Source organism: Brachyspira pulli (genome assembly GCF_036997785.1).
GTDB lineage: Bacteria > Spirochaetota > Brachyspiria > Brachyspirales > Brachyspiraceae > Brachyspira > Brachyspira pulli.
Window position 1 is genome coordinate 115,344 of the sequence record NZ_JAWLQI010000002.1, and the last position, 43,874, is coordinate 159,217.

A 43,874-nucleotide genomic window follows, 5' to 3' on the forward strand; every position below is an offset into this window, starting at 1 on the left:
TATATAAAAAAGCAACTTTTTGAGCTGAAGGTATAAGTTTTCTTAATAACTCCATTTGTTCTTCAACTGGTGTTAAATCTGATGTTCCTGTTACATTACCTCCAGGAAAATTATTATCTGCTACCAATTTAGAATCTGCAGGGTCAGTAACTGCTGTAATTAATACTGGTATATCTTTTGCCAAATTCGCAACTGCTTGTGCTGCTGGTGTTGCTATAGCAAGTATTAAATCTACTCTATCATTAACAAATTTTTGAGCTATTGTAACACAATTAGCTTGATCTCCCTGAGCGTTTTGATAATCAATCTCTATATTTTCACCATTTATATAGCCTGCTTCAGCTAAACCATCTACGAAACCTTTATTAGCTTGATCTAATGCAGAATGTTCCACTAATTGTAATATACCTATTTTTAATACTTTATTTGCATCTGTTGTTGTTGATGTATCTGTTTTGTTATTTTCTGTATTTTTATTAGAGCATGATACAATAAGCAACATTACAACAAAAAAAGAAATTAATAATTTTTTCATTATTATATATTCTCCTTAAAACTAAAAAAAATTACTACTTCCAGTAGTATATAATATAGCCATAATAAAGTCAAACAAAATTATATATTAAATAACTATTTATTCTTTTCTCTATTTTCAAAAAAATCTATTATAGAATTATTAGTATACTCAGATAACCCTTTTTCAAATCTGTTAATATATCTATCAATAGTACCAAACATGGCTACTGCGTTTAATGATAAAAATATTATAAAAACTACAAATATTTTTTTATTATTAAAAATAAACTTTTCCTTTTGAACTAGCAATAATATTATAGGAATATATGATAAAGAAAAAAAGCTATATAAATAATGGAAATAACCCGGTTTTGATTTTGATATAAAAAAACATATTATTGTTATGAATATTGAAATAATAAAAAACCTTGATAATTTTAAAGATACATTTTCATTATCACTCTTAGTTTTATATTTAAAATTGAAAACAAAATAAAACATATTTATTAAACAATAAACTGAAAATATAAGATTTAAAACTAAAAATACCAAACCATATATATATGATGGCTCTGAAATCCAAAACTCAATTATATTATCAAAATTTTTCAAATAAAAAGCAGACATTTCATTAGTAGGAAATAAAAATAAAGCCTGGATCTTTGGAAATGGAAACCAAATTAAAGTTTCTCTTAAAGATAATACACCTTGTAAATTCATAAATCCACTTTTTATTTCAGAAATCAAATAAGGTAAATATTCTAAAAACGATAAAAACACTCCCAAAATCCAATATTTTAAATATTTTAATGTATTCTTATAAGTTAATATCAAATAAAATATCATAGTTGGAATAATAGAGAAAAAAGTAACAAAATGTCCTTGTGCCATAATAGCTAATATTGGAAAAATAAAAGTAGAAGATAAAGCAGCATTCCTATAAATGTTTTTGTCTATAGCATAAATATATTCAAATAACAATATAAAAAATATAAAACTAAATATTAATGATAAATGAGGATTCCAAAAATTAGTCATAGCCTTAACGAAATATCCATTAAGCAAAATAAGAGGAGAAATCAAAGAACATACAAAAAGTCCAAGTCTTTTATAAACCCAAAATATAAACAGAGATATTAATAGAAGACTAAATAAATAATTTACAATTTTAGCTTTATATATATTTTCATTTCCTAATTTATAGCATAGAATATAATATATATAATATGCTCCACCTGGAACTCTTGGAGTTGTAAATTCATCTTTATAGGTATCAGATAGTTCAAATCTAGTACTAGTTACAGGAAATTCTTTTTTTTCGTACCATCTATACATATCATAAAAATGCTGAAAATCATCAACTGTTCCTCTTATTGGAATAATACGAAAAGATAATGTTATATTAAGTATAAATGAAAAAATTATTAAAGATATAAGTATTATATTTATATAATTTTTTCTAATAAAGTCATTCATATTTTATTCTCCTTATGATTGAAGGCATATTATACTAAAATACTATAAAAACACAATCAAAATTATGTAATTAACATTTATATAAATATTGAAAATAATACATTTTATGGTATCATCATTAATCATATTTTATCATTACGGGGCATTAAATTGATTAGACATTCAAGACCAACTATAAGAAAAAAAGATTTAGAATCAGCTTTAAGAGTTATGATTAGCGATAATTTAGCTACTGGAGATGTTATACAGGAATTTGAAAGAACTTTTGCTAATTATTTTGGAAAAGGTTTTACAGCTATATTCGTTAATAGCGGAACTGCTGCATTGGAGCTTATATTAAGACATTTAAAAGTTGGCGAAGGTGATGAAGTAATAATGTCATCATTTTTAAATGCATCTCCGCTTCAAGTTGTTACAAGTTTAAAAGCTACCCCTGTTTTGATAGATATAGATGAAGACAGTTTCCAAATTTCTATGGACAATGTTATAGAAGCTATTAATGAAAAAACTAAAGCTATTATAGTTTCACATATGTTTGGAAATTGTGCTTTAATTGATGAACTTGTAGATATTAAAGTACCTGTTATAGAGGACGCATCTCATAGTTTGGGCGGAAAATACAGAGATACTTTACTCGGAAGTTTTGGAGATTTTGCTTATTTTTCTCTATCTGCAACTAGAATGATTACTTCCGGCGGTGCAGGCGGAATGATACTTACAAAGAAAAAAGGTATGGATTCTATAAGAGATATAATTCATTATGATAAAAAAGAAAATTTTATAAAAAGATTCAATTACTGTGCTACAGATTTACAAGCTTCAATAGGTATAGAAGAATTAAAACATCTTGAAAGAATGGTTGAAGTAAGAGCTGATATTGCCTCATTTTATGATAATGCAATATTAGAAAGTAATTTGATGAAGCTATCAACTCATGACAGTGAAAGCCCTTCATATTATAGATATGTATGCATGCTTAATGGCAATATGAATGTATATGATGTAATAAAAATGTTTGAGCGTCATAATGTAGAGGTAGCAAGACCTATATTTAAACCATTACATCAGTATTTAAATTTACCAAATGAAAATTACCCTAATACAGAAAATGCATATTTAAAAAGTATATCATTGCCAATATATCCTACATTACAAAAAAATGAAGCAGAACTTATTTGCAAATTGATAAAACAAATTAGATAATTAAAAAATTCTATAGGTAATCATAGCATTCATATCAAAATACAATCTTGCAGAAAATTCTGGGTGCGATATATACTGCCCTATTCTTAAATTCACTTCTGTATATATTCTATTTAAAAACTCATATTGAAAATGTGCATAAGCTCCTATAGAATGCCATAATTGTTTTGTATTATTCATATAAGCTAACATATAATTAATTCCAACCGTTAAAGGAAGCAAATCAAAAAGAATCATTGAATCAAGTTTATATGATATATCATTTTGATCTCTAATCAAAAGCAAATCATAATCTAAATGGTATTTACCGTACATATTATAAACATATTTAAATGCAACTCCAGCCTGCAATGTTATACCTCTGCCTTCAAACAATGATTTTAAAAAACTTACTTTGAATGTTGGAGTTACCTCTGCCTCAAAAGATAAATTTGATGTTTTTGGAGCATTGGCTATACCATTAGTACCAAATTCATCTTGAGGACTATTAAAATTTACAAATCCCCTTTTAGCATAGGAAGTATAATAATTAAGCATAGAAATTTTAGCATCTATATTAAAATACTCAGAAATAGAACTATTAACAAATATTGTAAGCCTATTCATTTCAGCACTGATATGATCACTTATTCCAACATCAGTTTTTATACCTTCCCAAATATATCCAGGAAATACATCGGATATAAATCTGTAAAAAAGTAATATTCTTCCGCCGCCGTCCATATAAGGGCTAAAACGTCCATTCAAATCCGCACCTATATAAAGACCTGCCTGCATATTAGTTTGAGCGGCAAGAGGTTTGAATATTACAAAAATATATATTAAAAAAACAATCAAAAATTTTATTAATTTCATTTAAAAACATTCAATATTATAATTTTTATATAAGGATATATTATATCATTTTATAAAAATATGTACATTCTTTATTAATAGAATTTATTCTTAATAAATAAAAAGACCTTTCAAAAGAAAGGCCTTTTTAATAATCTATAAAAAATTTATTAATTTTTAACTGGAGTTACAATAGTATCCTCAAAATCATTATCGCTGTAAGTTTCATCGTCATCATCATTATCATCTGAATAAGATTCTTCATCACCCATTAAAAGAATAGCTTCTTCTTCTACCTTTTTAGATTTTTTCTTTGATACTGGAGCTTCTGCATTTTCATCATCATTATTTATTTCTTTTGCAGCATCTTTAGCACCGCCGTTTTTCTGCTCCTCTAAATATTCAGCTAATTTTTCTTTAACTTTATCAACACCGCCCATATTCAATGTTTCTCTAATTTGTATTTCAAGTTCCATACGCATTTTAGGGTCTGATGCTAAAAGTTCTCTTACTTTTTCTTTACCCTGTGCAATCTGCTCACCATTATAATAGAACCAAGCACCGCTTCTTGTAATGATTTTTGCTTCCATAGCTAAATCTATTAGAAGTCCTTCTGATGATATACCTTTACCGAATATTATTTCCAAATTAACTACTTTAAATGGAGATGATAATTTATTTTTAACAACTTTTATTTTCACTTTATGTCCTATAGTATCATCACCTTTTTTTATCCATTCAGTTCTTCTTATATCAAGTCTTACAGAAGAATAGAATTTCAAAGCCTTACCGCCTGTAGTAGTTTCTGTAGGGCCGGCACCGTAACCAGTAGTAGCAATATTTTGTCTTAATTGGTTAATAAATATTACTGCCGTATTAGTATTGCTTATTATAGCTGTAAGTTTTCTCAAAGCATGGCTCATAAGTCTAGCCTGTAAAGCTATATGAGCATCGCCTATATCACCAGCAAGTTCAGCCTTAGAAACAAGTGCTGCAACAGAGTCCACAACTACAATATCAAAAGCTGTAGAAGATACAACTTTCTCTAATATTTCCAAAGCTTCCTCACCACTGTTTGGCTGAGAAATATATAAATTATCAATATCTACACCTAAAGCACTAGCATATACTGGATCAAGAGCGTGTTCAGCATCTATAAAAGCAGCATATCCACCAGCCTTTTGTGCTTCTGCTATAACATGAAGTGTAAGAGTAGTTTTACCAGAAGCCTCATGTCCGTAAATCTCTATAATTCTTCCTCTAGGTATTCCTCCAACACCTAATGCATGGTCAAGAGTTAATGCCCCTGTAGAAATAACATCAACATTAACTGTTTTATTGCTTCCAAGTCTCATAAAAGAGCCTTGTCCATATTTTTTATTTATCTGATCTGTAATAGCTTCAATAGCTTCAGCCTTACCGTCTTTTTTTACTTCAGTAGTTTCTTTCTTTTTAGTAGCCATATTTTAAAATTCTCCTAAAAAACAATATAATAATACATTGTATAAAAATACATTGTTTTTGTCAAGATATTAACAAGTAAAAATATAAAAAAATAATTAAAAAGGGATTTATAAAAGGAATTAATAAAAAAAGCCCCTTATAACAGGAGAACTAGCACCCAGTTGGGTTGACTTACCGTTGCTTCCTTCCGAACCTGGCGGATTCATCATCAACTGCCGTAGAACCCCGTTATAAGAGATGTATAAAATAAATAACATATATACGGAGAGAGTGGGATTCGAACCCACGGTACTGTTACGTACACACGACTTCCAATCGTGCTCCTTCAACCAGCTCGGACATCTCTCCTGGTATTAAATTAAGCGTGCCTGAGAAGATTTGAACTTCCAACCTTCAGAACCGCAATCTGATGCTCTATCCAATTGAGCTACAGGCACTTAAACATTTTAGTTTATAAATTATAACATAATTAATATTTTTTTGCAAATATTAATTATGTATAAATATCATTTTATTTAATCAAATATACCTTGTCCAATTTTTAAACCTAATTGTACGCCTAAATCAAATGATGATAAGTTTCTGCTGTCTACCCTAACTTTTTCAGCACCTCTTAAATCTATACCAAAATCTGTTCCAAGATAAGCTCCAACTAAAAGTGCTACATCTTCATGAACATAGAAAGAATAATCAAATGTTAATTTCACATAAGTAATAACACTATTTTTCATAATACTGTCTATTTTTGAAACACCATAATATCCATAAGTCTTTGTGCTTGTATTATCTTTAACAACTTCTGTTGAATGTGTTAAATATAAAGGTATTTTTACTCCTAAACCTAAACCAAAAGCAAAATTTTTATAATGGAATTTAGGAAGTATACCTAAAGAAAAATTCTCAAAAGTATAATATTCTTTTGATTTAATTTTCACACCATTTTCCTCATAAGTACTGCCTAATCCAAAAGAATCATGAGCATAACCTAAATCTGCCAATAAACTTATTCCTATATCACCATCTGACACCAAATATCCTGCCTGTATATTTACTCCAGCATCAAAACCAACTGTACCGCTGCTTTTTCTATAATTATTTATATAATTTGCATTTGCTTGTTCTGAAAAATTAACATTATAAAAGCCAAAACTAGCTCCTATTGGTATCATTATACCAAACTGCCAACCGCTTTCAGCAAAAGAAAGTTTAGCAAATACTAACATAACAGATAAAATAATTATTGTAATTTTCTTCATAATACACTCCTTATTTAATTCATATCTATTTTTTTAGCTTCATGCCATAATTTATCCAAATCATAATATTCCCTGCCTTCTTCAGTAAATATATGAACCACTAAAAATCCATAATCTGTTAAATACCAAAGCGATTCTGGATCATTATCATTTTCGGCATAAGGAACTACACCATCTTCTTTTAATTCTTTATAAACTGCATTTGAGCCTGCTTTCATTTGAGGCGAAGAAGAAGCTGTTGCTAATATAAAATAATCAGATAAAGTTGTTACTCCGTCTAAATCCAATATAACAATATTTTCAAGTTTCTTATCATCTAAGGCTTTAGCTGCTTTTAAAGTTAATTCTTTAGCTTTTTCTCTATCTATAAATTTTCTCTTTTTAGTATTTGATTGATTTTCATTAATATTTTCTTCATTATTCTGTAATTTCATAATAGTCATTCCCCAAAATTAATACTGCATTATTTAATACTCTTCTGTCAGTTTTGGCATATACACGGCTTACTCGTCCTTCATTTGCCACCATAAATGCCTTTTCTATTTGACCGTCTCTAATGAGTACAACACTTTCATTCAAATTTGTAGTAAAGTTACCATATTCACCAGCAGCAAAACCTCTATAACGCATTCTAATATTTATTCTGTCAGCAAGCCCTGCAACAGTAGTAGCATTCAATACACTCAAACTAACATCTTCATTATTTAATTCACTTTTCTGTGTTTTAAGTTCCACATAAAGAGTTAAATCATTCATCTGTTTTTTGAATGCACTTCCTTCAAATATAGGTGTTAAAATTCCATTATCATCAACTCTTGCATCTATATTTTCTATGACTAATGTTCTTTCATTACTGTTTGCTAGTATATCTAAAAATGCTTTTACATCTGGAGGTCTTAAATTACTTTTAATTTTAGAAGCTATAATTTTTCTCATATCTTTAGAATGAATAATATTTCTAAGCTGAGGACTTTGTATTAAACCTATTGCAGAATTAATAATTATATCTTCTAGCCTGTACAAAGTTTCTATATCTTTATATCCATTCATTGTCAAATAATGCAGATATGATATTACTTTATTACTTGTAAATAGCCACTCTCCTATTCCAAATGAAAGTTCGTATCCTTTCTCCTCATCTTTAAATTCAATAGGCTCCTCTACATACATCTTGATTCCGCCTATCAAATCTATAATATCAGAAATTTGATTATTATCAATAGCAATTCTATAAGTTATTTTTTTATCAACAGAATTTTCTATAGCTCTAAAAACAGCATTCTCTCCTCCGTTTTTATACAGCATATCCAAAGGTACCGGCGGAGAATCCACATTTTCCCATAAAGCTATATTTCTAGGAAGACCTATTAAGCCTATTCTATTATGCAAGCTAGATATTATGCCAACATAAGAACCGTAAATCTCTCTATCATCATCTATAAATAAAACTGCAAAATATAAAGGTTCATCATTTTTTTTAGCTATATTTAATTTACTAACAAAGAAATAGTAAAATATAAAACCTATAATAAATGCAATAAGAATACCAGAAAAAAGAACCAAAATAGTGGCTTTTTTATTAGCCTGACTTATGGTTCTAAGAGCTTTCTCATCATTTATATTTTTTTTATTATAATTTCTCATCTATATATAATATATTATGTTAATTAAGTTGTCAAACATATTTGAACATCAAAAAATATAAAAAAATAATGATATAATATTTTTTATGTTAACTATTGAAATTGTTAGACTATTATAATATACTATACTCTAGAGGTAATTTATTAATTATGAATTTTTTTAGAAAAATATTTTTTATTTTTGGAATACTTTTATCATTAATATCTATAAATGCTTTAATGTCATATCGTACTCCAAAAAAAGATAAAGAGATAAATAAAGATTATTGATATATGTTTTCTTTTAAAAGTAAAATTATATTATTTATTATACTTTTCTATAGTATAAATCTTTTTTCTATTACAATAACTATATTGCCTTTTTCCACAACTAATGAAGCTTGGATAAGTGAATATAATGTTGATGATGGAATACCAAGAGTTTTACAAGACTCATTGATTAATACAAAAATGTTCAATGCTACGGATTATGATTTACTAATATCATATTTTAGCTCTTATGATATTGTACTTTCATATAAAACAATGCAGACAAATCTGCAATTAGCTTCAGAGTTTATAAAAGAAACTTTTAATTCAGATTATATGGTAACAGGAGAAATTTTAGATTTTACTCTAAAAAAAGGCGGAAAAGATACTGCAAATGTAAAGTTTAAAGTAGATTTAATTGATATAAACACTTTAAGAGTATTAAAATCATTTACAGATAATGGAACTTATACACTTCCTAATAATAGTCCTGTATACTCTGCTGAAGACGCTTTATTTACAGAAACTGCTTTAGGAAGGGCTTCAGCTGTTGCATTCAATAAAATTGCTAATGATATATCTAAATTTTTAGGAAATCCGCCTCTAATAGGATTAGTTACAAGAGTAGAAGAAAATAAAATATATATAAATCTTGGTAAAAAAAATAATATAGTTAAAGGTGCAGAATTTAATATATACAAAGTAGATAAAGTTTTAGATATACCGGAAAATCAAACATCTGTATCTTCTAATTTCAGTAATATACCAAAAATTTCATCTTCAATAACTACTAATAATAGAGGTTATATGGCTGTTAGAAGTAATGAAAAAGGTGATGTATGGTATACGAGTGAAATGCTGTATAAATACAGATATTATAAAAATGTTGAAAGATTGGTTGGTAGTGCTAAAGTTATAGAAATATATGATAACTTTGCTGTATTAGAAAATAAAAGCGGAATAAAAATAGAACCAATGATGTTAGTGAAAATAAAAAATTAGGAGTCAATAAATGATATCTAAACAAAATGTAATATATAATGAAATTGATAAAGAAGATTATTATATTTATATTGATCAAAAAACAAGTAAAGGAATATTTACACCTTATTATAAAGGAAGCTGCAATAGTTTTTTGTATGATTTTAAATTAGATATATGCAGAACATTTCATAAAAACGCTAGATCATATTCTATTATAGATTTGTCATTAGACGGCACAAAGATAATGACAATATCTGTTACAAGTAATGATAGTCAAAATAATGTATTTAAAATAATAGAAATTGGTACAAACAAAATATTACTTGAAATAGATAATCTATATGTATATGAAGCTAATTTTACTGCTAATCCAAGATATATAATTATGAGGGCTAGAGATGTAAATATAATGAAAGTATTTATCTATGATATAGAAGCAAAAAAAGTAGTACATACTTTAAAAGAAAATATTTTTATAAGAAGCGGATGTTTTGATGAAAAAAGAATAGTATTTACATATCCTTCAATTACAGAAAATAAAGTAATTAATCATATTAATTTTAATACTTTAACAGAAACTAAAGAATTTATAGGATATTCTGATATTAAAATTTCAAAAATTTTTCATGCTAATGCTGATGAATTATTATTATTAGATAATGAAACATCTATATCACTATACAGCAATGGAACAAAAATAATATGGAAAATACAATTTTTATCATTTTTGAATCATTATAGCGGAGGATTTTTTTATCTTAAAGAAGATAATAAAATATATTTAGATACTCCTGCTATAATTCAGGAGAAATTATCAAACACTCAAATTGATGCTATGGTTTTATATAGAATAGATTCATATAGCGGAAATATAGAATCTATTCAATTACCAGCAAAAATTAAATACAAAAAATTTACACATATGTTTGATTATAGGTTAATAGATACAACAGGAAATATTTTTGACATAAAGGATAGAACTGCTTATTCTTTCCCTTTGCAAATGCATAGATAAAGAATAAATAAAAAATATATTATAAATAATAACAACATGAAAAAGAATATTTTAATAATTATAATAACAATAATGAGTCTTATATCTTGTGATAAAGAAGATGACGAAAAGATATATTCTGTTTGTGAAGGCGATACTAATACAAAGAAAGAATTATCTGCAAAAGAATATCATGTGTTAATAAATAAAGGTACAGAATCACCTTTTTCAGGAGCACTATTAGATATAAAAGAAGATGGTGTATATGTATGTAAAATATGTTCTGCACCATTATTTCATTCGGAAGCTAAATTTGATTCTGGAACTGGGTGGCCTAGTTTTGATGATGCTATAAAAGAAAATATTAAATTAGTAAAAGACGGACATAGAATAGAAGTAATATGTGCTAATTGCGGCGGACATATGGGACATGTATTTTATAATGAAGGATTTACAGAAAAAGAAACCAGATATTGTATTAATTCAGTTTCTTTAAATTTTGTAAAAAAATTCACTAATGAAAATGATACAAATAAATAATTCAATTTTAGGTAATAAAGAATAATTTCAAAATACGGAGCTCAAATATATGATAAAAAAAATTACAATAACAGTACTGTCTTTATTATCAATAATATCTTGTTCTGAAAAACTTAATAGTCAAAATATTAATAATAAGGACGATAAAATGGAACAAAATGCAGCTATGCCAGAAAATATAAAATATGCCTATTTTTCATCAGGCTGTTTTTGGGGAACAGAGTATTGGTTTGAAAAATCTAAAGGTGTTATTTCAGTTGTAAGCGGATATGCTGGAGGACATAAAGTAAACCCTACATATTATGAAGTATGTACTGGACTTACTGGTCATTTAGAAACTGTGAGAGTAGCTTATGACCCTGAAAAAACTACTTATGAAGAATTAGTAAAACTATTCTTTGAAACTCATGATTTCACTCAAAAAAATGGTCAAGGCCCTGATATAGGTTCTCAATATTTATCTGCTATTTTCTATCAAACTCAAGAAGAAAAAGAAATAGCAGAAAAATATGTAAGCATGTTGAGAGATAGAAATTATGATGTGGCAACAACAATAAGAGAATATAAGAATTTTTATGAGGCAGAAGATTATCATCAAGATTATTATGCTAAAAAAGGTTCTATGCCTTATTGTCATTTCTATACGAAACTATTTTAACTAGAATTTTATATTCATAACAAAATAAAAGAGGCTTAAAAATATAATAATTATAAAGCCTCTTTTTTATTTGATTATTTAAGATTTACTTTTAAATGTTATAATTACAACTTCCGGATAGGCAAATAATCTTAAAGGAAATAAAACAGCTCCTATTCCGGAAGTAACATACACTTTCATATTGCCATAATTCATAAGTCCGTAAATTGCAGCAAATAAAGGATATTCTCTATTTTTATTTAAACCTTCCCATACCCACATAGGAAGAAAACTTATTTGAAGTCCATGAGTATGTCCTGAGAAAAAGAAATCTATAGCCTTAGAATATCCGCCGTCTTTAGCTCTCTTTAAAGGTATATTAGGTTCATGAGATAAAAGTATATGGAAACCTTCCGCTTTAACGTTGCTGACTGCAATATCAAACCTAACATCATCAGTTAAAAAATCACCTACCCCGCCTATAGATATATATTCATTGCTTTCATTAGTTATATATAAAAGTTTATTATCCATAACCTTAAAACCATTAAAATATAAAGCATTAGAAACATCTTTTGTACTTTCCCAATTATCATGATTGCCTAAAACTGCATATTTACCATACTTAGCTTCTAATCCTTTTATTCCATTATTAAATTTATCAGTATTTCCTTTATCATAATGGCTGAATTTATGAGGTGCACTATATATATAATCTCCTCCAAATAATATCATATCTGGTTTTTCATTCATTATCATAGCTGACATCTTTTTAACCTGACTTTCAGGTATATAAAGTCCTGCATGCATATCAGCTGCCAAAGCAACTTTCATATTATCAAAACTTTTAGGTAAATCCTCAAATTCTAAAGTTATATATCTTACTCTTACAGAATGTGCAGTTATATACATATATAGATTAAAAAATACAAAAAATATAACAACCGCCAAAAATATTATTTTATTTCTTTTAGATATCTTTTGTAAAAATTTCATCTTAAAATCCTTAAAATTATTCAGCATTACAATTAGTTATCAAAACAGACAATACAGAAGACAATGCTACTATTATCATCACAAACAATAAGAAACTAAAAATGAAAGGCCAAAATATTATTATTAATATTGCAGAAATTATAATTGATGCTAACAAACATATTATAAATGATGAGTTAACAAGTTTTCTGTCAGATACATGTGAGAACTTTAATAATCTTCTATAAAAAATTGATAATAAAGATGATATTAATAGTGCCAATGATAATGCTAAAATTACTATAAATACAAAAATAATATTTTTCAATGAGTAATTATAATTTGTATAATATTCTTCATTAAAATTAATAATATTCAAATTATAATTTTCTACAAAAGAACTATTATTTAAATATGAATAAATATCCTTATTATCAGAAAACACTAATATACTTTCATTATATGGAGATTTATCACCTTCTTTTAAATAGATGAAATTAGACATTGAAGTAATATCTCCTATAATGTCATAATTTTTATCTTTGAAATCATATATTCCGCTTACATAAAAATAAGATGTTTCAAGCCAACCTCTTGAAGCCTTAGCAATTAATGATAATGCATCTCCTACTTTAATATTTAAATAAGCAGCCAAATCTTTACCTATAAGAATTTCCTTTTTTGGAGTTTCAAACATTTCACCTTCAACTATAACATTAGAAACAACCATACCATTTTCTAATATATTTTTTTCATAAGTATAAACTCTTGATCCTATGCTTCCAGTTCTTATTACAACACCTACAGGAAAAGTTAATACTCTTTCAACATCGGCATATTGATCATAAGATTCAATATCCTTATACAAAATATTAATTAAATTATCATTGCTTGATGATAAAGAACCATTAAATAAAAATGTATTTTCTGATGTATTATTCTTTACTATCCTAACAATATTTTCTACATTGTCATTATTAGCTTCTTTGTTTATGAAACCAAAAAAAGATGAATATAATACTAAAGTAATCACTACATAAGTGAATATAATACCGCACATCATAAGTATATTTTTATTTCTAATAGGCTTTAATTCTTCTTCTTCACCCTCTATGAACATCCATTCTAAAATAGAATATTTAATATTAGCTAATATAACAGTCAATAAATTTATAATCAAAATTATAATATAAAGAAAATTAAATGTAACTTCTAATTTTAATAAAAACTTTGTAATTAAAATATCTATAACGAATGATATTAAAAACCCAATGAAAGAAAATAATAATTTACCTTTAATAAGTTGTTTATAATTAGAAATACTATAAGAGTTTATAAACATATATATGGAGAATAATACAAATAAGTATGTCAAAATTATATATATCTGAATCTTTTTATTATTTTTATTTGCATTGTAATTCTCGCCTATAATATCTTCCTTTGAATATATCCTAAAATCATCTCCAAATATATTTTTTATATCATTATCATAAAATAATAAATCTTCTTCGCTTATATTTTGTTTAATATACATTTCTGTAGCACAATCTTCCAAGCCTACAAAAGAATTCAAATTATCAATATCTATTAAAGCATAATTATAATCTAATTTTTCAGACACTTCTATAATAGTATATTCTTCTGCATTATAATGTCCTGTTTTTGTAATAGCCTTTAATATTATTGTATCATTAGTATTAACATCTAAAACAGAAGCTATTGATTTGCTTATTACTATAGAATTATTTGCATCAAAATTATCTAATGTAGAGTCTTTTAAAACATTAAAAACTTCTTCATCATTTTTTATATCAATACCATTTATAACTATTTCTTCCTCACCTAAATGTGATATCAAACTAGCTCTGTATTTTAATCTTGATGTAATATATTTAGATTTCAATAATTCCTTTACCTTTTGTTCTTTTTCTTTATATCCCTCTATATAATATCCATCTAATGCATAATCTCTTAAATCTTTATAATTAATGTTCATTATATTAATAGTACTTAATGAAGTATTAGGATCACTATTATTGAAATAATTCATGATTAATAATGCAATTAAAGTTACAACAAACGATATAATACAAGCTAATATATTACTTTTTTTCATAAAACCACTATATCCTGAAATTATATATTTTGTTATGATTATATGTCAATAAGTATTTTTGTAAATACTAAATATTATTTTTTGATATATACTGAAAATTTTTAAGTTTGTCAATTTTTTCTTGTTCTTTTTCCCGCCGCATACGCTCTGCGGACTTCGTCAAAGAACCAAAAAGTGCAAGTATAAAATTAGTACTAAATCATACTAAAATTGTTTTACATGTAAGATAGGTTATTAATTTAAGCTAAAATATAGTCCTTCGCGAAGCGTATCCGAGTTTATCGAGGATATAGCTTCTTTGGGCCACCACCGAGTAGGTGCCTAATCGGCAAAAGAAGTGGGGTGCGGGGCAAAGCCCTGCAGATATTTAAAATTTAAAAAATTATTTCTGACAAAATATAGTTGTTTAGGTATATATGATTTTTATTGATAGAAATATTATAAAATATTAATGCAAATAAAAAATGCCGGATATAAAATTAATTATTTCCAGCATTTTTCAATTATATGTTTATAAATTAGAACAATGAAGTAGTTCTATTAGTATCAAAGCCTATAATTTTTGTTACTATTAAATATGTAGCTGTAGTTCCTTCTTCCATACCAGGTCTTTCTTCCAAATAACCTTCAACTTTCAAGTTAACTTTAGTAGGCTCAGCAAAATTAAAGCTAGTAAATTCTCTTTCAAGATTTAAATACTCACCTTCTGTAGCAACTTGGAAATTACTTGAAGTAGCATAATCTGTGAATACTGCAGAATCAGCAAAATATACAAAATCTCCTTCAAAAGTTTTTGAAGTCTGCTTTCCATCAGTTGCTGCTGCATTTTTAGCATCATCAGTTTTCTGACCTCCGCAAGAAATCAACAATACAAATGCAATTAGTAGTAAATAGACCTTTTTCATTTTTTATCCTTTTATATATTATTATTGTACAAATTGTAGTACGAAATATAAAACAATAATAAAAAAAATAGTAATAATTTTTTGTAAAAAAAATTGATAAATTAACAAAAAAGGAATACTTATAAACTAAGTATTCCTTAAAAAATCATATTTTTATAAAATATTGAACTATTCTATTTTTCTCATTTGAGGGAAAAGAATTGTATCTCTAATGCTAGGAACATTCAAGAATAACATAGCCATTCTGTCAATACCTATTCCAAGACCGCCTGTAGGAGGAAGTCCGTATTCCAAAGCATTAATATAATCTAAATCCATATCCATAGTTTCATCTTCACCGCGTGCTTTAGCTTTTAATTGTTCCTCAAATCTTTCTTTTTGGTCTATTGGGTCATTAAGCTCACTGAATCCGTTAGACATTTCCATTCCGCCTATAAATAATTCATATCTTTCTGTAATGTCTGGATTATCAGGATAAGATTTTGAAAGAGGTGAAACTGATTTAGGATAATTAATAACAAATGTAGGCTGTATTAATTTTTCTTCAACCTTTTCTTCAAATACTGCAACCATTACTTCCCATTTAGTAGGTTTAGTCTTAGAAGTATCTATTTCTACACCTATTGATTTAGCTTTTTCTAATGCTTCATCATCTGACTGTATAGCATTAAAATCAAGTCCTGAATGCTCTTTTACTAAATCTACCATAGGAACTCTAGCAAAAGGAGGCTCAAAATTAATTTCATAATCTTTATATTGAGAAGTATATTTTCCATTTAATTTAAAACATACTTTTGAGAATACTTCTTCAACTAATTCCATAACCTTGTGGAAATTAGCATAAGCCATATACGCTTCCATCATAGTAAACTCTGGATTATGTCTTGTAGATATACCTTCATTACGGAAATTTCTATTAAGTTCAAATACTTTATCGAAACCGCCTACTACAAGTCTTTTCAAATAAAGCTCTGGTGCTATTCTTAAATATAAAGTCATATCCAAAGTATTATGATGAGTAACAAAAGGTTTAGCTTTAGCTCCTCCAATTAAAGGGTGCATCATAGGTGTTTCTACTTCTAAAAAGTTATTATCAATCATTACTTGTCTTATAGCAGAAACCATTTTAGAACGTTTAATAAATGCTTCTTTTACATCATCATTCATTATTAAATCAACATATCTTTGTCTATAACGCATTTCTGTATCAGTTAAGCCATGAAATTTTTCAGGCAATGGATTAAGTGATTTTGTTAATAATTTTAATTCATTTGCATATATAGTTATTTCACCAGTTTTAGTTTTGAATACAGTACCTTTAACCCCAACTATATCTCCTATATCTATTAACTTTTTAAATACTGTATTATAAAATTCATCGCCTACTTTATCTTTTTGTATGTAAGCCTGAATTGTACCTGCTGAATCTTTTATAGTTAAAAATGAAGATTTACCCATTACCCTATAAAGCATAATTCTTCCAGCAACGGCAACTTCTGTTTCATTCTTCTCTAATTCTTCAAATTTCTCTGCTATATCTTTTGATTTATAAGTTACATCATAACTGTTTGGAAATGGGTTGATTCCCATACTTCTTAATGTGTTTAACTTTTCTTTTCTGTTTTCTTTTTCTGCATTTTTTTCTACACTAATATTTTTTTCATTTTGTGTATTTTCAGAATTATTTTGATTTTCTGACATTAAATTATCCCTCTTAATTTATTTGCTATTTATATTTTTAAATAACATAAAATGATTTAATAAATATATATTAAAAACAAAAAAAATTCTATAAAAAAATATAAAATATATTAATTAGACTTTAGTTTAAAATAATCTATGGCTGTTTTTAATCCTTTAGCTTCATTTAATAGAGTTTCTGAAGTTGCTGTTGTCTGTTCAACTAAAACAGCATTATGCTGTAAAGAAGCCTCCATATTATTTATAGCCATATTTATTTGTTCAACTCCTGACTGCTGTTCCTGAGCTGATGTATTTATTTGCTCCATAAGCTGAGATACAGTGTCCATTTTATTTGATAATTCAACAAATATTTCCTGTGATTCTTTTACACTCTCAGCAGCCAAATGTATTTTTTCATTACTATCTGTTATTAATTCTGTAATATTTTTTACTGAATCTTGAGTATTCTGTGCCAAATTTCTTACTTCACTAGCTACAACAGCAAATCCGCGTCCTTGTTCACCAGCACGTGCCGCCTCTACTGAAGCATTCAAAGCTAATATATTAGTTTGAAAAGCTATACCCTCTATTATCTTTGTAATATCCATTATCTTAGAACTAGCTTCATAAACATCATCCATTTTTTCTACACTATTTGAAACTATCATACCAGCTTTTGTTAAATACCCTTTAGCCTCAATAAGCATATTATTGCTTTCATAAACATTTGATGTTGATTCTTTAATAGTACTTGCTATCTCATTCATAGATGAAGCAGTTTCTTCCAAACTTGATGCCTGTTTCTCAGTTCTCAAGGATAAATCAAAAGTACCTTGTTTTACCTCATTTGCCGCACTTGTAACATACTCTGCAGAACTCATAACTTTGTACAATACTTCATTAACATTTTTCATACTCACTTCCCAGCCTCTAGCTATATCACCCCATTCATCTTTTCTTGAAGTAAATCCAGGAGGCGGAGCAATAGTTAAATCTCCTTCAGACAAGCTTATCATATTATTAGCCAATGCTTTAATTATAACTGAAACTTTTAATTTTATTATTATAGGTGTTATTATAAATATAATTAACAATATCAATACAGATATAGCTACCATTATATTTCTTATATTATTAGCATTTTTTAATATTACAGAACTAGGAGTAACAATTTCTATACCCCAATTATAATTATCCAACATAGTTATAGGAGTTGTAACATAAATAGATTTTTCTTTAAATAAAGCACTGTATGTTGAAAATTCTGTATATACACCTTGTTTTGTATTTTCTAACACCCTGCTGTCTCTTTGAGATGGGAACAAATCATACAAAGTTGTTTCAATATCTATGTTAGTTTCTCTGCTGTATACTAAACGTCCTGCTGTGTCAAATAATATAACCTCACTTTGAGGATAAGGTTTTATACTTTCCATTAGTGCAATAATATCTGAAGTTGATACATCTGCAGTTACAACACCAAGATAATTATTATTTTTATCTATAATAGGTATTGCCCAAGTATACATTTTCACATCCTGTCCATTGACTTTATAATTATAAATAGATGTAATATAATCTTTTCTAGTTTGTTTTGGAACCGTATTATAATCAGCTTTTAAATCTGCATCACTAATACTTTGAGTTGCTACATTTCCGCTGCCGTTTTTACTTTTATAAAATCCAAATTGTCCTTTTACACTTGAATACAATGCATCATTGATATAATCAGCGTCATTATCCAATATATTATTTTCAAATATTAAAGCAACTCCAGTCATGCTTTCAGGCATATTTAAAATATAATAATCTATAAGTTCAGAATAAGAATCTCTGCTTCTTATTCCAACATTATATAAATCACTTACAGAAGAAGCCAATGTTTTTAAATAATTATATTCTGTTTTTAATACGTTTTCTGCATTAGCAGCCTGAGCTTCTACACTTTGTTTTAAATAGATTAAAGCCTGTGTTTCAAGCTCATCATTTACTATCATTATGTTGATTAAACTTGATATTATCATCATAATAAGCAGAGGCAGCAATATTACAGCACTAATTTTAAATTGTAATCCTAAATTTTTAAACATTATGGTTCCTTAAATTAATATATTATTAAAATATTTATAATGGTTTTTTATTTGAATAAAATATATATTTTTTATTTATAGTAGTTTAATAAAATTCAATATTTTTATAATAAAGATTATTAAACTACTGTAAAATAAAAAATAATAACTGGATTTGACACTAAATAATACAAAATAATATTTATATATTATTCCATATAAGCATAGCTGAATCTATGTTTACCTAAACTGTCAAATACAACATTTTTCAATTTAGTATTTATCAATATAGGAGTAGTATAATAATATAATGGTATAATAACATCATTATCCATTAATATTTTTTCAGCCTTATGCATAGCGTCCATTCTGATATTTTGATCTATAGTACCCATAGCAGTTTGAAGAAGTCCGTCATATTCTTTATTAGTAAATAAAGCATGGTTTTGAGGACTGTAGCTTAAGAACATACCTAAGAAAGTCATAGGATCATTATAATCGCCTGTCCAGCCGCTTCTTCCTACAACATAATTCTTATCAGTATATAAAGTTTGTAAAAATACGGCCCATTCCTGCTGACTTACTGTACTATCAACATTTAAATGCTCTTTCCACATTTGCTGTACTGCCTCAAAAGTAGGAATTTGAACATTAGAATCAACTATAAATTGAAGTACTGGGAAACCATCGCCATTAGGATATCCTGCTTCAGCCATTAATTTTTTAGCTTCTTCAACATTCTTTTGATAATCTTCAGGCTTAACACTTATATAATCTCCGCCTACTTCTCTAAAATCACCATTAACATCAGATGCACCATAAGGAACAAAAGCACCAGATGGAACTCCTGTTTTCACAACATTATCTACTATATAATTTCTATCTATAACAAGAGATAATGCCTTTCTTACTTTTGGATCTTTCAATACTTCATTGGTATGATTAAGTGCATAATAATAAGTACCGAATAAATTAACAAATTGAAGCAATCCTTCAGATTTCAAAGCATCAATATCTTGGAAAGGTACTCTGTCTGAAAGATGTAAAGAACCTTCTTTTATTCCTGCTACTGATGCTGTAGGATTATCCATTAAAACAAAAGTAATTTTTTCTGGTACTAAACTAGCATAATCCCAATAATTAGTATTTTTTACCATTACTATATTATCATCAATATTGCGTTCTATCATTACATAAGAACCATTTCCTATATAACTTTCCGGACTCATAGTCCAAGTGTCGCCGTATTTTTCTATAATATCTTGTCTAATTGCGTAGAATGTAGGAAAAGCTGTTAATTCCAAGAAATAAGCTGTAGGTTTCTCTAAAGTTACTTCTAAAGTATAATCATCAATAGCTTTTATTCCTAAAGTATCCAATTCCATTTTGTTTGCATTTATAGCCATAGCATTTTTTACAGGCTCAAACTGATAACTATATTCACTTGCAGTTTTAGGATCAACTGCTCTTTTCCAAGCATATACAAAATCTTTAGATGTTACTGGAGTACCATCAGACCATTTTCCATTAGTTCTTAAATGGAATATATAAGTAAGACCGTCTTCACTTATATCCCAACTTTCTGCTGCACCGCCTATTAACTTACCTTCTTTACTTTTTGTAGTAAGTCCTTCAAATGCATGTATAATATATACAGAAGCATCTGAAGCTATATTTAATGTTGGGTCTATTGTTTTTGGTTCAGGCCCTACATTTATAAATAACTCATTAGAATTATCAGAACCTTTATTCTGTGAAGAACAAGAAATAAAGATTAAGCTGATTAATAATAATGAAGAAATTAAATAAAAAATCTTTTTCATAAATTAATCCCTTTATTTCAATAGTATTTATCGCAGAGTAATATATACTACATATAGTAAAAAATCAATTAATTATTATATATTTTTTTATATTTTTTAGTTTCATTAATTATAAAAATATATTAATATATAATGAAGATATTTAAATTTATTTAATTACTTTTTGTTATTATAAGTAACTTTAATAATATGTAAAACAATTATTAGGCAATACAATTTTTAATTTAAATATTTTATAAAAATACGTTTTGAAAAATTAAATATATGAATAGTAAATACCAAATAATAAAGCATAAAATAACACTTTTCATTATAGCATTGATGTTTCTATTTGCATCTTTCATGATAGTTTTTATTCATATCAAATTCACATATAATAATACAAACATAATAAAAATATATGCTGATGTAAAAAATATAGAATACTATGAATACGGCACTATCAAAAAAAGAAAATTTGCTAATGTAGTGTATAGTTTTAATTACAGCAATAAAAATATAATTCTTACTAACTCATATTTAAAAGAACTAGATACCAACTTCAATGTTAATTCAAAAGTTATGATACTTTATGATACAGAAACTAACACAATAATTAATGAACCAAATAAATATACTTTAATATTAGCATTTATATTTATAGTATTTGCAGTAATGATAATCATATTTGCTTTAAAATTAAAACAAAATAATATATACGTATCTCCAAAACTAAATAAGTAAAAATATACTTCTATTTGATAAAACTATAATTTGTTAATATATACTGAAAATTTTTAAGTTTGTCATTTTTTTATTCAACTTTTCCCGCCGCAAAAAGTTGCAAAAAGTGCAATTACATAATTAGTACTAAATCATACTAAAATTGTTTTACATGTAAGATAGATTATTAATTTAAGCTAAAATATAGTCCTTTTGCTTATTTGGGTCACCACCGAGTAGGTGCCTTGCCTACGGCACGCAGAGCGTCGGCAAAAGAAGTGGGGTTCGGGGCAAAGTCCTGAAAATATTTTAAATTAAAAAAATTATTTTGACAAAATATAGTTGTTTAGGTATATACTGAAAATTTTTAAGTTTGTCATTTTTTAGTCAACTTTTTCCCGCCGCACGCCAAAGACACTTCCTTCGGTCGCAAAAGAAGTGAGGTCTTGTGTAAGCACGCAGATCTGCACTCTGTATGCTTCGCAGTGGGCAAAGCCCCAGATATAAAAAACAAAAATATAAATTCATTTTTTATAAAATATAATTAGTTAATATAAAATTCATACTCCTTTGCTTTAGAGCATGATTTTCTCAAAGCAAAATGAACTAGAGTTAACATAATCTTACTAATATATTTAGCTGATGAATTACATATTGAAACGCACCTCATACAGGATATGCATTTATTTTTATCAATTATTTTAGGATTATTAATATCTATTGCCTGAGCTGGGCATTTCTTAGCACATAATTTACAATCATTGCATTTGCTTTTAGTTTTTGGCACTAATGATACTTTACTTATTTGTCTATATGGACGATTACCTTTTAATTTATGTTCATCTAAAACTTCAGAAGCATTTATTATTTTATCAGCAAATTCTTTGAGTTTAGCTATATCATTTTCATCTGGTCTATTAGAGGCATATTTATAAGCTATGGAATATTTAGCAATTGCAGCTACAGCAGAAGTAACTTTAAAATTTAACTCTTTCGCTATGTCATAAAGTTCAATTAAAGTATCTTCATAATCTCTATTACCATAAACAGATACAATAACAGTATTAGCTCCATTACCTTTTATTTGAGATATACGCTTTGATGCTATTTCAGGAACTCTGCCTGCATAAGAAGGTACTGCAATAACAGCAATATCATCTTGGGATATTTTTACGCTTGAGAAATCCATACTATAATCAGTTAAATCAACTTTTTCTATACTGCTGTTAGTTTTTTGGCTAATTTCTGAAGCAATTGCATCGGCAACCTTTTTTGTTCCGCCTGTTGGGCTAAAAATAATTTCATATATCTTCATATAAAACTCCAAATATAATTTAATTAATTATAATTAACTTTATAAATTTATAAATATTATCTTTAATTAAAAATATTGTAGCATATATTATTACAACTATAATAACATATTTTATTGTAATGTCGATAATTACAACTAATTTTTTAAAACGCTATTTTTAAATAGTAGGCTGTTTTATATAAATAAAATAACTTTTATTTTATTAATTTTTTAATAAAAAAACAGCTGAGAACTTCATCATCAGTTATCAGCTGCTCGTTTATCACTTTAAAATATTATTTATATTATTTTTCTAACTCTAATATATCATCATAATTTTTTTCTCTAGCTATATCAAATACAGTCTTCTTTTCCTTATTTACAACTGTAGTATCTGCCCCTTTCTCTATTAAAAGTTTAACAAGCTCTGTTTTTCCATTGTCAATAGCCTGAAGCAGTAAAGGATAACCATCTTCTGAAGGTATAGGAGTATTTACATCGGCACCTTGTTCTATTAAATACTTTGCCATTTCTGTATCACTATTATAAAGAGTACTAGCCAATAATGAAATATTTACATTTGGATAGTATTCTTTAAGTTCATATTTCATAGCAGGGTCAATGCCTTTTGAAACTAAATATTTTACTATATCTAAACAGCCTGACTTAACAGCATAATCAATTAAAGGATAGCCATAACTATCAACATAATTTATATCAGCTCCATATTCAGCAAGCATTTTAAATTTATCTAAATAACATTTTGATTCTCCAACATATCCAATTGTTTCAAATAATATAGGAACAGGTTCTTCCCAGCCGTACTCAACATCTACTTCAGCACCTGCTTCTAATAATTCTTTCATTATTTTTAAACTATTTTCATTTGTAGACATTACTGCTGAATGTAAAGCATCAATATTTCCTTCTCCTATAAAATTAACATCTGCCCCTCTTTTTATAAACTCTTTTACAAGTTCTAAATATCCTTTTGCAGAAGCTGTTTTTAATGGACTATCATTATCAACATAAGTCTGATCAACATTAGCACCGTAAGAAAGTAATTCTGTAACCATTTTTTTATCACCGTATTGTAATGCCATTATTAAACTTCTTTCTCCATGTTTCTCTTCAAAGCTTTTTAAAGACTCAGCATCCTTTACATTTTTAAGATCATTAAAAGCCTCCAAATCCCATTCTGGTACTTCAATACCTGATTCGCTAATTTCTGCAGTATCAGTATTAATTTCTTCAGTATTATTATCTTCAACATATTCATCATTATTAGATGTTTCTGTATTATTGGTATTAACAGTATTAGTATTTACAGTTACTTCTGTATTATCTGTTTTTTTAGAATTACAGCTTATTATACTGATTAATATTAAAGCCGTTATAATTACTTTTTTCATAAAACACTCCTTAAAAATAATTGGTCGTTATAATATCATAAATGAATATAAAAGTAAAGAAAACATTAATTTCTTATTGCTGCTAGTGATAAACTTATTATTATATATAAAAAATCTCGCCTTAAAATATCTATCAGCTAAAGCTGACAGATGCTCGATTTTTTATTTTTAAATATAGCTGACAATTAAATCTGCCAGCTTCTCAATTTTTTATTTATTGTTGTTATGCTAGAAAAAGCCTATAAGACCCTAGATAATGACTTTGTCCGCCTTAGGCGAATTATCGAGGCGGCTTTTTCTCACTTTATTATTTATATGTAATTCTGTCGGATCACTTATATTAGAGTTGTTTCAAAAGTACTTGACAAAATTAGTTGTGTAATTTTCAAAATAATTTTAGCTATAAACTATGTTTTATATATTGTATAATAATTAATTTTAATGTATAAAATTGCAGTCTTTTTGGTTCTTTGTGCCAACAAAAGAACTGGGGTTTGGGGCAAAGCCCCAATTATAAATTTAAAAATACTAAAAATTAAACAGTGTAAATATTTAGTAAATTAGTTTTGAAACAAGTCTATTATTTTTCTAAAGCTGCAATCTCATCATAACCTTGTTCTTTAGCTAAATCAAAAATTGTTTTTCCGTCTTTATCAACAACAGAAGTATCTGCACCTTTCTCTATCAAAAGTTTAAGAAGTTCAATATTTTCAGATCTAAGAGCAACAAATATTAAAGGTAAACCAGAAACACTATCAGTTTGAGTATTAATATCAGCACCTTGTTCTATTAAATATTCTGCTATTTCTGTAGTTTTATTTCCTACTGCAGCATTAAGTAATGAATAACTTTTACCTGAATATGAATAACCATTAGTATATGTCATAGCAGGGGCAACACCTTGAGAAACTAAATATTTTACTATATCAATACATTCTTTAGAAACAGCAACAGCAATTACAGGGCCATACTCAAAATTTGAATAATTTATATCTGCCCCATGTTCTGTAAGGAGTTTAACTTTTTCTAAATTGCATCTTCCTATTATAGCAACATTTAATATATTATATTTATTTTCTTCTTTAGTACCATAAATAATATCAGTGTCTGCTCCTGCATTTAATAATTCCTTTAATACTTCCAAATGATAATTTTTTTCAGACTCTACTGCATAATATAAAGCGTCTATATCTCCTTCTTCTTCTCTAAAATTAACATCAGCACCTTGTTTGATAAGTTCTTTTACAAGTTTCAAATATCCCATTTTTGAAGCTAATTCTAAAGGAGTCCTACCATCATTATCATCTTTCATATTTACATCAGCACCATAAGATATTAATTCAATAGCTTTTTCTTCTGTAGGAAATTTATCAATAGCAAATACTAAAGAAGATTTACTAGGATTTTTTGACTGCCATTCATCGAAAGAATTTTTATCTTTTATAGAATCAATTTCATTAAATAATTTTTCTTCCTCTTCTAACATTGTAGTTTTATATATACTCCACATATCATTAGAAGCATATCCCTTATAGATTTTATTATTATTTACTTCTGAATTATTTGTTTTTTCGCTTTTACCAGATCCGCAGCTTATTATATTTATTATACTGATCAATATTAAAGCCGTTATAATTATTTTTTTCATAAAACACTCCATAATGATTATTGTTCATTATAATATCATAAGTAAATATAAAAGTAAATAAAATACTAATTTCTTATCGCTGCTAGCGATAAACTTATTATTATATATAAAAAATCTCGCCTTAAAATATCTATCAGCTAAAGCTGACAGATGCTCGATTTTTTATTTTTAAAATATAGCTGACAACTAAAGTTATCAGCTGATCGTTTATCGCTTTAAAAATATATTGACACAATATACCGATATACTGTATAATAAAAAAACTAATATTGGATTTAAAAGAGGTTTATGATGAAAGTATTAGGTATTATTATATTTATTATTAGTTCATGCATTTCTTATGCTCAAGTTAGTGATGATTTTAAAAATTTAGCAGCAACAAATAAAGAATCAGCATTATACAAATCAGTAATATCAGAAAATATTGATGAATTTAAATATGTAATTGAAAATATTGAAAACAATAAAGAATATATAACTTACTCTATAACAAACATTGAAACATGGTATAACTATATACCTAATTTAAGCACTAATAGTTTCTCTAATTTCGTAAAAGTTTTATTAGATAATGGAATGGATATTAACGAATCTGGAAAAAATCTTATACTTGATGTAAGTAAGTCCTACAATTCACATCATAGACCTAAATTCGGTAAAAGTGCAATTATAGGTATTCCAGATAGTAAATATAAAATTGAAACACTTATAAATCTAGGAGCAAATATTAATATACAAGATAATGACGGAAATGGTATACTTCACTATATACTTTCCAGAGATAATATAGGAACAGAAGAATATGATATTATCGAAATGCTTATAAAAAACGGAATCAATATTAATTTACAAAATAATGATGGAGATACTGCTCTTCATAAGATTTCATATAAAAAAAATAATAGCTATAGAGATATTGGTATGGAAAAAAAAGTTATATCTCTTTTGATAGAAAATAATGCAGATAAAAACATAAAAAATAATAATGGAAAAAAAGCGTATCCCGGAGCATTTATATATAATATAAAATTAACTTTTACTGGAATATTTAATATTTTTAAGATTGTACTTCTAATTGTAATTGGTATACCTGCATTAATATTACATTTTATATTTTATAATATTGCTGAATTTTTCAGATAATTGATTTTTATGCTGATTAAAATTACATATACCTAAACAACTATACTTTGTCAAAAATAATTTTTTTAATTTAAAATATTTTCAGGGCTTTGCCCCGAACCCCAGTTCTTTTATTGGTATAAAAGAACCAAAAGAACTGCATTTTTATAGGTTATACCCTATATTTAATAGGCATGTTTTTAATATAAAATTCTAGCACTTGCGTTTTCGCAAAGCGTATCCGAGCTTGTCGAGGATATATCTACTTTTTTGTGTGGCAAAAAAGTAGATAATATTTATATAAAGTGCATCAGTTGACAAGGTCAAAAATGCAGTATTTGAGAAGCGTGCCGACGAAGTACACCTATGGTGTCTGCAGGCAAAATACAAGTGTAAAATTAGTACTAAATAATACTAATTTTGTTTTACCTGTAATATAAATTATTAATTTTTGTACAATAATGAGTAATCAGCCTCACGTATAGAGTACATTAGTGAAGAATAAGCGATACTGTCCGTGAATGCTGCAGCTTGCGGTTGAGAAACTTAAAAATTTTTCAATGTATTCTAATATTTAATTTAAAAAAGTATATAATAATATTATGAACAAATATGCATCTCCAATATATAAATTTAAAGGAAGAGTTAATTTAATAATCTCTTTAATATCAGCTTTAATAAATTTAACAGCATTACTAAATATAAACCATTTTAATTTAATAACATTTAATGCAGTATATTTATTCGGTTTCTTTTCAGTATTTATGTTTATCAATTCCCGTACAGTTTATACTAACATTTTTAATAATTACAAGAAAGAAATAAAAAATAAAACTATATTCTCTTTTATTGGTTTTGTTATATCATTAATCTTATATATATTGATTACAAAAATTGTTTTTAATAAAGCAGTAGTATTTAGATATGCACTTCTTCCCATCATGAATTTTATTTCTATAATGCTAGCTAATATGGTATATTTTATATTAGAAAAACTTTTTATAAATGAAGATAAACATTTCTTTAACATTAAATGCATTTCAAATATATTGTTAATATCATTTGTATATGCATCAGTTTTTATAGTATTATATTTATTTTATAAAGATAAATACATTATTATTTTATTAAGTATATCAAATTCATTATTATCATCAGCAATGCTATCAGTTTTTAATATAATGTCATCAAAATTTATGAATCCTTGGAGCAGGTTTATATTTGTAAATGCTAGTTATATAATATCTTTTATTTTATCTTTAATAATATCTTCTATTATAATAGCGATTTTCTTTACATTTACACTAAAAATATTTGTTATTACTTTTATAATAATATTATTGTCATTTATAATTTCTCTTTTATTAGCCCATTATATAAAAGCATATTCATATTTATAAATAGAACTCAAAATATAAATTTTTTATATCATAATTTTTCTATTTTTTCTATACTAAGTCCTGTTAATTCGCTTATAAGATTTAAATCCATATTTTTATTTTTCATGTTTCTAGCCATAGAATATTTTTCTTGTTCTATACCCTGTTCTATACCTTGTTCTATACCTTTTTGCATTCCTTCTTCTATACCCTTTATACGCTCTTCATTGAGCATCAGAACATTAAAGTAATCTCTTTCATAATTACTGTAGCCATTATATAAATCATTACTTTTTACAAATTTATTATATTCTTCATATACTTCTTTCATTATAGGATTTTTCTTTACTAATATTTCCATAGTATCCTCCAATTTATCTTTTGAATTTAAAAACTCAAACCAATCTGATAAACCTTCATATAAATTATTATTATTAACAAATTTTTTCAATTCCATAAAGTGAATTTCCAAATGATTGGTTAATATATGATTAGTTTCCAGCTCCTTAATAAAATAACAGCTATGAGGCTTATCTATACCTTTTATCAAATTAAAATCAAGAATATTAATACTTATTACAGGTGTTAAATCTGAATATATATCTTTAGATTTTAAATTTGTAAAATAATTTTTAGCCCAATAGTATAAACTTCTGTATATAAATGACTGATTACCTATTCTTTGTATTTCTATAATGATAGTTTCGCCTGATTTTGTTTTAGCCTTAACATCTGCTATTGATTCTTTATCAAATACATTTTCTTTTAAATTAAAAGTATTCAAAACTTCTATATATTCAAAAGGCTCCTGATTAGAATCTATCCTAACAGAATTAATTAGATTTTTTAATATATGCTCATGTCCCTCTTTAGCAAACATATAACGCATAAAATAATCATTAAGCACATTAAATTTTTTATTATTTGATCTCAATTCCATAAAATTATTATAATGATTTTTTATTCTTTGTCAAATATATATAAGAACATATATTCAGAAAATATAAAGCTTACAGCATATAATAAATATTAGTAATTATTTTTATTGTTAATTTACACGATTCTCATATAAAAATAAAATAAATGATAAATTAGTATTGCAAAATAATAAATATATGATAGAACGAGGATCATTATGAAAGATACTGTTATAACAAATTCTGAACTCACAACTCTAAAATAATATTTTATTCTTTATATTCTAAATTATTTATATCATCCAAAAATCTTTTTTGGAATTCTGTATCAAAACATAAATATGCTGTTAATATTTTAAAAAATATTAATATAAATAATTTTTTAAGGAGTTATATATGACAAAAATATCAAAAATTTTACTTCTATTATCAGTTATAATGGGCTAATGCTTTCAAGCTGCAGTAACAAGACAACAGATCCTACACCTAAAACCTTTAAGCCTCAGGATTTAGCAGGAACTTGGAAATGTACCGATGCAGGCTTAGAAGGAGATAGTTTTGAGTTTAAAGCTGACGGAAAAATTAAAGCTACATTATCAGGACAAATATTTCCAAGAGAATATCAAATAACTGATTGGGAAGCATCTAAAGGAAAAGAAATCAGCAAATACACACTTACTATACCTGAAAATGCACATAGTGTTTCTGCTTTAGGCGACCTAACTTTTGAATTTACAAGTTCTTCAGAATGCAAAGTAAGCAGTTCAAAACAGCCTGGAGGCGTTCAGAATTTTAAAAAATAATTAATTTTGAACATAATGTAAAGGTATAATTAAGAAAATTAATTATACCTTTTTATACAATTTATAAAAGGATAATTAAATTTTATGAAAAAATATTTATATTTATTTTTCTTAATAATGTTTTTATTATTAATAGGATGTTCAACAACATCTACAAGAAGGGATGTTCCTATGTCAATGCAGATAACAGCAGATATAGAAGCAGGAGAAATTTTAACAGCAGAACTTCCGTATTCAAATGATCCTGATTGGAAAGAACAATTAATAGCAGAAGCTTTAAAAGATAAAAACTATGATGTGCTTCTAGCCCCAAGATATCAGATAATTCAAAAAGGATTATCTAAAAAAATGAGAGTGGTTGGAAGAGGAGCAAGGCTTAAATAAATTTAATAATTTTTTATTATAAGAAACCTGCAGTTGATATCTATATCAGCTGCAGGTTTTATTATTTTATTTAATTATAAAAATAAACTATTTTTAATTAACTTTATGGAATATAGAATCTCCATAAAAATAATCCCCTGATTTAATAGTTAATTTATCACCCTCTAATTGATAAGGAGCATTTGCCCATCCTTTTGGAGAAGTTATTTTATTACCATCATAGGTTCCATCTGCATGATTTTTAGAATCCTTATTCTTAGCATAGTTAATAGCACTGTTACTGCCTGTACACCAGCCTACCCCAACAGTAGAACTATCAAAAAAATGCAAAGCACCCCATTTAACTCCATTTATTTCTCCCTTAGAACCATCAGCAATCCATGTTGTTCCGACTAAGCCTGAATTATTATTTCCAGAATTATTATTTCCTGAACCATTAGGACCTGTAGAATTATTTGAACATGCAGAGATCATAAAAATAGTTAAAAATATAAAAAATGCGTAAAAAATATTCTTTTTCATTTTTACTCCTAATTAAATTAAATTTCTTCTATTATATATATATATATATATATCAATAGGTTTACATATTTTTTAATAAATTTTAAAGCATCATAAAATATATAATCATAATTTCATTTATTTTTATTGTTCTTTTTTAGAAATACCAGCATCTGTACATAAAAATATTCTATTCCTCACCGTAAATAACTTACTTTAATCAAAGGCAAATAATGAAGTTTTACATATATATTAAGACTTTTAAAAATTTTATTGTTTTAAGAATTAAAAAATAACATATACTATAATAATAAAAATTCAAATTTGATTAAAGATTAAAAATATATTATACTAACCCTAAAATTTATAAACGGATAGCTATATGCAGGAAACATTTTTCGGAAGCGAAAAAGAAGAAAATCAAAAACTCACACCTATGATGAGGCAGTACAAAGAAATAAAAGATAAACATAGTGACAGTATACTTCTTTTTAGAATGGGAGATTTTTACGAAGTATTTTTTGATGATGCCAAAATAGTGTCCGATATATTGGGGCTTACACTTACAAAAAGAGCTAATGTTCCTATGGCAGGAGTTCCTTATCATGCTATAGACAATTATTTATCAAGATTAGTTAAATCAGGAATGAAGATTGCTATATGCGATCAAATGGAAGACCCAAAACTTGCAAAAGGTATAGTAAAAAGAGAGGTTACTCAGGTTATAACTCCGGGTACAATTTCAGAAAATAAATACCTTGAATCAAAAAGCAATAATTATTTAGCTTCTGTAATAGTGTCAAAAAGCGAGAAAAATGCAGCTTTATCTATATGCGATATTTCTACAGGCGAACTTTATGCCACAGAAATAAATTCTAATTTAGAAAATCAAAATGAAGCTGTAAAAGAAATTATCAATGAACTTACAGAAGAAATTATAAGATTCTCTCCTAAAGAGATTATGACTATAGAATCAGTTTCTGAAAGTGTCATTATAAAAGAAATTCAAAATAAATTTAATAATATATTCTACAGCACTACTCCAAATTATACTGCAGAATATTCTTATGCATATAAAACTTTAACAAATCATTTTAAAACAGTATCATTAAAAAGTTTCGGTATAGAAGAAAAGCCTCTTTTAATATCATTATTAGGATCAACTATATTCTATATACAGGAACTTTCAAAAACTTCTCTTGAGCATATTTCAAATATTAAACTATATAATAGAAGAGATTCAATGACTTTGGATTATGCCACAATAGCAAGTTTGGAAATATTAGAAACTATAAGAAATGATAATAATAAAATGACATTGTTCGACACCATAGACAGGACAAAAACTTCTATGGGAGCAAGATATTTAAAAAGAATAATCGTAGAACCGCTATTAAATATAGAAGAAATAAATAAAAGACTTAATAATGTAGAGTTTTTCTATAAAAATCAAAAGTTTATGTATAAAATAAGAGATTTGCTTCAAGATATCGGAGATATAGAAAGACTTGCATCGAAATTGGCATTAGGAAGGATTAACCCAAAAGAATTAGTATCATTAAAAAGATTTTTAGTAGGTTCTCTTGAAGTTGTAACAGAACTTGCAATGAATAACTTTGAAGATGTGAACTTTGAGGAAGTCAATGATATAAAAATAATAACTGATTTAATAGAGCGTGCAATATTAGAGGATCCAAAAGTTGTTATAAATGAAGGCGACATTATAAAAGATGATTACGATGAAACATTAAAAAAATATAATGAAGCTAGAAGAGAAGGAAGGTCTTGGATAGCAGAACTTGAACATAATTACAAACAAGATACGGGAATAAACAATTTAAAAATAAGATATAATAATGTTATAGGTTATTATGTAGAAGTAACAAAATCAAATGTATCATCAGTTCCAAGCGATTTCATAAAAAGACAAACATTAATAGGAAGTGAAAGATACACTACAAGCAAATTAATGGAATATGAAACTATTATAAATGAAGCTAATGAAAAAAGTTATGCATTAGAATACAATATATTTATTGAGGTGAGAAATAAAACCAATGAATATTTAAACTCAATATTAAAAATGGCAAGAGTAATTTCTATAATAGATGTTTATTCTTCTCTTGCTTGTTTAGCTAAAGAAGACAATTACATAAAGCCAATAATAACAGATGACGGTATAATAGATATAAAAGACGGAAGACACCCAGTTGTAGAAGTTAATCTAAAAACAGAAAGTTTTATTCCTAATGATACATATTTAGACAATAAAAATGAACATATGCTTATAATTACAGGCCCTAATATGAGCGGTAAAAGTACATATTTAAGACAAACAGCTTTAATAGTATTACTAGCTCAAATAGGCTCATTCGTTCCTGCATCAAGTGCAAAAATTTCTATAGTTGACCGTATATTTACTCGCGTTGGAGCTAGCGATAATATAGCAAGAGGAGAAAGTACATTCTTAGTAGAAATGAATGAAACAGCATATATTCTAAATCATTGTACAGATAAAAGTCTTGTTATAATGGACGAAATAGGACGAGGAACTTCAACTTATGACGGACTTTCTATTGCTTGGGCTATAGTGGAATATTTAGTTCATGAAGAAAACAAAAAAGCTAAAACCTTATTTGCTACTCACTATCATGAACTTACTATGCTTGAAGATTTACAAGGAGTTAAAAACTATAAAGTATTAGTTGAAGAATATAAAGATGAAATAATATTCATGAAAAAAGTTACTGAAGGAGCTGCTAAATCCAGTTATGGTATATATGCTGCAAAAATAGCAGGTGCCCCTAATAAAGTTATAAAAAGAGCTACTGAAATATTAAAAAGATTAGAAGCTGATGCAAGTGTTCAGGTGGAAAATATAGAATTAAATAATCAAAAATCTAAAGATATACTTCCGCTTTATGAAGAACCTAAAATCATAGAAAAAGAAAGTGAAATAGAAAAAGAAATAAAAGATTTAGATATAAACAATATCACCCCTATTGATGCTTTGAACTTAATTAATAAATGGAAAAAATCATTATAATATTTAATTGTTAAAGTTATTTATATTTCATATACAAACAAATATAAAGTTATACAGTTTAACTTTTTAGAATAAAATATATATTATAAAAGAAACATTAATTTAACAATATATAAATCAAAAAAACTTGATAATATATCTATAAAGAATAAAATAATTTTAATTTATTTATCATAAAAAGTACAAAATAAAACTTCATGGTTTATATAAACAGTATATATAAATATATAATCAATAATTGTTCTTATATAAATTCAATTTTATAATGTTATTAGCCGAAATTATACTATCATAATGAGGTGTATCATGACTGAACAATACTATTACAAATCAACAACTGAAAGAGAATTTGACTGTGTAAAAGATGATGAAAGATTAATAGAAACTTTATCAGATAAAGGCTACACAGTATATGCTATTGCACAAAAATCTAATCAGCTTATACCATATCATGAGCACCCTTCTGAAGAAATGGTAATAGTATTAAGCGGTAAAGTAAGATATATAGTAGAAGAAGAAATCGTTGATTTAGAAGAAGGCGATATCATAAGAGTAAGAGCTCATTCTGTGCATTCTATGATAGGAATTTCTGAAAGCGGAATATCTAATTTGCTTTTAGTATTCATTTAATCTTTTATAAACGAATAGTTTAAAAATATATTAATATATACCTAAACAATTATATTTTGTCAAAAATAAATTTATATTTTTGTTTTTATATATGGGGCTTTGCCCCATACCCCAGTTCTTTTGCGACTGAAAGGAGTGCCTATGGCGTGCCCCAAAGAAGCAGGCACAGCCCGCCTTCGGCGAAGGGCTATATTTTAGCTTAAATTAATAGTTTATATTACATGTAAAACAAAATTAGTATGATTTAGTACTAATTTTATACTTGCACTTTTTGGTTCTTTTTGCGGCGGGAAAAAGAACAACAAAAAAAAGTATTAATTAAAAAATTTAATACAAATACTAAATTACTTGAAATCTTTATAAAGCATACTAGGCTGAACATCAGTATTATTTTGATATTTGCTGCTTGTATACTCTTCATATTCCCCGTCTATGGTATGATAATAAAGTTGGGCTATTTCTACATTCGGATATATAATTATAGGTTTGATGCAGAAAATTTCTAAAGTCCAATAACCAGCAAATCCAACATCGCCGAAACCTGCAGTAATATGAATAAATATTCCAAGCCTTCCTATAGAAGAACGTCCCTCTATCATAGGTACAAATCTTTTTGTGTTTGTATATTCTAAAGTTCTTCCTAAATATAATTCATTAGGTTTTAATTCATATCCGGATTCAGGTATTATTATTTCCTCTGCCTCATTTGGCTTTTTCATATCTAATACTTTATCTTTATATACTAAAAGTTTATTATGAAGTTTTACATTATAACTATTTGAATTTAATTGTTTTCTATTGAATGGTTCTATTATAATATCTTTACCTAGATTTTTTTCTATTTCAAGCCCTGATAAAATCATTTATTTATTTTCCTGCTATTTATTTTTAAATTATTTCACTTTATTTTTCGGTATTATTATAGTATAATTTATCACGTAAAATAAAATGATGGAGTTATTAAATGCTATCAATAAATTATAAAAATGTATTAGGATTTTTACAAGAACATGAATTGGAATATCTTGCAGAACATGCTAAATATGCCAATGAACTTCTTGAAAATCAAAAAGGTGCCGGCAATGATTTTTTAGGCTGGGTTAATTTACCAACTGAAGCTTTAAAAATGGTTAAAGAAATCGATGAATTAGCTAAAGAAATAAGAGAAAATGCTGAAGTGTTAGTATCTGTTGGTATAGGCGGATCATATTTAGGCGGTAAAGCAGTTATTGAATCATTTTTAAATCCTTTCTCTCAAGCAAAAAAAGGAAATACTCAAGTTATATATGCCGGTCATAATATGAACGGAGAGTATTTCAAACATTTATTGGACTATTTAGAAGGTAAAGACTTCTATATTAATGTTATATCAAAAAGCGGTACTACAACTGAACCAGCTATAGCTTTCAGAATGTTAAAAGAATATGCTGAAAAAAGATATGGTAAAGACGGAGCTGCTAAAAGAATAATAGCTACTACTGATAAAGCTAAAGGTGCTTTAAAAACTTTATCTACAGAAAATAAATATAGAACTTTCGTAATACCTGATGATGTTGGAGGAAGATATTCAGTTCTTACTCCTGTAGGACTTATACCTATAGCTGTTGCTGGAATCAATATAGGAGAATTCGTTAAAGGATTCGATTCTATGGCAAAAATAACTAAAGAAATGGATTATAAGAAAAATCCTTCTATGTTATACGCTATGCTTAGAAATGCTCTTTATGCTAAAGGATACAGCACTGAAATAATGGTTAACTATATACCTAGAATGCATTATGTATCTGAATGGTGGAAACAATTATACGGAGAAAGCGAAGGTAAAGATAAAAAAGGTATATTCCCTGCTTCTGTTGATTTCTCTACTGACTTACACTCTTTAGGTCAATTCATTCAAGACGGTAAAAGAGGATTATTTGAAACAGTTATAAGAGTTGATAAAGAAGATATTGACTTAACAATGAAAAAAGAAGATTCTGATTTGGACGGATTAAATTATTTAGATGGAAAAACTTTACATGAAATAAATAAATCTGCATTAGAAGCTACAGTTCTTGCCCATGTTGATGGAGGAGTTCCAAATATCATATTAGATATAGATAAAATTACTCCATTCACTATCGGAGAGCTTTTATATTTCTTTGAAAAGGCTTGCGGTATATCTGGTCACATGCTTGGTGTTAATCCATTCGATCAGCCTGGTGTAGAAGCATACAAGAAAAACATGTTTGCTATGCTTGGTAAAAAAGGTTACGAAGAAATGGGTAAAACTTTAAGAGCTAGATTAGAAAAATAATCAAAATTATAAATAACAATAAAAAATAGGCTGATAATTTCTTATCAGCCTATTTCATTTTTAACTAATTTAAATAATTAAAATAAATCCTTAATAATTTCAGGATATTTTATACTATCTATTTTTTTATTCTCTGCCATATTATCAAATTCTGTTATATGAACCTTTATAGGATTAACCTGACTTCTAATATATTCTATAACAGATTCTGATACAAATATATCTTTTTTAACATTTATAACTATAAATGGTACTTTGAATCCTCTTGTATGAAATAACTCAACCTGCTCTAAAGAAGAATGTATAACATTTGAATCATACTCCACAACAGGTATTATATGAATTTCATTTTCTTTTTCTATATCCAATATTAAGTCCATGAAATTATAATTTTCTTTTATAGGTTCATACAAACATAATGATTCAAATACCATATAATCATAAATATCATTATTTTCATATATTAAATCTGTAATATCTCTTTCATCTATTTTTGTGTTAATACTATGAAGCGGAGAAATGCTTCCATTAGTAGCATAAGAAACAAATATTTCTGATGCTTTTAAATTAGTGGTGTTTCTTATATATTCAGTGTCAAATAATTTATTGTCGCGTACTCCCATAACGAATGGTTTATAGTAGCATACACTTTTATCAAACAATTTTAATGATGATACTATATGAGAAGATATATAAGTTTTACCAACATAATTTTTATCTGATATTACACAAAACAGTTTCATTAAATACTACCCTTAAAATCAAATATCTTTAGCAGTTACTTTTATTTTATATTGAGCTTTCTCACCAGGTTTTAAATTTATTTTCTTACAGCAAACTATAGTAGAATTTTGATAATTCATTTCAAGTTTATCAACTGCATCTGATATAGTATAATTAGGCATATATAAGAATATAGTTTCTTCACTTGCTTCAAGAGATACTTTTACTTTTATATATCCTTCATCAACCATACCAATAGATTTGCCTTTATATTCAGAAGCTTCGCAAAGATTAGAAGATATTTTCTTATCATCTCCTATATAATATCTGTCCGGCTCCTGTCCTGCAAGTAATGTTATATTATTCTCTAATGCATATACAAATTCTGCATCTTCATTAGATTTATTTTGTATAATAGATTCAAGAGTGAATGTACCGTCTTTATCTATTACATATCTTTTCATTAAATAAATATCTTTGCCATTAACTTTAGAAACCTTATCATAAGAAATAGTAGCATAATCTTTATTTATTAAATTTTCTACTACATTATAATAAGACTTATAAAAATCAGCATCTTCTTCATATTTCATTAACTGGAATTCTTCAGCAGTAGGAATTTTATTTAAGAAGTGATCAACAGCAAATACTTTTTCATTCTTATCAAATACTAAATATTTAGCTATTTTCTCATCAACTTTTTTAGCTATTTCATGTATTGATACATGTTCGCTGTCATTATTATCTTCATTAGCAGCATTTCTCATAGCAGCTATATGATATGCCTCTTCTCTTCTTTTTAAACAGTCTATTAAATTAATAGGAGTATCCTTTTTTAAATCCCATTCTATAATAGAACCGCTTAATCTATGGAAAATAATAGCAGCTCTTTCACATGAAATTATAACTTCTTCTCTGCCGTCCATATCAAAATCTAAATGATGGCTTAAAAAATATTCTCTGCCATATACTTTTTCTAATGATATAGATGTAGCTTTGATTAAATTAGCATAAGCAGCATGTCTTAAATTATTTAAATAAAGTCCTCCAAAAGTACCATGCCAATAAGGACAATTACACTGACCTTTTAATAGATAATTTAATGCTTCTTCTTTATCTTTATAATTAGATTCTGTAATCTCCCCTATCATATTAGAAACAAAAAGCATTCTTTTATTCATTCTGTTGCTTTCTGTATATTTAGTGAAATAATTTCTCCAAAAACCGCCTCTCATAAATCTGGTAATAATTTCATTTTCTTCTGATTTTTTTAATTCTTCTTGTTTTCTATGGAATTCATCTTGTATTTCAGCAGGCAAAACCCAAGTAAGCATTTCTTCATAAGAACCTGTAGGTATATATATTTTTGATATAGGAGTATATTTTTCCATATACTCACTGTATGTAGTAGTGATAATAGTATCCTTTTCTTTAGTTAAAGCTTCAAAGAATTTCTCAAGCCATTTATCTTCATATACCCATTTTTGAGTACCTGGCCAATCTCCATATTTTTCACCGTCATCATGAAGTACTACTACTCTATCACCTTCTTCTGTAGCTATTGACTTTAAATATTCAATAGATTTCTCTACATCTCTGAAAGGTATTAAATAACGAAGTTCCTGAGATATTGGGAATATATTTAATTTATAATTTTCATTATCAGTAATGAAATAACCAAACATATTTTTAGTGTCTATACCTGTAGTTAAAAACTGTGAATCGTCTAACATTAAATATTTAAGTCCATTCATAGCTAAATTTTTAACTAATGTAGGCTCCCAAACTCTTTCAGCTATCCAAGCACCTTGAGGCACACAATTAAATCTGCTGTATATATATTTATTTAATCTATCTATTTGTATATCTTTATCTTTATCTGGTATAGAAGGCATTATAGGTTCATAAAAACCGCCGCTTTGAAATTCTATTCTTTTTTCATCTGATAATTTTTTCAAAGCCTCTATATGTTCTGGGTGATTTTTTTCTATCCATTCTAAAAGACAGCCTGTATAGTGAAAATTAAATTTGATATCTTTATATTTTGCTAATATATCTAAAAAAGGCTTATAAGCTTTTTGATATGTACTTTCAAATACAAAGTCAAAATTACCTACTGGCTGATGATTATGATTTCCTAATATTAAATTAATAGTTTTCATGATGATGACCTGCTTAATTATAAATTTCCATATTATAGTGTCGTAATAATAAAAAATTTAATTAACATAATTCTATAATAAATGACTATTTTTGTAAAGCACATCTTTTATAGTATTACTTCAAACAGTATTGACTTTTTAGTTTTTTTATTTATCATATTAAATTATTAAAAAACTGATTTTTTTTAAAAATTATATTTTTTTGATAAAATTTTATTTAAGGACTTTTTAGTTTATGTGTGGAATAGTTGGATATATAGGTAGTAATAATAATGCATCAGATATATTAATGCATGGTTTATCTTCTTTAGAATATAGAGGATACGATTCTGCTGGAATATCTATTGTTGATTCAAGAAATGATATTATTACATTTAAATCTGAAGGAAAACTCGAAAATTTAAAAAACATATTAAAAAATGGAAAAAACATAGAATCAAATATAGGCATAGGTCATACAAGATGGGCAACTCATGGTGCACCTTCCGATATTAATGCACACCCTCATTTTACAGAAAGGCTTTCTCTTGTACATAATGGAATTATAGAAAATTACAAAGATATAAAAAATAATTTAATAAATAAAGGATATAAATTCTTATCAGAAACTGATACTGAAGCTGCTGCCAATTTAATAGATTCATTATATGAAGGTGATCCTTTAGATGCCATAAAAAAGGCTTTAGATATTATAGAAGGCTATTATGCATTCGCTATAATTTTTAAAGATAATATTAATAAATTATATGCCGTTAGAAAATCTGCTCCTTTGATAGCTGCTTTAGGTGAAAATGAAAATTTCTTAGCTTCAGATATACCGGCAATATTAAAATATACAAATAAATATATTTTAATAGATGACGGAAATATAGCAGTTTTAGAAAAAAATAAAATAACTATATATGATAAAAACTTAAAAGAAAAAGATTATGAAGTACTTGAAGCAAATTGGACTGTAGAACAGGCTGAGAAATGCGGATATGAACATTTTATGCTTAAAGAAATTAATGAACAGCCTAAAGCACTTCTTGATACTATAGAACCTAGAATAGTACATGGTATTCCTGATTTTTCAAGAGACGGAATTGAAGATGAAGGTTTTTGGACATTCTTTGATAGAGTTTATATAATAGGATGCGGTACTGCTATGCATGCCGCTATGATAGGAAAAAGACTTATAGAAGATAATTGCAGAATACCTGTAGAATGCGAAATAGCTTCTGAGTTTAGATATAAAAACCCAATACTTACAGAAAAAACTCTTTCGATATTTATATCTCAATCCGGAGAAACTGCTGATACTTTAGCTGCTTTAAATTTAGTTAAAGAAAAAGGATACAAAACTTTAGCTATAGTAAATGTTAATAGTTCTTCTATAGCTAGAAATGCTGATTATGTTATATATACTTATGCAGGCCCTGAAATATCTGTTGCTTCTACAAAGGCTTATTCTGTACAAATGGCTATAATGTATTTGATAACTTTTAAAATATTATCTGCAAGAAATATTAAAGATAATGATTATATAAAAACTCTCATAAAAAATTTACTTAATACAATAGACTCTGTAAATAAAGTTCTTACTATGAATGATGAAATAAAATCACTATGCTATGATTATAAAGAAGCTAACAGCATATTCTTTATAGGCAGAGATTTAGATTATTATCAAGTTATGGAAGGAGCTTTAAAAATGAAAGAGATAAGCTATATTCATTGCGAGGCTTATGCAGGAGGCGAACTCAAACATGGTGCTATATCTCTTATCACAGATAATACTCCTGTAATAGCATTAGCAATACAGGAAAAGATTTTAAGCAAGATGATAAGCAATACAAAAGAAGTAATATCGAGAGGTGCTAATGTTTTACTATTTGTAAAAGAAGGTATTGATATAGATAAAGACTCGTATAAAAAAATAGTTTATTTACCAAAAGTTGAAGATATGTTTATGCCTATAGTTTCCATAGTAGCATTGCAATTATTAGCTTATCATACATCTGTAATTAGAGGATGCAATGTTGATAAACCAAGAAATTTAGCTAAAAGTGTTACCGTTGAATAATTGTGAAAATATTTAATATATAGGTATAAATTATTATTATAATTGTAATTTTTTGTTAATTGATTTATTATTACATAATTATTAGAATACTATAACTTTAATACAAATAATATAAAGGAAGATATTTTGAGAACTATAAGACTTGATATAGAAACCAGAGAAAAAGATTTTTTGTCTCCAGCAGCTGCATTTTCATCTGAAAGCAAAGGAACCGTATATCCTAGAGAAAAAGATGATATAAGAACAATTTATATGCAAGACAGAGATAGAATAGTACATAGTGAATATTTCAGACGTCTTAAAGATAAGGCTCAGGTTATAATGCTTTCTGTAGGAGATTTCAGAACTAGATTAACTCATACTCTTGAAGTTATGCAAATTGCTAGAAGTATAGCAAGAGCATTAAGACTAAATGAAGATTTGACAGAAGCCATTGCATTCGGTCATGATTTAGGGCACTCACCATTCGGACATGCTGGAGAAAAAGCTATATCTAAATATTTCAAAGGTTTTCATCATTCTTCACATTCTTTAAGAGTAGTAGAACATTTAGAAAAAGGCAAAGGACTTAATTTAAGTTTTGAAGTAAGAGATGGAATCATTAAGCATACAAAAGGTAAAACTGGAAAATTGATTGCAGATTCTTCTGGACCTTGTACCAATGAAGGTATGATAGTGAGGATATCCGACACTATAGCTTATGCTAATCATGATGTTGATGATGCTATTAGATACGGTCTTTTAAGATATGATGATATACCAAAAGATATTACCAATGTACTTGGAAGCACTTACGGTGAAAGAGCTGACACTATGATTATGGGTGTTATAGAAGCTAGTATGGAAAAAATGGAAATAGATATTGATAAAAAAGTATTGAAAGCCATTAATGATTTAAGAGCCTTTATGTTTAAAAAAGTATATGAAAGCAAAGCTATACTTGAAGATGTAGAAAGAGTTAATAGAATTATATCTACAATATTTGAATATTTACTAAAACATAAAGAAATTATATTAGAAGATACTTTATTTAAAAAAGCAGATATTCCATATAATAGCGATGAAGAATTAGTAAAAGACTATGTAGCACATCTTACAGATTCAGAGGCTATTAGTTTGCATAAAAAAATCACTTACGGAAAACTTAATTATATTTAATTATTTAAATATTATTTATATTATATAATAATAAAAAAAGTGTATACATTTATAATGCATACACTTTTTATTATTTTTACTAATGTTTATACAAAAATATTTACTATTTATATTTAGCAAATAAATTTAGTAGGCACTTATAGTTTTTTATTATAATTTTTCTATTTCTTCTATACTCAATCCTGTATTATCACTTATAAACTTTATATCTAAACCAGACTTTTTTAAATTTCTAGCTATTATAATTTGATTTTCTTTAATA

The 43,874-nt window shown here is 26.6% G+C and carries 36 protein-coding genes, 2 tRNA genes, 1 other RNA gene and 1 pseudogene (1 of these 40 only partly in view); 15 read left to right on the top strand and 25 right to left on the bottom strand.

What is annotated here, in order from left to right; translation table 11 throughout:
- Together R4K56_RS01100 and R4K56_RS01105 are read right to left on the bottom strand one after the other, a co-directional pair.
- On the bottom strand, positions 1–535 hold the 5' portion of the coding sequence (locus R4K56_RS01100; RefSeq protein WP_335757106.1) for an ABC transporter substrate-binding protein. 446 nt of this gene lie to the left of the window's left edge; 535 of the gene's 981 nt are visible here — the first part of the coding sequence; the start codon lies at positions 533–535; its stop codon lies beyond the left edge, outside the window.
- A 95-nt stretch (positions 536–630) separates the two neighbouring features.
- Positions 631–1,992: a hypothetical protein gene (locus R4K56_RS01105; protein WP_335757107.1), complete on the bottom strand. Its 1,362-nt coding sequence runs from the start codon at positions 1,990–1,992 to the stop codon at positions 631–633.
- Positions 1,993–2,142: 150 nt separating this feature from the next.
- Between R4K56_RS01105 and R4K56_RS01110 the strand changes: the two genes are divergently transcribed.
- Positions 2,143–3,195 (top strand): DegT/DnrJ/EryC1/StrS family aminotransferase, encoded by a 1,053-nt coding sequence (locus tag R4K56_RS01110; protein ID WP_297296371.1) that lies wholly within the window; start codon positions 2,143–2,145, stop codon positions 3,193–3,195.
- Here the strand turns inward: R4K56_RS01110 and R4K56_RS01115 are convergent, their stop codons facing one another.
- The 8 genes from R4K56_RS01115 to R4K56_RS01150 form a co-directional block, all read right to left on the bottom strand.
- The gene (locus R4K56_RS01115) at positions 3,196–4,050 is read right to left on the bottom strand and encodes a toxin A (protein ID WP_335757108.1); all 855 of its coding nucleotides are present in this window, start codon (positions 4,048–4,050) and stop codon (positions 3,196–3,198) included. It abuts the gene before it with no gap.
- Between the two features lie 149 nt (positions 4,051–4,199).
- Positions 4,200–5,492 carry a recombinase RecA gene (gene recA, locus R4K56_RS01120; RefSeq protein ID WP_335771541.1) on the bottom strand — a complete coding sequence of 431 codons (1,293 nt, stop codon included), beginning with the start codon at positions 5,490–5,492 and terminating at the stop codon, positions 4,200–4,202.
- 137 nt (positions 5,493–5,629) lie between these two features.
- Positions 5,630–5,724: signal recognition particle sRNA small type (ffs, locus tag R4K56_RS01125), an RNA gene on the bottom strand.
- Between the two features lie 31 nt (positions 5,725–5,755).
- Positions 5,756–5,841, bottom strand: a tRNA-Ser gene (locus tag R4K56_RS01130).
- A 15-nt stretch (positions 5,842–5,856) separates the two neighbouring features.
- Positions 5,857–5,930: transfer RNA gene (locus R4K56_RS01135), tRNA-Arg, on the bottom strand.
- Positions 5,931–6,008: 78 nt separating this feature from the next.
- Positions 6,009–6,749, bottom strand: coding sequence for a hypothetical protein (locus R4K56_RS01140; RefSeq protein WP_335771540.1), 741 nt, complete (start codon positions 6,747–6,749; stop codon positions 6,009–6,011).
- A 14-nt stretch (positions 6,750–6,763) separates the two neighbouring features.
- On the bottom strand, positions 6,764–7,183 hold the full coding sequence (gene rsfS / locus R4K56_RS01145; protein ID WP_335771539.1) for a ribosome silencing factor: 420 nt from the start codon (positions 7,181–7,183) through the stop codon (positions 6,764–6,766).
- Positions 7,167–8,393 carry an LCP family protein gene (locus R4K56_RS01150; protein ID WP_335771538.1) on the bottom strand — a complete coding sequence of 409 codons (1,227 nt, stop codon included), beginning with the start codon at positions 8,391–8,393 and terminating at the stop codon, positions 7,167–7,169. The genes rsfS and R4K56_RS01150 overlap by 17 nt, the downstream gene beginning before the upstream one ends.
- 272 nt (positions 8,394–8,665) lie before the next feature.
- Between R4K56_RS01150 and R4K56_RS01155 the strand changes: the two genes are divergently transcribed.
- Genes R4K56_RS01155 through msrA form a run of 4 tightly spaced genes read left to right on the top strand, consistent with a single transcriptional unit; the run spans position 8,666 to position 11,817 of the window.
- Complete coding sequence (locus R4K56_RS01155) at positions 8,666–9,643, top strand: hypothetical protein (protein ID WP_335771537.1); 978 nt, start codon at positions 8,666–8,668, stop codon at positions 9,641–9,643.
- Between the two features lie 10 nt (positions 9,644–9,653).
- Positions 9,654–10,640 (top strand): hypothetical protein, encoded by a 987-nt coding sequence (locus R4K56_RS01160; protein WP_335771536.1) that lies wholly within the window; start codon positions 9,654–9,656, stop codon positions 10,638–10,640.
- A gap of 36 nt (positions 10,641–10,676) precedes the next feature.
- Positions 10,677–11,159 carry a peptide-methionine (R)-S-oxide reductase MsrB gene (msrB, locus tag R4K56_RS01165; protein WP_335771535.1) on the top strand — a complete coding sequence of 161 codons (483 nt, stop codon included), beginning with the start codon at positions 10,677–10,679 and terminating at the stop codon, positions 11,157–11,159.
- A gap of 49 nt (positions 11,160–11,208) precedes the next feature.
- Complete coding sequence (gene msrA / locus R4K56_RS01170) at positions 11,209–11,817, top strand: peptide-methionine (S)-S-oxide reductase MsrA (RefSeq protein ID WP_335757115.1); 609 nt, start codon at positions 11,209–11,211, stop codon at positions 11,815–11,817.
- 78 nt (positions 11,818–11,895) lie between these two features.
- Here msrA and R4K56_RS01175 read toward each other — a convergent pair whose 3' ends face one another.
- The 6 genes from R4K56_RS01175 to R4K56_RS01200 form a co-directional block, all read right to left on the bottom strand.
- The gene (locus R4K56_RS01175; protein WP_335771534.1) at positions 11,896–12,792 is read right to left on the bottom strand and encodes a metallophosphoesterase; all 897 of its coding nucleotides are present in this window, start codon (positions 12,790–12,792) and stop codon (positions 11,896–11,898) included.
- A gap of 16 nt (positions 12,793–12,808) precedes the next feature.
- Complete coding sequence (locus R4K56_RS01180; RefSeq protein WP_335771533.1) at positions 12,809–14,890, bottom strand: ABC transporter permease family protein; 2,082 nt, start codon at positions 14,888–14,890, stop codon at positions 12,809–12,811.
- A gap of 518 nt (positions 14,891–15,408) precedes the next feature.
- The gene (locus R4K56_RS01185) at positions 15,409–15,795 is read right to left on the bottom strand and encodes a copper homeostasis protein (protein WP_297296347.1); all 387 of its coding nucleotides are present in this window, start codon (positions 15,793–15,795) and stop codon (positions 15,409–15,411) included.
- Between the two features lie 168 nt (positions 15,796–15,963).
- Complete coding sequence (gene lysS, locus R4K56_RS01190) at positions 15,964–17,496, bottom strand: lysine--tRNA ligase (RefSeq protein ID WP_335771532.1); 1,533 nt, start codon at positions 17,494–17,496, stop codon at positions 15,964–15,966.
- 110 nt (positions 17,497–17,606) lie between these two features.
- A complete protein-coding gene (locus tag R4K56_RS01195; protein ID WP_335771531.1) occupies positions 17,607–19,568 on the bottom strand; it encodes a methyl-accepting chemotaxis protein in 1,962 nt (653 codons plus the stop codon).
- Between the two features lie 188 nt (positions 19,569–19,756).
- Complete coding sequence (locus R4K56_RS01200; protein WP_335771530.1) at positions 19,757–21,370, bottom strand: peptide ABC transporter substrate-binding protein; 1,614 nt, start codon at positions 21,368–21,370, stop codon at positions 19,757–19,759.
- Between the two features lie 264 nt (positions 21,371–21,634).
- On the opposite strand from R4K56_RS01200, the gene R4K56_RS01205 reads away from it, so the two are divergent.
- Positions 21,635–22,093: a hypothetical protein gene (locus tag R4K56_RS01205; protein WP_335759897.1), complete on the top strand. Its 459-nt coding sequence runs from the start codon at positions 21,635–21,637 to the stop codon at positions 22,091–22,093.
- A gap of 523 nt (positions 22,094–22,616) precedes the next feature.
- Here the strand turns inward: R4K56_RS01205 and R4K56_RS01210 are convergent.
- From R4K56_RS01210 to R4K56_RS01220, 3 genes are all read right to left on the bottom strand, one after another.
- Entirely contained in the window at positions 22,617–23,387 is a 771-nt protein-coding gene (locus R4K56_RS01210) for an EFR1 family ferrodoxin (RefSeq protein ID WP_335771529.1), read from the bottom strand.
- A gap of 284 nt (positions 23,388–23,671) precedes the next feature.
- Complete coding sequence (locus tag R4K56_RS01215) at positions 23,672–24,778, bottom strand: ankyrin repeat domain-containing protein (protein WP_335771528.1); 1,107 nt, start codon at positions 24,776–24,778, stop codon at positions 23,672–23,674.
- A 580-nt stretch (positions 24,779–25,358) separates the two neighbouring features.
- Positions 25,359–26,426, bottom strand: coding sequence for an ankyrin repeat domain-containing protein (locus R4K56_RS01220; protein ID WP_335772739.1), 1,068 nt, complete (start codon positions 26,424–26,426; stop codon positions 25,359–25,361).
- Positions 26,427–26,717: 291 nt separating this feature from the next.
- On the opposite strand from R4K56_RS01220, the gene R4K56_RS01225 reads away from it, so the two are divergent.
- Together R4K56_RS01225 and R4K56_RS01230 are read left to right on the top strand one after the other, a co-directional pair.
- On the top strand, positions 26,718–27,569 hold the full coding sequence (locus R4K56_RS01225) for an ankyrin repeat domain-containing protein (protein ID WP_335772750.1): 852 nt from the start codon (positions 26,718–26,720) through the stop codon (positions 27,567–27,569).
- A gap of 581 nt (positions 27,570–28,150) precedes the next feature.
- On the top strand, positions 28,151–28,948 hold the full coding sequence (locus R4K56_RS01230) for a hypothetical protein (RefSeq protein ID WP_335772740.1): 798 nt from the start codon (positions 28,151–28,153) through the stop codon (positions 28,946–28,948).
- Between the two features lie 28 nt (positions 28,949–28,976).
- Here the strand turns inward: R4K56_RS01230 and R4K56_RS01235 are convergent, their stop codons facing one another.
- Positions 28,977–29,867: an Rpn family recombination-promoting nuclease/putative transposase gene (locus R4K56_RS01235; RefSeq protein ID WP_335772741.1), complete on the bottom strand. Its 891-nt coding sequence runs from the start codon at positions 29,865–29,867 to the stop codon at positions 28,977–28,979.
- 423 nt (positions 29,868–30,290) lie between these two features.
- On the opposite strand from R4K56_RS01235, the gene R4K56_RS01240 reads away from it, so the two are divergent.
- Both R4K56_RS01240 and R4K56_RS01245 read left to right on the top strand, forming a co-directional pair.
- On the top strand, positions 30,291–30,647 hold the full coding sequence (locus R4K56_RS01240) for a hypothetical protein (protein ID WP_335772742.1): 357 nt from the start codon (positions 30,291–30,293) through the stop codon (positions 30,645–30,647).
- Between the two features lie 171 nt (positions 30,648–30,818).
- The gene (locus R4K56_RS01245; protein WP_335772743.1) at positions 30,819–31,031 is read left to right on the top strand and encodes a hypothetical protein; all 213 of its coding nucleotides are present in this window, start codon (positions 30,819–30,821) and stop codon (positions 31,029–31,031) included.
- A 93-nt stretch (positions 31,032–31,124) separates the two neighbouring features.
- Here R4K56_RS01245 and R4K56_RS01250 read toward each other — a convergent pair whose 3' ends face one another.
- On the bottom strand, positions 31,125–31,553 hold the full coding sequence (locus R4K56_RS01250) for a hypothetical protein (protein WP_335772744.1): 429 nt from the start codon (positions 31,551–31,553) through the stop codon (positions 31,125–31,127).
- 361 nt (positions 31,554–31,914) lie between these two features.
- On the opposite strand from R4K56_RS01250, the gene mutS reads away from it, so the two are divergent.
- Positions 31,915–34,578, top strand: coding sequence for a DNA mismatch repair protein MutS (gene mutS, locus R4K56_RS01255; RefSeq protein ID WP_335772745.1), 2,664 nt, complete (start codon positions 31,915–31,917; stop codon positions 34,576–34,578).
- A 306-nt stretch (positions 34,579–34,884) separates the two neighbouring features.
- Positions 34,885–35,208 (top strand): cupin domain-containing protein, encoded by a 324-nt coding sequence (locus R4K56_RS01260; protein ID WP_297296304.1) that lies wholly within the window; start codon positions 34,885–34,887, stop codon positions 35,206–35,208.
- Between the two features lie 344 nt (positions 35,209–35,552).
- On the opposite strand, the gene dcd is transcribed toward R4K56_RS01260, so the two are convergent.
- Positions 35,553–36,071 carry a dCTP deaminase gene (dcd, locus tag R4K56_RS01265; RefSeq protein ID WP_335772746.1) on the bottom strand — a complete coding sequence of 173 codons (519 nt, stop codon included), beginning with the start codon at positions 36,069–36,071 and terminating at the stop codon, positions 35,553–35,555.
- Between the two features lie 101 nt (positions 36,072–36,172).
- Here dcd and R4K56_RS01270 point away from each other — a divergent pair, with 101 nt between their 5' ends.
- Positions 36,173–37,504, top strand: a complete 1,332-nt coding sequence (locus tag R4K56_RS01270; protein WP_335772747.1) for a glucose-6-phosphate isomerase — start codon at positions 36,173–36,175, stop codon at positions 37,502–37,504.
- A gap of 77 nt (positions 37,505–37,581) precedes the next feature.
- Here R4K56_RS01270 and bioD read toward each other — a convergent pair whose 3' ends face one another.
- Together bioD and R4K56_RS01280 are read right to left on the bottom strand one after the other, a co-directional pair.
- On the bottom strand, positions 37,582–38,247 hold the full coding sequence (bioD, locus tag R4K56_RS01275) for an ATP-dependent dethiobiotin synthetase BioD (RefSeq protein ID WP_335760310.1): 666 nt from the start codon (positions 38,245–38,247) through the stop codon (positions 37,582–37,584).
- Positions 38,248–38,265: 18 nt separating this feature from the next.
- Positions 38,266–40,389 carry an alpha-amylase/4-alpha-glucanotransferase domain-containing protein gene (locus R4K56_RS01280; protein ID WP_335772748.1) on the bottom strand — a complete coding sequence of 708 codons (2,124 nt, stop codon included), beginning with the start codon at positions 40,387–40,389 and terminating at the stop codon, positions 38,266–38,268.
- 235 nt (positions 40,390–40,624) lie between these two features.
- On the opposite strand from R4K56_RS01280, the gene glmS reads away from it, so the two are divergent.
- Positions 40,625–42,454, top strand: a complete 1,830-nt coding sequence (glmS, locus tag R4K56_RS01285; protein ID WP_335772749.1) for a glutamine--fructose-6-phosphate transaminase (isomerizing) — start codon at positions 40,625–40,627, stop codon at positions 42,452–42,454.
- Between the two features lie 126 nt (positions 42,455–42,580).
- Complete coding sequence (locus R4K56_RS01290) at positions 42,581–43,612, top strand: deoxyguanosinetriphosphate triphosphohydrolase (RefSeq protein WP_335758707.1); 1,032 nt, start codon at positions 42,581–42,583, stop codon at positions 43,610–43,612.
- Between the two features lie 150 nt (positions 43,613–43,762).
- On the opposite strand, the pseudogene R4K56_RS14810 reads toward R4K56_RS01290, so the two are convergent.
- Positions 43,763–43,874: pseudogene (locus R4K56_RS14810) on the bottom strand (Rpn family recombination-promoting nuclease/putative transposase); the annotation flags it as partial.

Coding starts and splice junctions, on each gene's coding strand:
- R4K56_RS01250 (WP_335772744.1), bottom strand. CDS start 31,553: ATGAAAAAGAATATTTTTTACGCATTTTTTATATTTTTAACTATTTTT.
- msrA (WP_335757115.1), top strand. CDS start 11,209: ATGATAAAAAAAATTACAATAACAGTACTGTCTTTATTATCAATAATA.
- R4K56_RS01230 (WP_335772740.1), top strand. CDS start 28,151: ATGAACAAATATGCATCTCCAATATATAAATTTAAAGGAAGAGTTAAT.
- R4K56_RS01215 (WP_335771528.1), bottom strand. CDS start 24,778: ATGAAAAAAGTAATTATAACGGCTTTAATATTAATCAGTATAATAAGC.
- mutS (WP_335772745.1), top strand. CDS start 31,915: ATGCAGGAAACATTTTTCGGAAGCGAAAAAGAAGAAAATCAAAAACTC.
- R4K56_RS01115 (WP_335757108.1), bottom strand. CDS start 4,050: ATGAAATTAATAAAATTTTTGATTGTTTTTTTAATATATATTTTTGTA.
- recA (WP_335771541.1), bottom strand. CDS start 5,492: ATGGCTACTAAAAAGAAAGAAACTACTGAAGTAAAAAAAGACGGTAAG.
- R4K56_RS01205 (WP_335759897.1), top strand. CDS start 21,635: ATGAATAGTAAATACCAAATAATAAAGCATAAAATAACACTTTTCATT.
- R4K56_RS01180 (WP_335771533.1), bottom strand. CDS start 14,890: ATGAAAAAAAGTAATATATTAGCTTGTATTATATCGTTTGTTGTAACT.
- R4K56_RS01185 (WP_297296347.1), bottom strand. CDS start 15,795: ATGAAAAAGGTCTATTTACTACTAATTGCATTTGTATTGTTGATTTCT.
- R4K56_RS01175 (WP_335771534.1), bottom strand. CDS start 12,792: ATGAAATTTTTACAAAAGATATCTAAAAGAAATAAAATAATATTTTTG.
- R4K56_RS01260 (WP_297296304.1), top strand. CDS start 34,885: ATGACTGAACAATACTATTACAAATCAACAACTGAAAGAGAATTTGAC.
- R4K56_RS01235 (WP_335772741.1), bottom strand. CDS start 29,867: ATGGAATTGAGATCAAATAATAAAAAATTTAATGTGCTTAATGATTAT.
- rsfS (WP_335771539.1), bottom strand. CDS start 7,183: ATGAAATTACAGAATAATGAAGAAAATATTAATGAAAATCAATCAAAT.
- R4K56_RS01210 (WP_335771529.1), bottom strand. CDS start 23,387: ATGAAGATATATGAAATTATTTTTAGCCCAACAGGCGGAACAAAAAAG.
- R4K56_RS01280 (WP_335772748.1), bottom strand. CDS start 40,389: ATGAAAACTATTAATTTAATATTAGGAAATCATAATCATCAGCCAGTA.
- glmS (WP_335772749.1), top strand. CDS start 40,625: ATGTGTGGAATAGTTGGATATATAGGTAGTAATAATAATGCATCAGAT.
- lysS (WP_335771532.1), bottom strand. CDS start 17,496: ATGTCAGAAAATCAAAATAATTCTGAAAATACACAAAATGAAAAAAAT.
- R4K56_RS01155 (WP_335771537.1), top strand. CDS start 8,666: ATGTTTTCTTTTAAAAGTAAAATTATATTATTTATTATACTTTTCTAT.
- R4K56_RS01245 (WP_335772743.1), top strand. CDS start 30,819: ATGTCAATGCAGATAACAGCAGATATAGAAGCAGGAGAAATTTTAACA.
- dcd (WP_335772746.1), bottom strand. CDS start 36,071: ATGATTTTATCAGGGCTTGAAATAGAAAAAAATCTAGGTAAAGATATT.
- R4K56_RS01200 (WP_335771530.1), bottom strand. CDS start 21,370: ATGAAAAAGATTTTTTATTTAATTTCTTCATTATTATTAATCAGCTTA.
- R4K56_RS01220 (WP_335772739.1), bottom strand. CDS start 26,426: ATGAAAAAAATAATTATAACGGCTTTAATATTGATCAGTATAATAAAT.
- R4K56_RS01225 (WP_335772750.1), top strand. CDS start 26,718: ATGAAAGTATTAGGTATTATTATATTTATTATTAGTTCATGCATTTCT.
- bioD (WP_335760310.1), bottom strand. CDS start 38,247: ATGAAACTGTTTTGTGTAATATCAGATAAAAATTATGTTGGTAAAACT.
- R4K56_RS01240 (WP_335772742.1), top strand. CDS start 30,291: ATGCTTTCAAGCTGCAGTAACAAGACAACAGATCCTACACCTAAAACC.
- R4K56_RS01195 (WP_335771531.1), bottom strand. CDS start 19,568: ATGTTTAAAAATTTAGGATTACAATTTAAAATTAGTGCTGTAATATTG.
- msrB (WP_335771535.1), top strand. CDS start 10,677: ATGAAAAAGAATATTTTAATAATTATAATAACAATAATGAGTCTTATA.
- R4K56_RS01270 (WP_335772747.1), top strand. CDS start 36,173: ATGCTATCAATAAATTATAAAAATGTATTAGGATTTTTACAAGAACAT.
- R4K56_RS01105 (WP_335757107.1), bottom strand. CDS start 1,992: ATGAATGACTTTATTAGAAAAAATTATATAAATATAATACTTATATCT.
- R4K56_RS01160 (WP_335771536.1), top strand. CDS start 9,654: ATGATATCTAAACAAAATGTAATATATAATGAAATTGATAAAGAAGAT.
- R4K56_RS01150 (WP_335771538.1), bottom strand. CDS start 8,393: ATGAGAAATTATAATAAAAAAAATATAAATGATGAGAAAGCTCTTAGA.
- R4K56_RS01140 (WP_335771540.1), bottom strand. CDS start 6,749: ATGAAGAAAATTACAATAATTATTTTATCTGTTATGTTAGTATTTGCT.